The organism is Mesorhizobium sp. B2-4-17, assembly GCF_006441275.1.
GTDB lineage: Bacteria > Pseudomonadota > Alphaproteobacteria > Rhizobiales > Rhizobiaceae > Mesorhizobium.
This window is the reverse complement of sequence record NZ_VFUX01000013.1, coordinates 56,409-111,792: the sequence shown is the minus strand read 5'-3', so window position 1 is coordinate 111,792 and position 55,384 is coordinate 56,409. Positions and strand designations below refer to the sequence as shown.

General features: G+C 61.9%; 63 protein-coding genes and 3 pseudogenes (2 of these 66 only partly in view). 56 read left to right on the top strand and 10 right to left on the bottom strand.

Annotation, left to right across the window (positions count from 1 at the left end; translation table 11 throughout):
* The 3 genes from rpoB to FJ548_RS12645 form a co-directional block, all read left to right on the top strand.
* A protein-coding gene (gene rpoB, locus FJ548_RS12655; RefSeq protein ID WP_140698630.1) for a DNA-directed RNA polymerase subunit beta crosses the window boundary here: on the top strand, positions 1–131 show its 3' portion. The gene continues 4,006 nt to the left of window position 1, outside the view; 131 of the gene's 4,137 nt are visible here — the last part of the coding sequence; its start codon lies beyond the left edge, outside the window; the stop codon is at positions 129–131.
* A 144-nt stretch (positions 132–275) separates the two neighbouring features.
* Complete coding sequence (gene rpoC / locus FJ548_RS12650; protein ID WP_140698632.1) at positions 276–4,472, top strand: DNA-directed RNA polymerase subunit beta'; 4,197 nt, start codon at positions 276–278, stop codon at positions 4,470–4,472.
* Positions 4,473–4,557: 85 nt separating this feature from the next.
* On the top strand, positions 4,558–5,223 hold the full coding sequence (locus tag FJ548_RS12645; protein WP_140777996.1) for an O-methyltransferase: 666 nt from the start codon (positions 4,558–4,560) through the stop codon (positions 5,221–5,223).
* A gap of 95 nt (positions 5,224–5,318) precedes the next feature.
* Here the strand turns inward: FJ548_RS12645 and FJ548_RS12640 are convergent, their stop codons facing one another.
* Together FJ548_RS12640 and FJ548_RS12635 are read right to left on the bottom strand one after the other, a co-directional pair.
* Positions 5,319–6,254 carry a Gfo/Idh/MocA family oxidoreductase gene (locus FJ548_RS12640; protein WP_140698638.1) on the bottom strand — a complete coding sequence of 312 codons (936 nt, stop codon included), beginning with the start codon at positions 6,252–6,254 and terminating at the stop codon, positions 5,319–5,321.
* Positions 6,255–6,363: 109 nt separating this feature from the next.
* A complete protein-coding gene (locus FJ548_RS12635; protein WP_140609814.1) occupies positions 6,364–6,645 on the bottom strand; it encodes a transcriptional regulator in 282 nt (93 codons plus the stop codon).
* A 472-nt stretch (positions 6,646–7,117) separates the two neighbouring features.
* Here FJ548_RS12635 and rpsL point away from each other — a divergent pair, with 472 nt between their 5' ends.
* The 31 genes from rpsL (at position 7,118) to rplQ (ending at position 26,121) form a co-directional block, all read left to right on the top strand.
* A complete protein-coding gene (gene rpsL, locus FJ548_RS12630) occupies positions 7,118–7,489 on the top strand; it encodes a 30S ribosomal protein S12 (protein WP_006333356.1) in 372 nt (123 codons plus the stop codon).
* A 63-nt stretch (positions 7,490–7,552) separates the two neighbouring features.
* A complete protein-coding gene (rpsG, locus tag FJ548_RS12625) occupies positions 7,553–8,023 on the top strand; it encodes a 30S ribosomal protein S7 (protein ID WP_008875664.1) in 471 nt (156 codons plus the stop codon).
* 29 nt (positions 8,024–8,052) lie between these two features.
* Positions 8,053–10,143 carry an elongation factor G gene (gene fusA, locus FJ548_RS12620; protein WP_140609815.1) on the top strand — a complete coding sequence of 697 codons (2,091 nt, stop codon included), beginning with the start codon at positions 8,053–8,055 and terminating at the stop codon, positions 10,141–10,143.
* Between the two features lie 67 nt (positions 10,144–10,210).
* Positions 10,211–11,386, top strand: a complete 1,176-nt coding sequence (tuf, locus tag FJ548_RS12615) for an elongation factor Tu (protein ID WP_010909256.1) — start codon at positions 10,211–10,213, stop codon at positions 11,384–11,386.
* Positions 11,387–11,455: 69 nt separating this feature from the next.
* Positions 11,456–11,764, top strand: a complete 309-nt coding sequence (gene rpsJ, locus FJ548_RS12610) for a 30S ribosomal protein S10 (RefSeq protein WP_006205468.1) — start codon at positions 11,456–11,458, stop codon at positions 11,762–11,764.
* A 61-nt stretch (positions 11,765–11,825) separates the two neighbouring features.
* Positions 11,826–12,539, top strand: a complete 714-nt coding sequence (gene rplC / locus FJ548_RS12605; RefSeq protein ID WP_140697832.1) for a 50S ribosomal protein L3 — start codon at positions 11,826–11,828, stop codon at positions 12,537–12,539.
* Positions 12,539–13,159, top strand: a complete 621-nt coding sequence (gene rplD / locus FJ548_RS12600; RefSeq protein WP_140697830.1) for a 50S ribosomal protein L4 — start codon at positions 12,539–12,541, stop codon at positions 13,157–13,159. Before rplC ends, rplD begins: the two co-directional genes overlap by 1 nt.
* Entirely contained in the window at positions 13,156–13,449 is a 294-nt protein-coding gene (locus tag FJ548_RS12595; protein WP_006205465.1) for a 50S ribosomal protein L23, read from the top strand. The genes rplD and FJ548_RS12595 overlap by 4 nt, the downstream gene beginning before the upstream one ends.
* Positions 13,450–13,471: 22 nt before the next feature.
* On the top strand, positions 13,472–14,305 hold the full coding sequence (gene rplB, locus FJ548_RS12590; protein WP_140697827.1) for a 50S ribosomal protein L2: 834 nt from the start codon (positions 13,472–13,474) through the stop codon (positions 14,303–14,305).
* 16 nt (positions 14,306–14,321) lie between these two features.
* On the top strand, positions 14,322–14,600 hold the full coding sequence (rpsS, locus tag FJ548_RS12585; protein ID WP_006205463.1) for a 30S ribosomal protein S19: 279 nt from the start codon (positions 14,322–14,324) through the stop codon (positions 14,598–14,600).
* Positions 14,601–14,602: 2 nt separating this feature from the next.
* Entirely contained in the window at positions 14,603–14,992 is a 390-nt protein-coding gene (gene rplV / locus FJ548_RS12580) for a 50S ribosomal protein L22 (protein ID WP_140611526.1), read from the top strand.
* Positions 14,992–15,720 carry a 30S ribosomal protein S3 gene (rpsC, locus tag FJ548_RS12575; RefSeq protein ID WP_140611528.1) on the top strand — a complete coding sequence of 243 codons (729 nt, stop codon included), beginning with the start codon at positions 14,992–14,994 and terminating at the stop codon, positions 15,718–15,720. Before rplV ends, rpsC begins: the two co-directional genes overlap by 1 nt.
* A 27-nt stretch (positions 15,721–15,747) precedes the next feature.
* A complete protein-coding gene (rplP, locus tag FJ548_RS12570) occupies positions 15,748–16,161 on the top strand; it encodes a 50S ribosomal protein L16 (RefSeq protein WP_010909279.1) in 414 nt (137 codons plus the stop codon).
* A 13-nt stretch (positions 16,162–16,174) separates the two neighbouring features.
* Positions 16,175–16,375, top strand: a complete 201-nt coding sequence (gene rpmC, locus FJ548_RS12565) for a 50S ribosomal protein L29 (protein ID WP_006205459.1) — start codon at positions 16,175–16,177, stop codon at positions 16,373–16,375.
* 11 nt (positions 16,376–16,386) lie between these two features.
* Positions 16,387–16,626, top strand: coding sequence for a 30S ribosomal protein S17 (gene rpsQ, locus FJ548_RS12560; RefSeq protein ID WP_010909280.1), 240 nt, complete (start codon positions 16,387–16,389; stop codon positions 16,624–16,626).
* A gap of 84 nt (positions 16,627–16,710) precedes the next feature.
* Positions 16,711–17,079, top strand: a complete 369-nt coding sequence (gene rplN / locus FJ548_RS12555) for a 50S ribosomal protein L14 (protein ID WP_006205457.1) — start codon at positions 16,711–16,713, stop codon at positions 17,077–17,079.
* A 12-nt stretch (positions 17,080–17,091) separates the two neighbouring features.
* Positions 17,092–17,406, top strand: a complete 315-nt coding sequence (gene rplX / locus FJ548_RS12550) for a 50S ribosomal protein L24 (protein WP_140611529.1) — start codon at positions 17,092–17,094, stop codon at positions 17,404–17,406.
* Entirely contained in the window at positions 17,399–17,977 is a 579-nt protein-coding gene (gene rplE, locus FJ548_RS12545) for a 50S ribosomal protein L5 (RefSeq protein WP_140611531.1), read from the top strand. Before rplX ends, rplE begins: the two co-directional genes overlap by 8 nt.
* 27 nt (positions 17,978–18,004) lie before the next feature.
* Positions 18,005–18,310: a 30S ribosomal protein S14 gene (rpsN, locus tag FJ548_RS12540; RefSeq protein ID WP_010909282.1), complete on the top strand. Its 306-nt coding sequence runs from the start codon at positions 18,005–18,007 to the stop codon at positions 18,308–18,310.
* 12 nt (positions 18,311–18,322) lie between these two features.
* Positions 18,323–18,721, top strand: coding sequence for a 30S ribosomal protein S8 (gene rpsH, locus FJ548_RS12535; protein WP_006205453.1), 399 nt, complete (start codon positions 18,323–18,325; stop codon positions 18,719–18,721).
* 88 nt (positions 18,722–18,809) lie between these two features.
* Entirely contained in the window at positions 18,810–19,343 is a 534-nt protein-coding gene (rplF, locus tag FJ548_RS12530; RefSeq protein ID WP_010909283.1) for a 50S ribosomal protein L6, read from the top strand.
* 141 nt (positions 19,344–19,484) lie between these two features.
* Positions 19,485–19,844, top strand: coding sequence for a 50S ribosomal protein L18 (rplR, locus tag FJ548_RS12525; protein WP_140611533.1), 360 nt, complete (start codon positions 19,485–19,487; stop codon positions 19,842–19,844).
* An 81-nt stretch (positions 19,845–19,925) separates the two neighbouring features.
* Positions 19,926–20,495 carry a 30S ribosomal protein S5 gene (gene rpsE, locus FJ548_RS12520; protein WP_027046810.1) on the top strand — a complete coding sequence of 190 codons (570 nt, stop codon included), beginning with the start codon at positions 19,926–19,928 and terminating at the stop codon, positions 20,493–20,495.
* A gap of 24 nt (positions 20,496–20,519) precedes the next feature.
* Positions 20,520–20,717: a 50S ribosomal protein L30 gene (rpmD, locus tag FJ548_RS12515; protein WP_140697822.1), complete on the top strand. Its 198-nt coding sequence runs from the start codon at positions 20,520–20,522 to the stop codon at positions 20,715–20,717.
* A gap of 22 nt (positions 20,718–20,739) precedes the next feature.
* Positions 20,740–21,213 carry a 50S ribosomal protein L15 gene (rplO, locus tag FJ548_RS12510; protein WP_140697819.1) on the top strand — a complete coding sequence of 158 codons (474 nt, stop codon included), beginning with the start codon at positions 20,740–20,742 and terminating at the stop codon, positions 21,211–21,213.
* A gap of 193 nt (positions 21,214–21,406) precedes the next feature.
* Entirely contained in the window at positions 21,407–22,747 is a 1,341-nt protein-coding gene (gene secY / locus FJ548_RS12505) for a preprotein translocase subunit SecY (protein WP_140611537.1), read from the top strand.
* Positions 22,744–23,340 (top strand): adenylate kinase, encoded by a 597-nt coding sequence (locus FJ548_RS12500; RefSeq protein WP_140611539.1) that lies wholly within the window; start codon positions 22,744–22,746, stop codon positions 23,338–23,340. The genes secY and FJ548_RS12500 overlap by 4 nt, the downstream gene beginning before the upstream one ends.
* A 219-nt stretch (positions 23,341–23,559) precedes the next feature.
* Positions 23,560–23,928, top strand: coding sequence for a 30S ribosomal protein S13 (gene rpsM / locus FJ548_RS12495; RefSeq protein ID WP_006205445.1), 369 nt, complete (start codon positions 23,560–23,562; stop codon positions 23,926–23,928).
* A gap of 155 nt (positions 23,929–24,083) precedes the next feature.
* Positions 24,084–24,473 (top strand): 30S ribosomal protein S11, encoded by a 390-nt coding sequence (gene rpsK, locus FJ548_RS12490; protein WP_006205444.1) that lies wholly within the window; start codon positions 24,084–24,086, stop codon positions 24,471–24,473.
* A gap of 101 nt (positions 24,474–24,574) precedes the next feature.
* On the top strand, positions 24,575–25,585 hold the full coding sequence (locus tag FJ548_RS12485) for a DNA-directed RNA polymerase subunit alpha (protein WP_006205443.1): 1,011 nt from the start codon (positions 24,575–24,577) through the stop codon (positions 25,583–25,585).
* 104 nt (positions 25,586–25,689) lie between these two features.
* Positions 25,690–26,121, top strand: a complete 432-nt coding sequence (gene rplQ / locus FJ548_RS12480) for a 50S ribosomal protein L17 (protein ID WP_140611541.1) — start codon at positions 25,690–25,692, stop codon at positions 26,119–26,121.
* Between the two features lie 61 nt (positions 26,122–26,182).
* Here rplQ and FJ548_RS12475 read toward each other — a convergent pair whose 3' ends face one another.
* Positions 26,183–26,794, bottom strand: coding sequence for a hypothetical protein (locus FJ548_RS12475; protein ID WP_140697816.1), 612 nt, complete (start codon positions 26,792–26,794; stop codon positions 26,183–26,185).
* Positions 26,795–26,925: 131 nt separating this feature from the next.
* On the opposite strand from FJ548_RS12475, the gene FJ548_RS12470 reads away from it, so the two are divergent.
* The 10 genes and pseudogenes from FJ548_RS12470 to FJ548_RS12425 all read left to right on the top strand — a co-directional run bounded on the left by FJ548_RS12470 (position 26,926) and on the right by FJ548_RS12425 (position 37,010).
* Positions 26,926–28,419, top strand: a complete 1,494-nt coding sequence (locus FJ548_RS12470) for a DegQ family serine endoprotease (RefSeq protein WP_140777995.1) — start codon at positions 26,926–26,928, stop codon at positions 28,417–28,419.
* A gap of 58 nt (positions 28,420–28,477) precedes the next feature.
* On the top strand, positions 28,478–29,785 hold the full coding sequence (locus FJ548_RS12465) for a replication-associated recombination protein A (protein WP_140611547.1): 1,308 nt from the start codon (positions 28,478–28,480) through the stop codon (positions 29,783–29,785).
* Positions 29,703–30,467 (top strand): annotated as a pseudogene (locus FJ548_RS30825) (DUF930 domain-containing protein). The gene FJ548_RS12465 and the pseudogene FJ548_RS30825 overlap by 83 nt, the downstream one beginning before the upstream one ends.
* A gap of 156 nt (positions 30,468–30,623) precedes the next feature.
* Entirely contained in the window at positions 30,624–31,454 is an 831-nt protein-coding gene (locus FJ548_RS12455; protein WP_140611549.1) for an aspartyl/asparaginyl beta-hydroxylase domain-containing protein, read from the top strand.
* A 24-nt stretch (positions 31,455–31,478) separates the two neighbouring features.
* Positions 31,479–31,766 (top strand): annotated as a pseudogene (locus tag FJ548_RS12450) (DUF779 domain-containing protein); the annotation flags it as partial.
* A 41-nt stretch (positions 31,767–31,807) separates the two neighbouring features.
* Complete coding sequence (crcB, locus tag FJ548_RS12445; protein ID WP_140611553.1) at positions 31,808–32,182, top strand: fluoride efflux transporter CrcB; 375 nt, start codon at positions 31,808–31,810, stop codon at positions 32,180–32,182.
* A gap of 56 nt (positions 32,183–32,238) precedes the next feature.
* Positions 32,239–33,219: an RluA family pseudouridine synthase gene (locus FJ548_RS12440; RefSeq protein ID WP_140611555.1), complete on the top strand. Its 981-nt coding sequence runs from the start codon at positions 32,239–32,241 to the stop codon at positions 33,217–33,219.
* A 2-nt stretch (positions 33,220–33,221) separates the two neighbouring features.
* Positions 33,222–34,136 carry a DMT family transporter gene (locus tag FJ548_RS12435; RefSeq protein WP_140697805.1) on the top strand — a complete coding sequence of 305 codons (915 nt, stop codon included), beginning with the start codon at positions 33,222–33,224 and terminating at the stop codon, positions 34,134–34,136.
* A 12-nt stretch (positions 34,137–34,148) separates the two neighbouring features.
* Complete coding sequence (locus tag FJ548_RS12430) at positions 34,149–34,940, top strand: ATP12 family chaperone protein (RefSeq protein ID WP_140611559.1); 792 nt, start codon at positions 34,149–34,151, stop codon at positions 34,938–34,940.
* 180 nt (positions 34,941–35,120) lie between these two features.
* Entirely contained in the window at positions 35,121–37,010 is a 1,890-nt protein-coding gene (locus FJ548_RS12425) for an MFS transporter (RefSeq protein ID WP_140777994.1), read from the top strand.
* 82 nt (positions 37,011–37,092) lie between these two features.
* On the opposite strand, the gene FJ548_RS12420 is transcribed toward FJ548_RS12425, so the two are convergent.
* Positions 37,093–37,284, bottom strand: coding sequence for a DUF2735 domain-containing protein (locus tag FJ548_RS12420; RefSeq protein ID WP_140777993.1), 192 nt, complete (start codon positions 37,282–37,284; stop codon positions 37,093–37,095).
* Positions 37,285–37,602: 318 nt separating this feature from the next.
* Here FJ548_RS12420 and FJ548_RS12415 point away from each other — a divergent pair, with 318 nt between their 5' ends.
* From FJ548_RS12415 to FJ548_RS12400, 4 genes are all read left to right on the top strand, one after another.
* Positions 37,603–38,643, top strand: coding sequence for a glutamine synthetase beta-grasp domain-containing protein (locus FJ548_RS12415; RefSeq protein WP_140611565.1), 1,041 nt, complete (start codon positions 37,603–37,605; stop codon positions 38,641–38,643).
* Between the two features lie 548 nt (positions 38,644–39,191).
* Positions 39,192–39,545, top strand: a complete 354-nt coding sequence (locus tag FJ548_RS12410) for a hypothetical protein (RefSeq protein ID WP_140611567.1) — start codon at positions 39,192–39,194, stop codon at positions 39,543–39,545.
* Between the two features lie 56 nt (positions 39,546–39,601).
* A complete protein-coding gene (locus FJ548_RS12405) occupies positions 39,602–39,922 on the top strand; it encodes a hypothetical protein (RefSeq protein ID WP_140777992.1) in 321 nt (106 codons plus the stop codon).
* A gap of 494 nt (positions 39,923–40,416) precedes the next feature.
* A complete protein-coding gene (locus FJ548_RS12400) occupies positions 40,417–40,626 on the top strand; it encodes a hypothetical protein (RefSeq protein ID WP_140611571.1) in 210 nt (69 codons plus the stop codon).
* Between the two features lie 17 nt (positions 40,627–40,643).
* Here FJ548_RS12400 and glnA read toward each other — a convergent pair whose 3' ends face one another.
* A complete protein-coding gene (gene glnA / locus FJ548_RS12395) occupies positions 40,644–42,053 on the bottom strand; it encodes a type I glutamate--ammonia ligase (protein WP_140777991.1) in 1,410 nt (469 codons plus the stop codon).
* Between the two features lie 60 nt (positions 42,054–42,113).
* The gene (locus tag FJ548_RS12390; protein WP_140611573.1) at positions 42,114–42,452 is read right to left on the bottom strand and encodes a P-II family nitrogen regulator; all 339 of its coding nucleotides are present in this window, start codon (positions 42,450–42,452) and stop codon (positions 42,114–42,116) included.
* A gap of 356 nt (positions 42,453–42,808) precedes the next feature.
* Here FJ548_RS12390 and FJ548_RS12385 point away from each other — a divergent pair, with 356 nt between their 5' ends.
* The gene (locus FJ548_RS12385; protein ID WP_140777990.1) at positions 42,809–44,338 is read left to right on the top strand and encodes an NAD(P)H-hydrate dehydratase; all 1,530 of its coding nucleotides are present in this window, start codon (positions 42,809–42,811) and stop codon (positions 44,336–44,338) included.
* A gap of 35 nt (positions 44,339–44,373) precedes the next feature.
* Here FJ548_RS12385 and FJ548_RS12380 read toward each other — a convergent pair whose 3' ends face one another.
* Positions 44,374–45,906 (bottom strand): acyl-CoA carboxylase subunit beta, encoded by a 1,533-nt coding sequence (locus tag FJ548_RS12380; protein ID WP_140611577.1) that lies wholly within the window; start codon positions 45,904–45,906, stop codon positions 44,374–44,376.
* 405 nt (positions 45,907–46,311) lie between these two features.
* Between FJ548_RS12380 and FJ548_RS12375 the strand changes: the two genes are divergently transcribed.
* Complete coding sequence (locus tag FJ548_RS12375; protein WP_140777989.1) at positions 46,312–47,736, top strand: DEAD/DEAH box helicase; 1,425 nt, start codon at positions 46,312–46,314, stop codon at positions 47,734–47,736.
* Between the two features lie 116 nt (positions 47,737–47,852).
* On the opposite strand, the gene FJ548_RS12370 is transcribed toward FJ548_RS12375, so the two are convergent.
* On the bottom strand, positions 47,853–48,827 hold the full coding sequence (locus FJ548_RS12370; protein ID WP_140777988.1) for an alpha/beta fold hydrolase: 975 nt from the start codon (positions 48,825–48,827) through the stop codon (positions 47,853–47,855).
* Positions 48,828–48,920: 93 nt separating this feature from the next.
* The gene (locus FJ548_RS12365; protein WP_140611585.1) at positions 48,921–49,742 is read right to left on the bottom strand and encodes an SDR family oxidoreductase; all 822 of its coding nucleotides are present in this window, start codon (positions 49,740–49,742) and stop codon (positions 48,921–48,923) included.
* A gap of 224 nt (positions 49,743–49,966) precedes the next feature.
* Between FJ548_RS12365 and FJ548_RS12360 the strand changes: the two genes are divergently transcribed.
* From FJ548_RS12360 to FJ548_RS12335, 6 genes and pseudogenes are all read left to right on the top strand, one after another.
* Entirely contained in the window at positions 49,967–51,001 is a 1,035-nt protein-coding gene (locus FJ548_RS12360; protein ID WP_140611587.1) for a cysteine synthase A, read from the top strand.
* Positions 51,001–51,744: an alanyl-tRNA editing protein gene (locus tag FJ548_RS12355; RefSeq protein WP_140777987.1), complete on the top strand. Its 744-nt coding sequence runs from the start codon at positions 51,001–51,003 to the stop codon at positions 51,742–51,744. Before FJ548_RS12360 ends, FJ548_RS12355 begins: the two co-directional genes overlap by 1 nt.
* A gap of 40 nt (positions 51,745–51,784) precedes the next feature.
* Positions 51,785–52,651 carry a 3-mercaptopyruvate sulfurtransferase gene (gene sseA / locus FJ548_RS12350; RefSeq protein WP_140777986.1) on the top strand — a complete coding sequence of 289 codons (867 nt, stop codon included), beginning with the start codon at positions 51,785–51,787 and terminating at the stop codon, positions 52,649–52,651.
* A gap of 5 nt (positions 52,652–52,656) precedes the next feature.
* Positions 52,657–53,220, top strand: a complete 564-nt coding sequence (locus tag FJ548_RS12345) for a GNAT family N-acetyltransferase (RefSeq protein ID WP_140778012.1) — start codon at positions 52,657–52,659, stop codon at positions 53,218–53,220.
* Between the two features lie 61 nt (positions 53,221–53,281).
* A pseudogene (locus FJ548_RS30405) lies at positions 53,282–53,585 on the top strand (OmpA family protein); the annotation flags it as partial.
* Between the two features lie 152 nt (positions 53,586–53,737).
* Positions 53,738–54,205, top strand: coding sequence for a DUF1203 domain-containing protein (locus FJ548_RS12335; RefSeq protein ID WP_140777985.1), 468 nt, complete (start codon positions 53,738–53,740; stop codon positions 54,203–54,205).
* A gap of 228 nt (positions 54,206–54,433) precedes the next feature.
* Here the strand turns inward: FJ548_RS12335 and FJ548_RS12330 are convergent, their stop codons facing one another.
* On the bottom strand, positions 54,434–55,384 hold the 3' portion of the coding sequence (locus FJ548_RS12330; protein WP_181168785.1) for an outer membrane beta-barrel protein. It continues 336 nt past the right edge of the window; the window shows 951 of its 1,287 coding nt (coding positions 337–1,287); the start codon falls outside the window, past its right edge; the stop codon is at positions 54,434–54,436.

Below are 55,384 nucleotides of genomic sequence, written 5' to 3'. Positions count from 1 at the left end.
CCTTCGAGGCGGGCATCCCGGAGAGCTTCAACGTGCTCGTCAAGGAAATGCGGTCTCTCGGCCTCAATGTCGAGCTGGAGAACACCAAGCTCGACGAAGCACCGGTTCGGCTGCCAGACGCTGCCGAATAGGGAGTAAACAAGACATCCGGTCGCGGGAGAGGGCTCCCGCGACCGGATGCATCAATTTCTTCGGCCGGTGGGCCGACCACTCAGCGGGCATTCGGCCCGCGTTAGATGCAAGGGGTTTTCGAGGACCCCGAAAAGGAGAACGGCATGAACCAAGAGGTCATGAATCTCTTCAATCCCCAGGCGCCCGCGCAGGTGTTCGATTCCATCCGGATCTCGCTTGCCAGCCCTGAGAAGATTCTGTCCTGGTCGTTCGGCGAGATCAAGAAGCCGGAGACCATCAACTACCGCACCTTCAAGCCGGAGCGTGACGGTCTTTTCTGCGCACGCATTTTTGGTCCGATCAAGGACTATGAGTGCCTGTGCGGCAAGTACAAGCGCATGAAGTACAAGGGCGTCATCTGCGAAAAGTGCGGCGTCGAAGTCACGCTGTCGCGCGTGCGTCGCGAGCGCATGGGCCATATCGAGCTCGCCGCCCCCGTCGCCCACATCTGGTTCCTGAAGTCGCTGCCCTCGCGCATCGGCACGCTGCTCGACATGACGCTGAAGGATATCGAGCGCGTCCTCTACTTCGAGAACTATATCGTCACCGAGCCTGGCCTCACCGCGCTGAAGGAGCACCAGCTGCTCAGCGAGGAAGAGTATATGATCGCCGTCGACGAATATGGCGAGGATTCCTTCACCGCCATGATCGGCGCCGAGGCCATTCATGACCTTCTGGCCGGCATGGACCTGGAGAAGATCGCCGGCGACCTGCGTTCGGAGCTGGCTTCGACCACGTCCGAGCTGAAGCAGAAGAAGTATCTGAAGCGGCTCAAGGTCGTCGAGAACTTCATGGAATCCGGCAACCGTCCGGAATGGATGATCATGAAGGTGGTTCCGGTGATCCCGCCGGACCTGCGCCCGCTGGTTCCTCTGGACGGCGGCCGTTTCGCGACGTCCGACCTGAACGACCTCTATCGCCGCGTTATCAACCGCAACAACCGTCTGAAGCGGCTGATCGAACTGCGTGCCCCCGGCATCATCGTGCGCAATGAAAAGCGCATGCTGCAGGAAGCCGTCGATGCGCTGTTCGACAACGGCCGCCGCGGCCGCGTCATCACAGGCGCCAACAAGCGCCCGCTGAAGTCGCTTTCCGACATGCTGAAGGGCAAGCAGGGCCGGTTCCGCCAGAACCTGCTCGGCAAGCGCGTCGACTATTCCGGCCGTTCGGTCATCGTCACCGGTCCCGAGCTCAAGCTGCACCAATGCGGCCTGCCGAAGAAGATGGCGCTCGAACTGTTCAAGCCCTTCATCTACGCCCGTCTCGACGCCAAGGGTTACTCCTCGACCGTCAAGCAGGCGAAAAAGCTGGTCGAGAAGGAGCGTCCGGAGGTCTGGGATATCCTCGACGAAGTCATCCGCGAACATCCGGTGCTGCTGAACCGCGCGCCGACGCTGCACCGCCTCGGCATCCAGGCGTTCGAGCCGATCCTGATCGAAGGCAAGGCAATCCAGCTGCATCCGCTGGTCTGCACGGCCTTCAACGCCGACTTCGACGGCGACCAAATGGCCGTTCACGTGCCGCTGTCCTTGGAAGCGCAGCTTGAAGCCCGCGTGCTGATGATGTCGACCAACAACATCCTGCATCCGGCTTCCGGCGCGCCGATCATCGTGCCGTCGCAGGACATGGTTCTGGGTCTCTATTATCTCTCGATCGTCAACCAGAACGAGCCGGGCGAGGGCATGGTGTTTGCCGACATGGGCGAACTCCAGCATGCGCTCGAGACCAAGGCGGTGACGCTGCACGCCAAGATCAAGGGTCGCTTCCGCTCGGTCGACGCCGAAGGCAAGGTCGTGTCGAAGATCTACGACACCACGCCTGGCCGCATGATCATCGGCGAGCTTCTGCCGAAGAACGTCAACGTGCCTTACGAGACCGCCAACCAGGAGATGACCAAGAAGAACATCTCCAAGATGATCGACACCGTCTACCGCCACTGCGGTCAGAAGGAGACGGTCATTTTCTGCGACCGCATCATGGCGCTCGGTTTCGCCCATGCCTGCCGTGCCGGCATTTCGTTCGGCAAGGACGACATGCTGATCCCGGACACCAAGACCAAGCTTGTGTCGGACACCGAGGCTTTGGCCAAGGAATACGAGCAGCAGTACAATGACGGTCTGATCACGCAGGGCGAGAAGTACAACAAGGTCGTCGACGCCTGGGCCAAGTGCTCGGAAAAGGTCGCCGACGAGATGATGGCCCGCATCAAGGCGGTCGAGTTCGAGGACAATGGCCGTCAGAAGCCGATGAACTCGATCTACATGATGTCGCACTCCGGTGCGCGTGGCTCGCCCACCCAGATGCGTCAGCTCGCCGGCATGCGCGGCCTGATGGCCAAGCCGTCGGGCGAAATCATCGAGACGCCGATCATCTCGAACTTCAAGGAAGGCCTGACCGTGCTCGAGTACTTCAACTCGACCCACGGCGCCCGTAAGGGTCTGGCCGACACCGCCTTGAAGACGGCGAACTCGGGCTACCTCACCCGCCGTCTGGTCGACGTGGCGCAGGACTGCATCGTCAACTCCGTGGATTGCGGCACCGACAAGGGCCTCACCATGCAGCCGATCGTCGATGCCGGTCAGGTTGTTGCTTCGGTTGGCCAGCGCGTGCTGGGCCGCACCGCGCTCGACGACATCAACCATCCGGTGACCGGCGATCTGCTGGTCAAGGCCGGCAAGCTGATGGACGAGCGCGATGTGGAGCAGATCGAAAAGGCCGGCGTTCAGTCGGTCCGCATCCGTTCGGCGCTGACCTGCGAGGTCAGGGTCGGCGTCTGCGCGGTGTGCTACGGACGCGATCTGGCCCGCGGCACCCCGGTCAACCAGGGTGAAGCCGTCGGCGTCATCGCGGCGCAGTCGATCGGTGAGCCGGGCACCCAGCTCACCATGCGTACCTTCCACATGGGCGGTACCGCGCAGGTGGTGGACTCTTCGTTCCTTGAAGCCTCCTATGAGGGCAAGGTCGAGATCCGCAACCGCAACGTGGTGCGCAACTCTGACGGCCAGCAGATGGTCATGGGCCGCAACATGGCGGTGCTGATCCTCGACGAAGCCGGCAAGGAGCGCGCCACGCACCGCGTCACCTATGGTTCGCGCATCTTCGTGGACGATGGCGACAAGGTGAAGCGCGGCCAGCGTATCGCCGAGTGGGATCCCTATACCCGCCCGATCCTCACCGAAATCGAGGGCAAGGTGGCGTTCGAGGATCTGGTCGACGGCATTTCCGTGCAGGAAACGGCCGACGAGTCGACCGGCATCACCAAGCGTGAGGTCATCGACTGGCGTTCGACGCCGCGCGGCAACGACCTGAAGCCGGCGATCGTCGTCCAGGACACCAAGGGCAAGGTCGGCAAGCTGTCGAAGGGTGGCGATGCCCGCTTCCTGCTCTCGGTCGAGGCCATTCTCTCGGTCGAGCCGGGTGCGCAGGTTCGTCCCGGCGACGTGCTGGCGCGTATCCCGATGGAAAGCGCCAAGACCAAGGACATCACCGGTGGTCTGCCGCGTGTTGCCGAACTGTTCGAGGCACGTCGTCCCAAGGATCACGCCATCATCGCCGAGATCGACGGCACGATCCGCTTCGGCCGCGACTACAAGAACAAGCGTCGCATCATCATCGAGCCGCATGACTCGACGCTTGAGCCGGTCGAATACCTGATCCCGAAGGGCAAGCCGTTCCATCTCCAGGACGGCGACGTCATCGAGAAGGGCGACTACATCCTCGACGGCAATCCCGCGCCGCACGACATCCTGGCGATCAAGGGCGTGGAAGCGCTTGCTTCCTACCTCGTCAACGAGATCCAGGAAGTCTACCGTCTGCAGGGCGTGTCGATCAACGACAAGCACATCGAGGTGATCGTTCGCCAGATGCTGCAGAAGGTCGAGATCACCACGCAGGGCGACTCGACCTATATCCCGGGCGACCATGTCGACGTGATCGAACTGGAAGAGGTCAACGAGCGGCTGATCGAGGACGGCAAGAAGCCGGCCGAAGGCCAGCCGGTGCTGCTCGGCATCACCAAGGCGTCGCTGCAGACGCCGTCCTTCATCTCGGCCGCCTCCTTCCAGGAGACGACCAGGGTGCTGACGGAAGCAGCCGTCGCCGGCAAGACCGACATGCTGCAGGGCTTGAAGGAAAACGTCATCGTCGGCCGGCTGATCCCGGCCGGTACTGGCGGCACGATGAGCCAGATCCGGCGCATCGCCACCTCGCGCGACGAACTCATCATCGACGAGCGCCGCAAGGCCTCCGGTGTGGAAGTGGCCGAGCCGATGCTCGCCGACATGACAACCGCCGCGCAGTAAGCGCGGCGGCAAGGATCTCAGGCAACAGAAGCCGTCGGGGCAACCCGGCGGCTTTTTCGTTTCACATCAACCCGAGGAGGGAAACATGAGCAGAAAGACATGGACGGCTGTCGACGACTACATCGTCGCCTCTCTCTTCGAGCCGGATCCCGTGCTCGACGCGGTTCTTGCCGCCAACCGCGATCACAGCCTGCCGGCGATCGATGTCTCGGCGGCGCAGGGAAAGCTACTCTCGCTGCTGGTGCGCATCGGCGGCGCCAGGAAGGTACTCGAGATCGGCACGCTTGGCGGCTATTCGACCATCTGGATGGCGCGGGGATTGCCGGCCGACGGCAAGATCGTGACGCTCGAACTTGATCCGCACCATGCCAAGGTCGCGCGTTCGAATTTTGAGCGGACTGATGTCTCGGGCAAGGTGGACTTGCGCGTCGGCCCCGCATTGCAATCGCTCGCCGCGCTGAGTGACGAGAATGCCGGCCCGTTCGACCTCATCTTCATCGACGCCGATAAGCCGAACAGTCCGAACTATCTCGACTGGGCCATGCGGCTGTCGCGCTCCGGAACGGTCATCGTCTGCGACAACGTCATCCGCGACGGCGATGTGGTGAACGAAGACGGACGCGACGCCAATGTCGAAGGCGCCCGCGCCGCGTTTTCATTCATCGGTGGCGACAGACGGCTGGACGGCACAGCCATCCAGACCGTCGGCGCCAAGGGCTATGACGGCTTTGCCATCGCGATTGTCGATTGAAGGCAACTACCGGAGTTGGATATACCAGCGCCTTCAGTCCTGTTCTCAGTCATCTGAGATTGTCAGACGTCGACAAGGCAGCGGTCGAGAAGCAATCAGTCGAAAAACGCTTCCACCACGTTGCGCTTGCCGAGCATGAAGGCGTCGGCGACATGCTGCAGCGGCGCCAGATCCACATCCGACGTGCCGGCGCGAACGAGTTCGGCGAACCGCCTGTAGAGCATCGGGTATTCCGCTTCCGGCTCCTCATGGACGACACGTCCGTCGATTGCGAGTTTCGAGCCGCCACCGGAAAGCAACATCTTGCCGGCATCGGTGTCGGCAAGGATGTCCCAGCTTTGAGGGCCAGTCTGCAGCCAATCGAGGTCCATGGTCACCGGCAAACCGTTCGAGGTGCGAAATGTGACTTGCGCCGCGACCGGGGCAGCGCGGTTCTCTGGAAAGTCGAGTGCCGCCGAGGTGACGTGCATCGCCGGCAGGATATAGGTCGCGATCGACAGCGCGTTGATGCCGGGATCGAAGACACCGAAACCGCCGGGTTGCCAGATCCAGTCCTGGTTCGGATGCCAGCGACGGACATCTTCCTTCCAGACGATCGCCGCGGAGCGGATTCGGGTCGATGCGAGAAAGCCGCGTGCCGCTTCAACCGCCGGTGCATAGCGCGAATGCCAGCTGGCAAAGAGGGAAACACCCTGCTTTGCAGCCAGCACCTTCAGGTCCTCGACCTCGCTGACCGTGGCGCCCGGCGGCTTTTCGAGGAAGACATGTTTCTTGGCCTCGAGTGCGGTGCGGGCGGCATCGTAGCGGAATTGCGGCGGCATGCAGAGCGATACGGCGTCGAGCTCCGGCACCGCGTCGAGCATCGCCTCGATGGTGGGAAAATTCGGGATGCCGTCGACCCTGCCATGCCGGCTTGCTGCGGCGGCGAGGCGGTAGGCCTGGTCCTTCGCCAGGGCCGGCAGGTGCTGGTCGCGCACGATCTTGCCGACGCCGATGATGCCGAGCTTGATGGGATTATTGGTCGAGGACATGTGTGCTCCGGAATGGGAATGGCAGATTTTTCTATGCGCGAGAAGACGGCCGGGTAACTTGCGGTAGAGCGTCTGTCCAGCCGACATCAGCCGCGTCCGGACTTGATTCTCATATCGGCTCGTCGAAAGTAACGATCGACACTTCGCCTTCGAGCGCGCCCTGGTAGGCTGAAAGGTGCGGCTCCTCGTCAGGCACGCCGTCCATGTCGCCGATCTGGTCGAGCTCGGCCTCGGCATAACCTTCCGCGGCGAGCGATTCGAGGGCGCGGCGCACCGCCGAATCGTCGTCGGGCGCGACAAGCATGACATGCACGCCTTCCGCCTTGCCGCCTTTGCGCTTCCACACCCGGCCGGTGATGATGGTGACCGGGCGTTCTTCATTGTCGTTCACGGGCTGATTCCTCCTGGCAAGGGCCGTATGAGGGACTTTGAGTGCTCAGGCGGCCTTTTCGCATGAAGCAGGGCCGCGCGACAGCCGGAAGCCGGTCACTTTCTTCCTCGCCCTTGCAAATTGGCGAAAGAAAATTACATGCGGTTTTCGCATGGCTGCCAAGCCCCGGCTTCAATGCAATATTTGCCGTTGCGGGGTTGACGCTTCGCGGGCTTGCGAGTAGAAGCCGGCCAGTCAGAACCGATGTGAGGCTCTCCTTTCCGAAGCGACACGCTTTGGAGTTTGCTTCAAACAGGGTTCATCTTACGAGCGAAAAGACATTTCCGGCGTGCATGAAGCGGCTTCCGCTTCCTCTGCGATTTGTTCGGGCAGGACCGCGAGGCGCGGTTTGTGGCCCGAATTTGCGTATGGAAATGACGCTTTGAGCGGCCCTGACCGGGCGAGACACGGAATTGAGAGACAAGAGGGTTTAATGCCTACCGTCAACCAGCTGATCCGCAAGCCGCGCATTGCGCCGGTGAAGCGCAACAAGGTCCCGGCCATGCAGCAGAACCCGCAGAAGCGGGGCGTCTGCACGCGCGTCTACACGACGACGCCGAAGAAGCCGAACTCGGCGCTGCGCAAGGTGGCCAAGATCCGCCTGACCAATGGTTTCGAGGTGATCGGTTACATCCCCGGCGAAGGTCACAACCTTCAGGAGCACTCCGTGGTCATGATCCGCGGCGGCCGCGTCAAGGACCTTCCGGGCGTCCGTTACCACATCATCCGCGGCGTGCTCGACACGCAGGGTGTGAAGAACCGCAAGCAGCGCCGTTCGAAGTACGGTGCGAAGCGTCCGAAGTAAGGTTTTCCGGCTTCGGCGCTGTTTTGAGCGCGCCAGGCTATGAGAGATTGAGAGACAAAAGCCATGTCCCGTCGTCACAGTGCAGAAAAGCGTGAGATCAATCCGGACCCGAAGTTCGGCGATCTGATCGTTACCAAGTTCATGAACGCCGTCATGTATGACGGCAAGAAGTCGGTCGCCGAGACCATCGTCTACGGCGCGCTCGACCAGGTTCAGTCGAAGACCAAGCAGGAGCCGGTCACCGTCTTCCATCAGGCGCTCGACAATGTCGCGCCGCATGTGGAGGTGCGTTCGCGTCGCGTCGGCGGCGCCACCTACCAGGTTCCGGTCGACGTGCGTCCCGAGCGTCGCCAGGCGCTGGCCATCCGTTGGCTGATCGCGGCTGCTCGCAACCGCAACGAGACCACCATGGTCGACCGCCTCTCCGGCGAGCTGATGGATGCGGCCAACAACCGCGGCACGGCCGTCAAGAAGCGTGAAGACACCCACAAGATGGCTGAAGCCAACCGCGCTTTCGCACACTACCGCTGGTAAAGCGCGAACAGGACTGAGAGGCAGCTACGATGGCCCGCGAATACAAAATCGAAGACTACCGCAATTTCGGTATCATGGCGCATATTGACGCCGGCAAGACGACGACCACCGAGCGCGTCCTCTATTACACGGGCAAGTCGCACAAGATCGGCGAAGTGCACGACGGCGCTGCGACCATGGACTGGATGGAGCAGGAGCAGGAACGCGGCATCACCATCACGTCCGCCGCGACCACGACCTTCTGGAAGGGCCGTGACGGCAAGATGCGCCGCTTCAACATCATCGACACCCCCGGACACGTCGACTTCACCATCGAGGTCGAGCGTTCGCTGCGCGTGCTCGACGGCGCCATCGCGCTGCTCGACGCCAACGCCGGTGTCGAGCCGCAGACGGAAACCGTCTGGCGTCAGGCCGACAAGTACCGCGTGCCGCGCATGATCTTCTGCAACAAGATGGACAAGATCGGCGCTGACTTCTACCGCTCAGTCGAGATGATCGGCTCGCGCCTCGGTGCGCAGGCTGTCGTCATGCAGCTGCCGATCGGCGCCGAGACCGAGTTCAAGGGCGTTGTCGACCTCGTCGAGATGAACGCGCTGGTCTGGCGCGATGAGACCCTGGGCGCTGCCTGGGACGTCGTCGAGATCCCAGCCGACCTCAAGGATCGTGCCGAGGAATATCGCGAGAAGATGATCGAAGCCGCCGTCGAAATGGACGAGACGGCACTCGAGAACTACCTCGAGGGCAAGATGCCGTCGAATGACGAGATCCGTTCGCTGATCCGCAAGGGCACGATCGCGGTCAAGTTCTTCCCGATGTTCTGCGGCTCGGCTTTCAAGAACAAGGGCGTGCAGCCGCTGCTCGACGCCGTCGTCGAGTACCTGCCGTCGCCGGCGGACGTACCCGCCATCAAGGGCGTCGATGCCAAGACCGATGCCGAGATCGAGCGTCATGCCGTTGACGACGAGCCGCTGTCGATGCTCGCCTTCAAGATCATGAACGACCCGTTCGTCGGTTCGCTGACCTTCGCCCGCATCTATTCGGGCAAGCTCTCGAAGGGCATCTCTGTCGACAACACCGTCAAGGGCAAGAAGGAGCGCATCGGCCGCATGCTGCAGATGCATGCGAATTCGCGCGCCGACGTCGAAGAAGCTTTCGCCGGCGACATCGTCGCCCTGGCGGGCCTCAAGGACACGACCACCGGCGACACGCTTTGCGATCCGCTGCATCCGGTCATCCTCGAGCGCATGGAATTCCCGGATCCGGTCATCCAGATCGCGATCGAGCCGAAGACCAAGAACGACCAGGAAAAGATGGGCCTCGCGCTCCATCGCCTGGCTGCCGAGGATCCGTCCTTCCGCGTCAAGACCGATGAGGAAAGCGGCCAGACCATCATCTCCGGCATGGGCGAACTGCACCTCGACATCATCGTCGACCGCATGCGCCGTGAGTTCAAGGTCGAGGCCAATGTCGGCGCGCCGCAGGTGGCCTATCGCGAGACGATCACCCGCAAGCACGAGCAGGACTACACCCACAAGAAGCAGACCGGCGGTACCGGTCAGTTCGCCCGCGTCAAGGTTCTGTTCGAGCCGAATTCGGAGAGCGAAGACTTCGTGTTCGAGTCCAAGATCGTCGGCGGCGCGGTTCCGAAGGAATACATTCCGGGCGTCGAAAAGGGCATTCAGAGCGTCATGGGCGCGGGTCCGTTCGCGGGCTTCCCGATGATCGGCGTCAGGGCGACGCTGATCGACGGCGCCTACCACGACGTCGACTCCTCGGTCCTGGCCTTCGAAATCGCTTCCCGCGCCTGCTTCCGCGAAGCCGCACCCAAGCTTGGCGTGCAGTTGCTCGAGCCGATCATGAAGGTCGAGGTCGTGACGCCGGAAGATTACGTCGGCAGCGTCATTGGTGACCTGAACGGCCGCCGTGGCCAGATCCAGGGCCAGGAAGCACGTGGCGTGGCCGTGGTCATCAATGCGATGGTGCCGCTCGCCAATATGTTCAAGTACGTCGACAACCTGCGCTCGATGAGCCAGGGCCGCGCGGCCTACACGATGCAGTTCGACCACTACGAGCCGGTCCCGACCGCAGTCGCCCAGGAAGTCCAGAAGAAATACGCGTAACTCGAAAGAGCTGCCGCGATAACGCAATTCAAAGCCCGCATGGGCGAGCAGGAAATGGAGACATCACATGGCAAAAGGTAAATTCGAGCGCACTAAGCCTCATGTGAACATCGGCACGATTGGTCACGTTGACCATGGCAAGACGTCGCTGACGGCGGCGATCACGAAGTATTTTGGCGAATACAAGCGCTACGACCAGATCGATGCGGCGCCCGAAGAGAAGGCGCGCGGCATCACGATCTCGACGGCTCACGTCGAATACGAGACGGCCAACCGCCACTATGCCCACGTCGACTGCCCCGGCCACGCCGACTATGTGAAGAACATGATCACCGGTGCGGCGCAGATGGACGGTGCGATCCTGGTGGTGTCGGCCGCCGACGGCCCGATGCCGCAGACCCGCGAGCACATTCTGCTGGCCCGTCAGGTCGGCGTGCCGTCGATCGTGGTGTTTTTGAACAAGGTCGACCAGGTCGATGACGCCGAGCTGCTGGAACTGGTCGAGCTCGAGGTGCGCGAGCTGCTGTCGAAGAACGAATTCCCCGGCGACGACATTCCGATCGTCAAGGGTTCGGCCTTGGCCGCGCTCGAGGATTCGAACAAGACGATCGGCGAGGATGCGATCCGCGAGCTGATGGCTCAGGTCGACGCCTACATCCCGACGCCGGTTCGTCCGCTCGACAAGCCGTTCCTGATGCCGATCGAGGACGTGTTCTCGATCTCGGGCCGCGGCACGGTGGTGACCGGCCGCGTCGAGCGCGGCGTGGTCAAGGTCGGCGAGGAATTGGAAATCATCGGCATCCGTCCGACGACCAAGACGACCTGCACGGGCGTCGAGATGTTCCGCAAGCTGCTCGACCAGGGCCAGGCCGGCGACAACATCGGCGCGCTGCTGCGCGGCGTTGATCGTGAAGGCGTCGAGCGCGGCCAGGTTCTGGCCAAGCCCGGCACGGTGAAGCCGCACAAGAAGTTCGTGGCCGAAGCCTACATCCTGACCAAGGACGAGGGTGGCCGTCACACGCCGTTCTTCACCAACTACCGTCCGCAGTTCTACTTCCGCACGACCGACGTGACCGGCATCGTGTCGCTACCGGCCGGCACCGAGATGGTGATGCCCGGCGACAACATCACGGTCGATGTCGAGCTGATCGTGCCGATCGCCATGGAAGAGAAGCTGCGCTTCGCCATCCGTGAAGGCGGCCGCACCGTCGGTGCCGGCATCGTCGTCACCATCAAAGAGTAATTTGGACTTAAACCGATCTGTCGCGGGCGCGGTAGTTGCCCGCGCCGCGCCAGAACAAGGAAGTGACGCATGAACGGACAGAATATCCGCATCCGCCTGAAGGCGTTTGACCACCGGGTGCTCGACGCCTCGACGCGCGAAATCGTGTCGACGGCCAAGCGCACCGGCGCCAACGTACGCGGCCCCATTCCGCTGCCGACGCGGATCGAAAAATTCACGGTTAACCGGTCGCCCCACGTCGACAAGAAGAGCCGCGAGCAGTTCGAGATGCGCACGCACAAGCGTCTGCTCGACATCGTCGATCCGACCCCGCAGACCGTCGATGCTTTGATGAAGCTCGATCTGGCCGCCGGCGTCGACGTCGAGATCAAGCTCTAAGGGAATGAGAGCGCGGTAAGGGGCGGTGCCCCTGGCCCGGAACTCTAAAGGAATTGAACCGATGCGTTCAGGTGTGATTGCAAAGAAGGTGGGAATGACCCGCATCTATAACGATGCCGGGGAACATGTTCCCGTCACCGTTCTCCAGATGGAGAACTGCCAGGTCGTGGCACAGCGCACGCAGGAGAAGAATGGCTACACCGCCGTTCAGCTCGGCGTTGGCTTTGCCAAGGTGAAGAACACGTCGAAGGCGATGCGCGGCCATTTCGCGACCGCTTCCGTCGAGCCGAAGGCGAAGCTCGCCGAGTTCCGCGTCTCCGCCGACAACATGATCGATGTCGGCGCCGAGATCACGGTCGAGCACTTTGTCGCCGGCCAGAAGGTCGACGTCACCGGCACGACGATCGGCAAGGGTTTTCAGGGCGTCATCAAGCGTCACCACATGGGTGGTGGCCGCGCGACCCACGGTAACTCGGTCTCGCACCGTACGCACGGCTCGACCGGCCAGCGCCAGGACCCCGGCAAGGTGTTCAAGGGCAAGAAGATGGCCGGCCACATGGGCGACACCCGCGTCACCACGCAGAACGTCGAGATCGTTTCGACCGATGCTGATCGCGGCCTGATCCTGATCCGCGGCGCGGTTCCCGGCACCAAGGGTGCCTGGATCCTGGTTCGCGACGCTGCCAAGGTTGCGCTTCCGGCCAATGCGCCGAAGCCTGCCGCGATCCGCGTCGCCACGAAGAATGAGGCTCCGGCCACAGAGGGAGCGGAATAATGGATCTCAAGATCACAACGCTTGGCGGCAAGGACGCCGGCAAGGTGGAACTCTCCGAGGAGATTTTCGGCCTTGATCCGCGCGAGGACATCCTGCAGCGCGTCGTGCGCTGGCAGCTTGCCAAGAAGCAGCAGGGCACGCACAAGGCCAAGGGTCGCGCCGAAATCGCGCGCACCGGCGCCAAGATGTACAAGCAGAAGGGTACGGGCCGCGCCCGTCACCACTCCGCACGCGCTCCGCAGTTCCGCGGCGGCGGCAAGGCCCACGGCCCGGTCGTTCGCAGCCACGAGCACGATTTGCCGAAGAAGGTTCGCGCGCTTGGCCTCAAGCACGCCCTCTCGGCCAAGGCCAAGAGCGCTTCGATCATCGTCATCGACGAGCTGAAGCTGACCGAGGCCAAGACCAAGGCACTGGTCGCGAATTTCGCGACGCTGGGCCTGACCAACGCCCTGGTGATTGGTGGCGCCGAGCTTGACCAGAACTTCAAGCTGGCCGCGACCAACATCCCCAACATCGACGTGCTGCCCATCCAGGGCATCAACGTCTACGACATTCTGCGCCGCGGCACGCTGGTCCTTTCGAAGGCCGCCGTCGAGGCTCTCGAGGAGCGCTTTAAATGACCGACCTTCGTCACTACGACGTGATCGTCAGCCCGGCGATCACCGAAAAGTCGACCATGGCTTCCGAGCAGAACCAGGTCGTCTTCAACGTCGCCAAGAAGGCGTCGAAGCCGGAAATCAAGGCCGCCGTCGAAGCGCTGTTCGGCGTCAAGGTGATGGCCGTGAACACGCTTGTCCGCAAGGGCAAGATCAAGCGCTTCCGCGGCACGATCGGCCGCCAGAGCGACGTCAAGAAGGCGGTTGTGACGCTGGCCGACGGCCAGTCGATCGACGTCGCGACGGGTCTCTGAGCAAGGCCGCGAGGACAAGAACATGGCACTGAAAAAATTCAACCCGGTAACGCCGAGCACCCGCCAGCTGGTCATCGTCGACCGCTCGGGCCTCTACAAGGGCAAACCCGTCAAGGGTCTGACCGAAGGCCTGACCAAGTCGGGCGGCCGCAACAACTACGGCCGCATCACCGCCCGTTTCATCGGTGGTGGTCACAAGCGTTCGTACCGCATCATCGACTTCAAGCGCCGCAAGTTCGACGTCGTCGGCACGGTCGAGCGCATTGAATACGATCCGAACCGCACCGCCTTCATCGCACTGATCAAGTATGACGATGGCGAGCTGTCCTACATCATCGCCCCGCAGCGCCTTGCCGCCGGCGACAAGATCGTGGCTGGCGAAGCGGTCGACGTGAAGCCGGGCAATGCGATGCCGTTAGCCGCGATGCCGGTCGGCACGATCGTCCACAACATCGAGCTGAAGCCGGGCAAGGGTGGCCAGGTTGCCCGTTCGGCTGGCGGTTACGCCCAGCTCGTCGGCCGCGACCAGGGCATGGCGATCCTGCGCCTCAACTCGGGCGAGCAGCGTGTCGTTCACGGCTCCTGCATGGCCACCGTCGGTGCCGTGTCGAACCCCGACCACGGCAACATCAACGACGGCAAGGCCGGTCGCACGGTTTGGCGCGGCAAGCGTCCGCACAATCGCGGCGTGACCATGAACCCGGTTGACCACCCGCACGGCGGCGGCGAAGGCCGCACCTCCGGTGGTCGCCATCCGGTTTCCCCGTGGGGCAAGCCGACCAAGGGCAAGAAGACGCGGTCCAACAAGGCGACCGACAAGTTCATCCTGCGCTCGCGCCATCAGCGCAAGAGCTAAGAAGAGGTAACGCCAAGTGACTCGTTCTATTTGGAAAGGCCCCTTCATCGACGGCTACCTTCTCAAGAAGGTGGACAAGGTTCGTGAAGGTGGTCGCAATGAGGTGATCAAGATGTGGAGCCGTCGCTCCACCATCCTGCCGCAGTTCGTCGGCTTCACCTTCGGTGTCTACAACGGCCAGAAGCATGTTCCCGTCTCCGTGAACGAGGACATGGTCGGTCACAAGTTCGGTGAATTCGCTCCGACGCGGACCTACTACGGTCACGGCGCGGATAAGAAGGCGAAGAGGAAATAATCATGGGCAAGGCCAAAGCTCCGCGCAGTCTTGCTGACAACGAAGCGCGCGCCGTTCTGCGCACGATCCGTATCAGCCCGCAGAAGCTGAACCTGGTTGCCGCGCTGATCCGCGGCAAGAAGGTCGCGACAGCGCTTTCCGACCTGGAATTCTCGGCCAAGCGGATTTCCGGCACGGTCAAGAAGACCTTGGAGTCGGCGATCGCCAACGCGGAAAACAACCACGACCTCGACGTCGATGCGCTGATCGTGGCGGAAGCCTATGTCGGCAAGTCGATCGTCATGAAGCGGTTCCACGCTCGTGGCCGCGGTCGCGCCAGCCGTATCGAGAAGCCGTTCTCGCACCTCACGATCGTCGTTCGTGAAGTCGAAGAAAAAGGGGAGGCCGCATAATGGGCCAGAAAGTCAATCCGATCGGTCTTCGCCTCGGCATCAACCGCACCTGGGATTCGCGCTGGTTCGCGAACACCGGCGAGTACGGCAAGCTGCTGCATGAGGACATCAAGATCCGCAAGTATCTTGAGAAGGAACTCAAGCAGGCCGCGATCTCGAAGGTCGTGATCGAGCGCCCGCACAAGAAGTGCCGCGTCACCATCCATGCCGCGCGCCCGGGCCTGATCATCGGCAAGAAGGGCGCCGACATCGAAAAGCTTCGCAAGAAGCTGATGGAGATGACGAAGTCCGAGACGCACCTCAACATCGTCGAGGTGCGCAAGCCGGAAATCGATGCGACCCTGGTCGCCCAGTCGATCGCCCAGCAGCTCGAGCGCCGCATCGCGTTCCGCCGCGCCATGAAGCGCGCCGTGCAGTCGGCGATGCGTCTCGGTGCCGAAGGCATCCGCATCAACTGCTCGGGCCGTCTCGGCGGCGCCGAAATCGCGCGCATGGAATGGTACCGCGAAGGCCGCGTGCCGCTGCACACGCTGCGCGCCGATGTCGACTACGGCACGGCCGAGGCGAATACGGCTTACGGCATCTGCGGCGTCAAGGTCTGGGTGTTCAAGGGCGAGATCCTCGAGCACGACCCGATGGCTTCGGAGCGTCGCGCCACCGAGGGTGATCATTCGCATGGCGGCGGTGGTGGCGAGCGCGAACGCGGTCGTCGTCGCGAGAACGCCTGAGACATTTAGGAATTTGGAGTTAGAACGATGCTGCAGCCAAAGCGCACAAAGTTCCGCAAGCAGTTCAAGGGCCGCATCCATGGTACCGCAAAGGGCGGCACCAATCTGGATTTCGGTGGTTTCGGGCTGAAGGCGCTTGAGCCGAACCGCGTCACCGCGCGTGAGATCGAGGCGGCCCGCCGCGCGATCACTCGCGAAATGAAGCGTGCTGGCCGCGTCTGGATCCGTATTTTCCCGGATCTGCCGGTCACGTCGAAGCCGACCGAAGTCCGCATGGGCAAGGGCAAGGGCGCGGTCGACTATTGGGCGGCGCGCGTCAAGCCGGGCCGCATCATGTTCGAGATCGACGGCGTCAGTGAAGAAACCGCCCGTGAGGCGCTGCGTCTCGGCGCGGCCAAGCTCTCGGTCAGGACGCGCTTCGTACAGCGCATCGCAGAATAAGGACGGGCTGATCATGAAAGCCGAAGACATCCGGACCAAGACCCAGGACCAGCTGACCGACGACCTGGCCAGCCTGAAGAAGGAGCAGTTCAACCTGCGCTTCCAGAAGGCCACCGGCCAGCTCGAGAAGACCGCGCGCGTGAGGCAGGTCCGCAAGGACATTGCGCGTATCAAGACCATCGCTGCGGAAAAGTCCGCGGCCAAGAAGGCTTAAGGACGAAAACCATGCCAAAGCGCATTCTGCAGGGCACCGTCGTCAGCGACAAGAACGAGAAGACGGTTGTCGTCAAGGTCGAACGGCGCTTCACGCATCCCGTGATGAAGAAGACCGTGCGCATGACCAAGAAGTACAAGGCGCACGACGAGAACAACGCCCATAAGGTTGGTGATCAGGTGTTCATCCAGGAATCGAAGCCGATTTCCAAGGACAAGCGCTGGATCGTCGTGTCTTCGGACCAAGCCTGACCTCTGGGCGTAAACAACGAATTTTGGACAGACCGGGGAGGGGCTTCGAGCCCGTCCCGTTAGAAAAGAAGAAGGCGGCCAGTCATGATTCAGATGCAAACAAACCTCGACGTCGCGGATAATTCCGGCGCGCGTCGTGTCATGTGCATCAAGGTGCTGGGCGGCTCGAAGCGGAAATACGCTTCTGTGGGCGACATCATCGTGGTGTCGATCAAGGAAGCCATTCCGCGCGGCCGCGTTAAGAAGGGCGATGTGATGAAGGCGGTCGTGGTTCGCACGGCCAAGGACATCCGCCGCCCGGACGGCAGCGTGATCCGTTTCGACAAGAACGCGGCCGTTCTCGTCGACAACAAGAAAGAGCCGATCGGCACGCGTATCTTCGGACCGGTTCCGCGCGAACTCCGCGCCAAGAACCACATGAAGATCATCTCGCTCGCGCCTGAAGTGCTGTAAGGAGCCGGACCAATGCAAAAGATCAGAAAAGGCGACAAGGTCGTCGTGCTTGCCGGTAAGGACAAGGGCCGTTCGGGCGAAGTCCTCTCGGTTCAGCCGAAGGATGACACCGCGCTGGTGCGCGGCGTCAACATGATCCGTCGTCACCAGAAGCAGACCCAGTCCCAAGAGGGCGGGATCATCACCAAGGAAGCGCCGATCAATCTGTCGAACATCGCGCTGGCCGACCCCAAGGATGGCAAGCCGACCCGCGTTGGTTTCACCTTCCAGAAGGACGGCAAGAAAGTGCGCGTCGCCAAGCGCTCGGGAGAAGTCATCAATGGCTAAGTCTCAAACCAAGCAGGCGACTGCCGCCAACACGCCGCGCCTGAAGCAGGTCTACAACGAGACCATCCGCAAGGCGCTGCAGGAGCAGTTCGGCTACGACAACGACATGCAGGTTCCGCGCCTCGACAAGATCGTGCTGAACATGGGCGTCGGCGAAGCGACCGCCGATTCCAAGAAGCCTTCGGTCGCGGCCGAAGACCTGGCAATGATCGCCGGCCAGAAGGCCGTCGTCACCCGCGCCCGCAATTCCATCGCTGGCTTCAAGGTCCGCGAGAACATGCCGATCGGCGCCAAGGTCACGCTGCGCAAGGAACGTATGTACGAGTTCCTCGACCGCCTCGTGAACATCGCGCTGCCGCGCGTCCGCGACTTCCGCGGACTGAACCCCAAGAGCTTCGATGGCCGTGGCAACTACGCCATGGGCATCAAGGAGCACATCGTGTTCCCGGAGATCAACTACGACAAGGTCGATCAGATCTGGGGCATGGACGTCATCGTTTGTACGACTGCGAAGACGGACGACGAAGCCAGGGCATTGCTCAAGGCCTTCAACTTCCCCTTCCGCCAGTAACGGCAGCGAGAAAAGGAAAAATCTGAAATGGCAAAGACCAGCTCAGTCGAGAAGAACAACAGGCGCCGCAAGCTTGCCGACCAGTACGGTCCCAAGCGCGCTGCGCTGAAGGCGATCATCATGGATCAGTCCAAGCCGATGGAGGAGCGCTTCCGCGCTCAGCTCAAGCTTGCTGCCCTGCCGCGCAACTCGGCCAAGATCCGCATCCGCAACCGCTGCGAAGTCACCGGCCGTCCGCGTGCCTACTATCGCAAGCTCAAAGTATCGCGCATCGCGCTTCGTGATCTCGGCAATAACGGCCAGATCCCGGGCCTGGTCAAGTCGAGCTGGTAAGGAGGACATAACATGTCATTGAGCGATCCTCTCGGCGATATGCTGACCCGCATCCGCAACGCCTACGGCCGCAAGAAGTCGAGTGTCTCGACCCCGGCCTCGCGTCTGCGCACCCGCGTCCTCGACGTGCTGAAGGCTGAAGGCTATATCCGCGACTACAGCCAGACCGACTTCGACAACGGCAAGTCCGAAATCGAAATCGAGCTGAAGTATTTCGACGGTGCGCCGGTCGTGCGCGAAATCGCCCGCGTCTCGAAGCCGGGCCGCCGCGTTTACGTCTCGGCCAAGTCGATCCCGCACGTCGCCAACGGCCTCGGCATCGCCATCCTTTCGACACCGAAGGGCGTGATGGCCGACCACGAAGCACGCGAACAGAACGTCGGTGGCGAGATCCTCTGCCAGATCTTCTGATCTGGCAGCTGACCGCAAAGTGGAATCCGGTCTTCGGATCGTTCCGAAGACAGAGACCTGAAACAAGAGAAGTGACGAGGACAACAAAATGTCTCGTATTGGAAAGAAACCCGTTTCGCTGCCGCAGGGCGTGACCGCGACCGTCAACGGCCAGACCGTGACGGCGAAGGGCCCCAAGGGCGAGCTGAAGTTCGTGGTGAACGACGAAGTCCTGGTCAAGATGGAAGGCAGCGAGATCGCTGTCCAGCCGCGCGACCAGACCAAGACGGCCCGCTCCAAGTGGGGCATGTCGCGCACGCAGATCGTCAACATCCTGCATGGCGTCAAGGACGGCTTCGAAAAGAAGCTCGAGATCACCGGCGTCGGCTATCGCGCCGCCATGCAGGGCAAGAACCTGCAACTCGCCCTTGGCTTCAGCCACGACGTCGTCTATGAGACGCCGGCTGGTGTCACGATCGCCGTGCCGAAGCCGACGGAAATCACCGTGACCGGCATCGACAAGCAGCAGGTCGGCCAGGTCGCCGCGGAGATCCGCGAGTACCGTGGTCCCGAGCCTTACAAGGGCAAGGGTGTCCGCTACGCTGGCGAGAAGATCGTCCGCAAGGAAGGCAAGAAGAAGTAGTGGGCTTGGCCCCCGAAAAGTTGCAGACTTTTCGGAAAAGACCAAGCCAAAGAAGTGTAACGCCGCGGGGAGCGGTCGCGGGAGGCGGTTTCGCCTACCGCATATGGCGGCCCCCGATTTTTGAAGGCAAGGAAGACCATTATGGGTAGCAAGGAAGCCACACAGCGCCGCGCACAGCGCGTGCGCCGTCAGATCAGGAAAGTCGCCGGCGAGCGTCCGCGTCTGTCGGTTCACCGCACCTCGAAGAATATCTACGTGCAGGTCATCGACGACGCCAAGGGCCACACCATCGCCGCTGCCTCGACGCTGGAGAAGGATCTCAAGGGTTCGCTCAAGACCGGGGCCGATACCGCTGCCGCCGCCGCGATCGGCAAGCTGATCGCCGAGCGCGCCACCAAGGCCGGCGTCAAGGAAGTCGTCTTCGACCGTGGCCCGTATATCTATCACGGTCGCGTCAAGGCGCTGGCCGAAGCTGCTCGCGAAGGGGGCCTGAGCTTCTGAGAATGACTTTCACCGTCGGCGACCCAAAGCGGCACCGGCAATCAGCAACCCGTGCTTCCGGAAAAGAACAAGGAACAGGATATGGCACAGGAACGTAGGGAAGGCGGCCGCGGCCGCGAGCGTGAGCGCGAAGAGCGTGACGACGGCATGGTGGACAAGCTGGTCCACATCAACCGCGTCGCCAAGGTCGTCAAGGGTGGCCGCCGCTTCGGCTTCGCCGCACTCGTCGTCGTCGGCGACCAGAAGGGCCGCGTCGGCTTCGGTCATGGCAAGGCGCGCGAAGTGCCGGAAGCGATCCGCAAGGCAACCGAGTCGGCAAAGCGCGACATGATCTTCGTGCCGCTGCGCTCGGGCCGCACGCTGCACCACGACGTCGAGGGACGTTGGGGCGCCGGACGCGTGCTGTTGCGCGCCGCCAAGCAGGGTACCGGCATCATCGCCGGCGGCCCGATGCGCGCCGTCTTTGAGACGCTCGGCATGCATGACGTGGTCGCCAAGTCGATGGGTTCGTCGAACCCGTACAACATGGTTCGCGCCACCTTCGACGCGCTGAAGAGCCAGATGCATCCCAAGGATGTGGCTGCCGCGCGCGGCATCAAGTATTCGACCCTTCAGGCCCGCCGCGGCACCGCCGTCGCGGCTGAAGAATAGTCGATCTGACCAGGGATTTTGACCATGGCCAAGAAAGCAACCAAGACCATCACCGTTGAGCAGATCGGTTCGCCGATCCGCCGTCCGAAGGAACAGCGCGCGACGCTGGTCGGCCTCGGCCTCAACAAGATGCACAAGCAGCGCACGCTGGAAGATACGCCTTCCGTGCGCGGCATGATCGCTGCCGTTCATCATCTCGTCCGCGTTGTGGACGAGGGCTGACCCAAAGCGCAGGAGAAGTAAGATGAAACTCAACGATCTGCGTGACAAGGACGGCGCGACGCATTCCAAGAAGCGTCTCGGCCGGGGCATCGGTTCCGGCTCGGGTAAGACCGCCGGTCGCGGCGTCAAGGGCCAGAAGGCGCGCTCCGGCGTCGCCGTCAACGGCTTCGAGGGTGGCCAGATGCCGCTCTATCGGCGCCTGCCGAAGCGTGGCTTCAACAACATCTTCGCCAAGAGCTTCGTTGTCGTTTCGCTGGCCCGCATCCAGGAAGCCGTCGATGCCAAGAAGCTTGATGCCAAGGCAACCGTGACGGCCGAGGCGCTTGTCGCCGCCGGTGTCATCCGCCGCGTCAAGGACGGCGTGCGCGTGCTGTCGGATGGCGAACTCAAAGCCAAGCTGACCTTCGACGTCGCCGGTGCCTCCAAGGCCGCGATCGAGAAGATCGAGAGGGCCGGCGGTTCGGTCAAGTTGCCCGAAAAGGCAGCTGCCGAGTAACGGCAATTTGAAGCGCGATCGGCAAGAGTGGGATTTGTTTTTACTCACGATTGCGCTTTGATCTGCTCAATTAGGCGGCCGCGTCAACGCGGCCGCTTGCATGTTTACAGCCCGGAGCTTATCTCGTGAGCTTCGGTGAAACGCGCCGCCTGACCTCACGGGCCATCAAGCGTTACCAAGCGGAGAATCAGGTATGGCTTCGGCTGCTGAACAACTAGCCTCGAATCTGAATTTCTCGGCCTTCGCCAAGGCGGAGGACCTGAAGAAACGCATCTGGTTCACCATCGGCGCGTTGCTCGTCTATCGCCTCGGCACCTACATTCCGCTTCCCGGTATCAATCCAGACGCTTTCGCCCATGCCTTCTCCTCGCAGAGCAAGGGCGTGCTTGGCATGTTCAACATGTTCGCCGGCGGTGCCGTGCAGCGCATGGCGATCTTTGCGCTCGGCATCATGCCCTACATCTCCGCCTCCATCATCATGCAGCTGATGACGTCGGTCATCCCGTCGCTGGAAGCGCTGAAAAAAGAAGGCGAACAGGGCCGCAAGGTCATCAACCAGTACACGCGCTACGGCACCGTGCTGCTCGCGCTGGTGCAGGCCTACGGCATTTCGGTGGGGCTTGAGAACGGCAACGGCATCGTCAGCGATCCCGGCATGTTCTTCCGCATCTCGACCGTCGTCACGCTGGTCGGCGGCACCATGTTCCTGATGTGGCTTGGTGAGCAGATCACCGCGCGCGGCATCGGCAACGGCATTTCGCTGATCATCTTCTCAGGCATCGTCGCCGGCCTGCCACATGCCATTTCCGGCACGCTGGAACTCGGCCGCACCGGCGCCCTGTCAACCGGCCTGATCCTGGCGATCATCGTTCTGGCCATCGTCGTCATCGCGCTCATCGTGTTCTTCGAGCGCGCCCAGCGCCGCCTGCTGATCCAATACCCGAAGCGTCAGGTCGGCAATCGCATGTTCCAGGGCGACACCTCGCATTTGCCGCTCAAGCTCAATACGTCGGGCGTCATTCCGCCAATCTTCGCTTCGTCGCTGCTCTTGCTGCCGGCCACCATCGCCGGCTTCTCGCAGACGACCAATATGCCGGCCTGGGCGAGCACCATCCTGGCCTCGCTTGGCCACGGCCAGCCGCTCTACATGGCATTCTATGCGGCGATGATCGTGTTCTTCGCCTTCTTCTACACTGCGATTGTCTTCAACCCGAAGGACACCGCCGACCAGCTCAAGAAGCATTCGGGCTTCATCCCGGGCTATCGTCCGGGCGAGCGCACCGCCGATTATATCGATTACGTTCTCACCCGCATCACCGTCGTCGGCGCCATCTATCTGGTGCTGGTGTGTCTGCTGCCGGAGTTCCTGATCTCGGCGACTGGCGTACCATTCTACCTTGGTGGCACATCGCTTCTGATCGTGGTCAGTGTCACGCTCGATACGGTTGCGCAGATTCAGGGTCACCTGATCGCGCACCAGTATGAAGGCCTGATCAAGAAGTCGAAGCTGCGCGGGGGGAAGAAAGCCAGATGAGGTTGATTTTGCTTGGGCCGCCGGGGGCGGGCAAGGGGACACAAGCACAAAGACTGGTAGAGAAACACGGCATACCCCAGCTTTCGACGGGAGACATGCTGCGTGCCGCCGTGCAGGCCGGTACCGAAGTCGGTAAGCGTGCCAAGGCGGTGATGGATGCCGGTGAACTGGTGTCCGACGCCATCGTCAACGCCATCGTTGCCGAGCGAATCGACCAGGCAGACTGCGCCAAGGGATTCATCCTCGACGGCTACCCGCGCACGCTGGTGCAAGCCGATGCGGTTGAATCGATGCTTTCGGAGCGTGGTATCGGCCTGGATACGGTCATCGAGCTGGTTGTCGACGACAGGGCCCTGGTCGGCCGCATCGTCAAGCGCGCCGAAGATGCAAAGGCCGCCGGCCAGCCGGTGCGCAAGGATGACAACCCCGCGGTGTTCGAAGAGCGTCTGCGGGAGTACTACAAGAAGACCGCCCCGCTGACGGGCTACTACTACGCCAAGGGCAAGCTCAAGACTGTCGATGGCATGGCCAGCATGGACGCGGTAACCGCCGAGATAGAAACCGTGCTCGCGGCCGCCGCGAAGGCGCGGTAAGGGAATTCAAAGATTAAGCTTGACGGGAGCGGCCCGCTGCGGTATGGCGGCCCGTCTTCCTATCAGGCGTGAACTTTGCTTGTCCGCAAGGGCAAGGCGGTTGCTTTGAACTGGAAACACCCGCAAGGGCCGGCCTCCACCGGACGCGGGGCAATTTGGACAGCGTCGGGCCTGCCTTGTTTTTGAAGGTTGGCCGGCCCATATGGAGAAGAGAAGAATATGGCTCGTATAGCCGGCGTCAACATTCCGACCAACAAGCGCGTCGTCATCGCGCTTCAGTACATTCATGGCATTGGCAAGAAGTTCGCCCAGGAGATCGTCGACAAGGTCGGCATCCCGGCCGAGCGCCGCGTCAATCAGCTGACCGACGCGGAAGTGCTGCAGATCCGCGAAACCATCGACCGCGACTATCAGGTCGAAGGCGACCTGCGCCGCGAAGTGTCGATGAACATCAAGCGGCTGATGGACCTCGGCTGCTACCGCGGCCTGCGTCACCGCCGCTCGCTGCCGGTTCGCGGCCAGCGCACGCACACCAATGCGCGTACCCGCAAGGGCCCGGCCAAGTCGATCGCCGGCAAGAAGAAGTAATCAGGGGAAGGGAATAGGGCAGTAAGGCAGTAGGGAATGGTCCGCGGATCGGGCAATCAATTTCCCTACTGCCTTACTGCCCTATTCCCCTACTCCCTTACGAAGGTGGAGCCGCTGGCATTACGGCGGTGTAGAGATCAACTGAAAGGACTATCATGGCCAAGGAAGCCGCTCGTGTTCGCCGTCGCGAACGAAAGAATATCTCGTCGGGCGTTGCCCACGTCAATTCGACCTTCAACAACACGATGATCACCATCACCGACGCGCAGGGCAATTCGATTGCCTGGTCGTCGGCCGGTGCCCAGGGCTTCAAGGGTTCGCGCAAGTCGACCCCGTTCGCGGCCCAGATGGCCGCCGAGGACGTCGCCAAGAAGGCCCAGGAGCACGGCATGCGCATGCTCGAAGTCGAGGTCTGCGGACCTGGCTCCGGTCGTGAATCGGCGCTGCGCGCCCTGCAGGCGGCCGGCTTCACCATCACGTCGATCCGTGATGTGACGCCGATCCCGCACAATGGCTGCCGCCCGCGCAAGAAGCGCCGCGTCTAACAGTATCGAACGCCGCGCGAACGCCCACAAAGCGTTCCTCCGCGGCATTCCAGGTCGCCCGCCACGATTGGATGGTGGCGGGTCAACGGAAGGAAAGCATCATGATCCAGAAAAATTGGCAGGAACTGATCAAGCCGAACAAGATCGAGTTCTCGTCGAAGAAGAAGACGCTGACCACGCTGGTCGCCGAGCCGCTCGAGCGGGGCTTCGGCCTCACCCTCGGCAACGCGCTGCGCCGCGTGCTCCTGTCTTCGCTGCGCGGTGCGGCTGTCACCGCCGTGCAGATCGACGGCGTTCTGCATGAATTCTCGTCCATCGCCGGCGTGCGCGAGGACGTGACCGACATCGTTCTCAACATCAAGGAAATCGCCATCCGCATGGAAGGCGATGGCCCCAAGCGCATGGTCGTGCGCAAGCAGGGACCGGGTGCGGTTCTCGCCGGCGACATCCAGACGGTTGGCGATGTCGAGATCCTCAACCCCGATCACGTCATCTGCACGCTGGACGAAGGCGCTGAGATCCGCATGGAGTTCACCGTCGACACCGGCAAGGGCTACGTGCCGGCCGAGCGCAACCGCGCCGAGGACGCGCCGATCGGCCTGATCCCGGTCGACAGCCTCTATTCGCCGGTCAAGAAGGTCTCCTACAAGGTCGAGAACACCCGCGAGGGCCAGGTTCTCGATTATGACAAGCTGACCATGACCATCGAGACCGACGGTTCGATCTCGGGCGAGGATGCGGTGGCCTTCGCCGCCCGCATCCTGCAGGACCAGTTGGGCCTGTTCGTCAACTTCGACGAGCCGCAGAAGGAAGTCGCGGCGGAAGCCGTCACCGAACTCGCTTTCAACCCGGCGCTGCTCAAGAAGGTCGACGAACTCGAGCTTTCGGTGCGTTCGGCCAACTGCCTGAAGAACGACAACATCGTCTACATCGGCGATCTGATCCAGAAGACCGAAGCCGAGATGCTGCGCACCCCGAACTTCGGCCGCAAGTCGCTGAACGAGATCAAGGAAGTCTTGGCGGCGATGGGCCTGCACCTCGGCATGGAAGTGCCGGACTGGCCGCCGGAAAACATAGAAGACCTCGCCAAGCGTTACGAAGATCAATATTGAGCATGAATTCCAAGGATCGGCGGCGTAAGCCGCTCGATCCGACGGTCATGCGGAAAACCATCAGAGGCCGTGGCCTCTTGAACAACTGAAGAAGGAAAAGAGCTATGCGCCACGGTTTCAAAGGCCGCCGCTTCGCCCGCAGCATCAGCCACCGCAAGTCGATGTTTGCCAATCTCGCCGTGTCGCTGCTCGAACACGAGCAGATCGTCACCACCCTGCCGAAGGCGAAGGACCTGCGTCCGATCGTCGAGAAGCTGGTGACGCTCGGCAAGCGCGGCGACTTGCACGCCCGCCGCCAGGTGATCGCCCAGATCGGTAATGAAGGCGTCGTCAAGCGCCTGTTCGACATCATCGCCCCGCGCTACGCCACCCGCAACGGCGGCTACCTGCGCATCATGAAGGCGGGCTTCCGTCACGGCGACAATGCCGCGATGGCCGTCATCGAATTCGTCGATCGCGACACCTCGGCCAAGGGCGCCGGCGACCGCGCCCGCATCGAGGCCGAAGGCACCAATGAGGAAGCCGCGGCCGCATAAGGCTTCGGATTTTCTGAAAACAGCTTAGGGGCCTGCGGGCCCCTTTTTGTTGTCGACGTGGTTATCTGTTGCCAACCAGATCGAGGTAGTTGCGGTCGTCTATCGGTCTCCAATCGATCGCGCCCGATATCTGCTCAAGTGCAGGATGCGGGTAGGAGTAGATGCTGTCGATCTTTGTTCGATGATCGATATCGCCTACCAATTTGGACATTGTTACGCTGTCCAGATATTTTTCGGCGTCCCGGTCTTCGATGAAATCCGCATCAACGCGGAAGTGGATTTGGATGGCACCGGCGCAGATGTTCAGTTCGATATCGCGCAGCGACGCCGTGTAGAAGAGCGTAGCGTTTTCAGGCGCCCACAGGCCCGCCCGCAGGAAGTCCGATGGCTTCGTGTATCCATTGAAATTATCAAGTAAAAGCACAAGCCGATCGGTGAAGACCTCGAAATCACCTGCGAGGTAACCAGCTTCTTCGATCTGAAGCCACTTCATCTTATGGGGCGCCTCTTCGTCGAACGAGATTTCGAGCTTTCCGAAAGTCCAATAGTCCGAATCGGCATGTGCCGGAATACCCAGCAATTCGGCAACCTCGTTCATTTTCAGGCTTGGCGAGATCGGACCCAACCTGCCGGTTCTCAAAAAGTCACGGAATGAAGCAAGCTCTTTTTTCATGAAGTAGAGACCGTATCCGATTGCAGGCGGAGCTGTAGCCAGTTATTGCCGAAAATAATTCGATTTCATCGCCTTAGCCTTTCATTCTGCACAATCGTCGAGACAATGGCAGGCGACCTGGAGGATTCTGAATGCACCTCAAACGATTGTTCCTTGTGATGCTCTGCGCCTTCATGGTGTTCGCAGCCGCACCGGCAGTCCGGCAGGCTCTCGCTGAAGACGCCGCGAAGCCCGCCGATCCGGGCCTGTCGGACGTGCTGACCGATCTGCTGCACGGCGTTGAAGGTGAGAATGCCACCTCAGGACCGGACAAGCGCGTGCCTTTCGGCCGCGACGAGGTGCAACTTTCGTTCGCGCCGCTGGTCAAGCAGACGGCGCCGGCCGTAGTCAATGTCTATGCCTCGCAGACGGCCAAGGTGACATCGCCCTTCGAAGGCGATCCGTTCTTCGAGGAGTTTTTCGGCCGCGCGCAGCCGCGTGCGCAGTCCTCGCTGGGTTCGGGCGTACTGGTCGATCCGAGCGGTGTCATCGTCACCAATTTTCATGTCATCAAGGATGCCGACGAGGTCAAGGTGGCGACCGCCGACGGGCGCGAATTCACCAGCAAGGTGATGCTAAAGGACGAGACGCTCGATCTCGCCGTGCTCAAGATCGAAGCTGACAAGCCGTTCCCGGTCATCGCCATCGGCGATTCCGACGCGCTCGAAGTCGGCGATCTGGTGCTGGCCATCGGCAATCCCTTCGGTGTCGGCCAGACGACCACCAGCGGCATCGTTTCCGCGCTTGCCCGCAGCCATATCGGCGTCTCGGATTCGGGCTATTTCATTCAGACCGACGCCGCCATCAATCCCGGCAATTCCGGTGGCGCGCTGATCAACATGGGCGGCCAGTTGGTCGGCATCAACACCGCCATTTACAGCCGCAGCGGCGGCTCGATCGGCATCGGCTTTGCCATCCCCGCCAATATGGTGCGGGCTTTCGCCGACGCCGCGAAGGCAGGGCTCGACTTCTTCGAACGTCCTTATATCGGCGCCGAGTTCGAAGCGGTGACGCCGCAGATCGCCGAATCGCTCGGTATGGAGAAGCCGACCGGGGCGTTGGTGTCTTCGGTCGACGCTACGGGCCCGGCGGGCAAGGCGGGGTTGAAGCCGGGCGATGTCGTGCTGCAGGTCAATGGCAAGCCGGTCGAGAGCATCGAAGCCCTCGACTACCGCATGGCGACGCTGTCGATCGGCACCAAGGCGAATTTCGCGATCCTGACCAAGGGCAAGCAGGCGGCAATGGACATCGCCTTGGAGCGCGCACCGGAAGGGGCGAAAGCATCCGAAGTGACGCTGCACGGCCGCAGCCCGTTCTCGGGCGCCAAGGTCGCGGAACTGTCGCCGCGGCTGGCCCAGAAGCTTGGCCTGCGCACGGATCTCAAGGGCGTGACGGTGATCGACATCAACCGCGATTCGCCGGCCGCGGATTTCGGCTTCCAGCCGGGCGATATCGTGCGCGAGGTCAATGGCACCACAATCGACACCGCCGCGACGCTGGCGCAGGCTGCCCAGCAGGATACGCGCTGGTGGCGCTTTACCGTCGAGCGCGGCGGGCAGATACTGCGCCAGGTGTTACGCTACTGAGTTCGGCCCGCGAGGGTCATGCTGCAACTTGAAGACATGCCCCAACCTGAAGATATAGATGGCCGATCTGTTCAGCGTTGACGAACCGGAAAAGGCGCCGCCCGGTCGGCCGCTGGCCGACAGGCTGCGGCCGAGAAACCTTGGCGAGGTCGTCGGCCAGGAGCATCTGACCGGCCCCGATGGCGCACTGACCCGGCTGATCGGCTCCGGTTCGCTCGGCTCGATGATCTTCTGGGGGCCGCCTGGCACCGGCAAGACCACGGTGGCAAGGTTGCTCGCCGGTGAGACCAGCCTTGCCTTCGAGCAGATATCGGCGGTCTTCTCAGGCGTCGCCGACCTCAAGAAAGTGTTCGAGGCGGCCAAGCTGCGGCGCGCCAACGGCCGCCAGACCCTGCTTTTCGTCGATGAGATCCATCGTTTCAACCGCGCCCAGCAGGATTCCTTTCTCCCCGTCATGGAGGATGGGACGGTCGTCCTGGTGGGCGCCACGACCGAAAACCCCTCTTTTGAACTCAACGCGGCCCTCTTATCCCGCGCGCGGGTCATGGTCTTCCATTCGCTCGGCGAGGAGAGCATCGCCAAGCTGATGACGCGGGCGGAAGAGACGGAGGGCAGGGCGCTTCCGCTCGATGACGAGGCGCGGGCGATGCTGATCCGGATGAGCGATGGCGACGGACGCGCATCGCTGACCCTCGCCGAGGAAGTCTGGCGTGCCGCCAAGCCTGGCGAGGTGTTCGATCCCGAAGGGTTGCAGCGCATCGTCCAGCGCCGCGCGCCGATCTACGACAAGGGCCAGGACGGCCACTACAATCTGATCTCGGCGCTGCACAAGTCGGTGCGCGGTTCGGATCCGGATGCCGCGCTCTACTATCTCGCCCGCATGTTCGATGCCGGCGAGGATCCGCTCTATCTCGGCCGCCGTCTGGTCCGCATGGCGATGGAGGACATTGGCCTTGCCGATCCGCAGGCGCTGGTCGTCGCCAACGCTGCCAAGGACGCGTATGATTATCTTGGCTCCCCGGAGGGCGAACTCGCCTTTGCCGAGGCCACCGTCTATCTCGCCACCGCACCGAAATCCAACGCCGTCTACACCGCCTTCAAGGCGGCCACGCAGGCAGCCAAGCAGCATGGCTCGCTGCTGCCGCCGAAGCACATCCTCAACGCGCCGACCAAGCTGATGAAAGAGGAAGATTACGGCGCGGGCTATCGCTACGACCATGACGAGCCGGACGCCTTTTCGGGGCAGGACTATTTTCCGGAGAAGATGGGCCGCCAGACCTTCTATGATCCGCCGGAGCGTGGTTTCGAGCGCGATATCCGGAAGCGGCTCGACTACTGGGCGAAGCTGCGCAAGGAACGGGAATAGCCGTCTTGCGTGGCCCGGTGGTCGTCACGCTTGGGACGAAGCTTCGCCCTGGGGCGTTTCAACTTCGGTCGTTCTTCATGCTCTCTTTGCCGCGACAGTGGCATTGATGCCGCTGCCGAAGCGGCCGAACCGGCTGGAGGAAGAGCGGGTGTCGGTCGACATCCTGACGCCTGAACAATTCGAGACATCGACCAGACCGCCGCCCGTACCAGCTGTTCCGGCGACGCCGAAGCCGCGGACAGCAGCGCCACCGCCTGCTTCGAACCCGTCCAAACCTCAACCGCCCAGCGCGCCGGCCATGATCCGGCCAACAGAAATGCTGTCGGGCAAGACGCTCGCCGATCCGCGCAGCCGGCAGGCGCGCGCCGATCTTGCGACCTTCGCTTCCGACGAGCGCATGGTGCAATTGTGCGATATCGAGGCCATGGACCAGATTCGCCGATGGCGAGCGGACTTTCAGCCAGACCGTGTGGTGCCCTATGCGACGGCGGAGGAAAAGATCACAGACACCACGATCGCCGCGAATGGCGCGGCTTTCCGCAGCCGCAAAAACTGATACAACCTGAAATTCAAATGCCAGCTCGCACAAGACGGTGAAAGCGTCATTGACTTTGAGTTTCTGGTCGGCGATCCCGTGGCCAGGGACAAATGGGACGAGCTCGGTTTGCCGGCGGTGCATTGACCTGATTCCAGCAAGCTCCACAAGGCAGCCACCAGGCCACGATGCCGTGACCGTTGTGTGGTCACCCAAAAAACCTTATCAAGGCGCACGACCGGGCGGTGGTCGTTGCCAAGATTTTGGCATCTCGCAACAGGATCGCGCTTCGCGCGTGGAAAAATGACAAAAACCCTTCGCAAGTCCCTTCGCAAATTCGCCATCGCCATTCCGCTTCTCGCCCTTGGCTTCTATTTCATTCCCATCCTCACGACGATCTTCATCGTTTGTGGCCTGATCGACGTGCTGCGCAACGACAGGAAGGATCTTTCGCTGTTCAGCGGTTACTTCCTTGGCAACGGCCTGTTCACCTGGCTGCTCTCGCCATTCAACCTGCTGGTGGACCTGCTCTGCTACAAAAATCCGGGCGTGTGGAAGCTGGAGCAGTTTCCGGAAGACTATCAGCGCGAGGTCAATGAGGTTCTTGATATTTTCAAGGCGCGCAAGGGCGAGATCATCGCCGACATCGACGCCAATTTCGGCGCCGGCCGGCGCGGCATGTACGTCTATCAGTGGTACGGCAAGCACAGGATAGACAACGTCGCCGAGTTCAACAGGGATTTCAAATACATCAAGACCATCGCCGTTTCCGTTTTCAGCAAGCGCGAATCGACTTCCTGGCATTTCGGCCCGCTGCGGCTCAGCCTGCGCATCCTCTATAATTTGATCCCGGTGAAGTCGGAGATCTTCGTCGAATGCGGCAACGTCAAGAATTACTGGTACGACAATCCGCTGTTCATTTTCGACGACACGCTGCTGCATCGATCGGTCAATGAATATGACGGCCGCCGCTACTGTGTGTTCATGGACATCATCAGGCCGTCCCCGGTTCCCCGACTGATAGCCGGCATGCTCGCCGTCGTCTCGGTCAGCGTCGAACGCATCAATTCGATGTTCTACAAGAACTGGAAGATGATTGGCTCGACCAAGCCGAAGAAGGTCGAAACAACCTGAACTGAAAAATCCACTAGCGCAGCCGGACCGGTGCTGTTTCACCAGTCCGGTGGCTGCTGCGACGGCTCATCGCCGATGTGCTATCCCCGCGGTGAGTTCATTGTCGGCGACAACGACGTCATGCTGGGCGAGATCGGCGGAACGCCGGTCCATATCAGCGCCTCGCAATATGAGGTGTGGAAACACACCGACCTCATCATCGACGTGGTAGCGGGCAGGGGTGGCATGTTCTCCCTCGACAACGGGCGCGAAAAGCGGTTTCTGACGCGCTCAACCGTCTGTGCCATTCCCGGAACGCCCTCGCGGGCCTGAAGGGATTGACGCCGCCGCCCTCGCAGGGGCAGTAGACGGCCATGTTCAATCTGCTTCTCGTTGTCATCGGCGGCGGCATCGGCGCCGGCATCCGCCATCTGACCAGTATGGGCGCGCTGCGCCTTGTGGGCCCCAACTATCCCTGGGGCACGATGGCCATCAACATCGTCGGCTCCTTCGCCATGGGCCTGTTCATCGCTATCCTGGCGCGCCGCGGCGGATCGAACGAAGTCAGGCTCTTTGTCGCCACCGGCGTCTTCGGCGGCTTCACCACCTTTTCGGCTTTCTCGCTCGATTTCGCGACGCTTTGGGAGCGGGGCGCCACGCTGCCCGCGTTTGGATATGCGCTGGCCAGCGTCATTGGCGCCATCATCGCCTTGTTTTTGGGTCTTTGGCTCGCAAGAAGCCTGCCTTAATGCTATTGGCGCGCCGAGAGCAGGCCAGGCCCCGCTCGGAAAACAGGTAAGAAAATATGGCAGGCGTTGAACAGATCACGGTGGAAGCCGGCGAGGCGGGCATGCGGCTCGATCGCTGGTTCAAGACCCATTTCCCGGGCCTTGGCTTTGGCCATCTGCAGAAACTGCTGCGCTCCGGCCAGATCCGCGTCGATGGCGGCCGCGTCAAGGCGGACACCCGCGTCGAGCCTGGTCAGTTGGTGCGCGTTCCGCCGCTCGAGGTGGATAAGAAAGGCGACAGCCCGCTCACCGGCCACTCGATCCGCAACCAGGGCGATGCCGACGTGCTCGCCAAGATGCTGCTGCATGAGGACCCGAAGGTCTTTGTCTTCAACAAGCCGGCGGGTCTGGCGGTGCAGGGCGGTTCGGGCGTCACCCGCAATGTCGACGACATGCTGGAAGCCTGGCGCAACCAGAAGGGCGAGAAGCCACGGCTGGTGCACCGGCTCGACCGCGACACGTCGGGTGTGCTGGTCGTTGCTCGCACGAGACTGGCCGCGATGAAGCTCTCCGAGGCATTCCGCGCCCGTGAGACCAAGAAAACCTATTGGGCGCTGGTCAAGGGCGTGCCGCCCAAGCGCGAGGACAAGATCTCGACCTGGCTGATCAAGGAGGCGACGCCAGACGGCGACCGCGTGCGCATCGCAGCACACGGCGAAAAGGGCGCCGACCACGCCGTCTCCTACTACCGCATCATCGAGCAGGCGGCACAGACGATGACCTGGCTGGAGATGGAGCCCTATACTGGGCGCACGCATCAGTTGCGCGTCCATGCGGCCTATATCGGTTGTCCGATCATCGGTGATCCCAAATATTTCGAGGCCGACACCAATTGGGATTTTCCCGGTGGCATTCAGAACCGCCTGCACCTGCATGCACGCCGGATTATCATTCCTCATCCGGACAAGGGTGTCATCGACGTCAGCGCCCCGATGCCACCACACATGCGCCAGAGCTGGAACCTGATCGGTTTCGACGAGCAGAGCGCGGAGGACTGATTGTGAGTGGCGCTACCGACGTGCTGGACCGCCGCGACACGGTCGATCTAGCAGCCGCTGCCATTATGGTCGGCCTGACCTTTTCCTGGGGCCTGAACTACGTCGCCGCCAAGATCTCCTACGCCGGCTACGATCCTGTCTTCCTGGCGATCGCGCGCTCGGTCATTGGCGGCTTCTTCGTCTTTCTCTGGTGCCGCTGGCGCGGCATCGCGCTTTTCACCCGGGATGGCACGTTGCTCGCCGGTATCGCTGTCGGCGTGCTTTTCGGCATCGAATTCCTCTGCCTCTACGTGGGGCTGGAGCACACGACCGTTGCCCGCAACACGCTGTTGGTCAACTCAATGCCGTTCTGGATGCTGGTGGGCGGGCATTTCCTGCTTGGCGAGCAGATCACCTGGCGCAAATTCCTCGGCCTGCTATTGGCCTTCGCCGGCCTTGCCACGGTCTTTTCCGATAAGCTCGGCGGCGGCGACATGCTGTTCGGTGATCTCCTGAGCCTCGGCTCCGGGTTCTTCTGGGCCTTGACCAATATCCTCATCAAACGGTCGAAACTGGTTGAAGCGAGCGCCGAGAAGCTGTTGCTCTATCAGCTCGCCGGCGCGGCGATAGTCGGCATTTTGGTATTGCCTCTCGCCGGTCCGCCGGTGCGCGATCCCTCATTGCTGCCGACATTGGCGCTGCTTTTCCAGGCGATCTACATCGTCGCTTTCACCTATGTCCTATGGTTCTGGCTGCTGCGCCGCTATCCGGCCTCCGGCCTGTCCAGCTTCACTTTCCTGTCGCCGGTTTTTGGTGTCTTGTGCGGTGCCTTGATCTTGAACGAGCCGCTGACCATTCGCATTTTTCTGGCACTTGGCTTGATTGTAGCGGGCCTGATCATCGTCAACCGGCCGGCACGCAAGCTGACACCGGTGTAAGAGAGAGATTTCATGCGTGATATCCTCAACGACCTCGAAGCGGGCAAATATCTTTCCGATCCGGATCCGGTGCGTCGCGCCCAGATTCAAATGAAGACACCGCTGCCCAAGCGCTTCTACAAGACCGTTTCGGTTGCGCCGATGGAGGGAGGGTTTGCCGTCCATCTCGACGGCAAGCCGGTGCGTACGCCCGGCAAGGCGCTGTTGGCGCTGCCGACGCAGGCGGCGGCAGCGCTTGTGGCCGACGAGTTCGCCGCGCAGGACGAGACCATCAATCCGGTGACGATGCCGGTGATGCGCCTCGTCAACACCGCTTTGGACGGGGTCGCCAGCGATCCGCAGGCAGTGCTGGAAGACATACTTCGCTTTGCCTCGTCGGATCTGCTCTGCTACCGCGCCGACGCGCCGCAAGGGCTGGTCGAGCGGCAGAACGAGCAGTGGGATCCGGTCATTGACTGGGCCCGTGCGGCGCTCGGCGCCCGCTTCAACCTTGCCGAAGGAATCATCCATGTCGAGCAGCCGCGCGAGACGATCGCCGTTCTGGGCAGTCATCTTGCCCAGCGCGCGCAGCCGCTGCGGCTGGCCGCCATCCACGTCATGACCTCCCTGACCGGTTCGGCGCTGCTGGCGCTCGCCGTCGATTTCGGCGAGCTCGACGGTGAGGCGGCCTGGGCCGCCGGCCATGTCGATGAGGACTGGCAGATCGAGCATTGGGGGCAGGACGCCGAAGCGGTCGCGCGTCGCACGGCCCGCAAACGGGACATGATGGCTGCCGTCAATCTTCTCGAAGCGCTCAAGGTCTGACCGGCCGGTTTATTGCCGCAGCGCACCTAATACCAAAGTCATAATCCCAAAGGCGCTCTGCCTTAGACCCCGGCTTTCTGTCATTTTTTCCGTGATGGCTGTCGTGAGTCCGCGTTCGCAGGAGAACCCGGACGCTGCCACGCGGCATCGAGGACAAGGGTCTCACGGGAGGATAACTCAATGGCAATGGCATCAACCGCCGGCGGAACGAGCCGCGGCATGACGCGGGAGGAGAAGAAAGTCATCTTCGCCTCTTCGCTCGGTACCGTTTTCGAATGGTATGATTTCTACCTCTATGGCTCGTTGGCGGCCTTCATCGGCTCAACCTTTTTCAGCCCGACCATTCCCGAGGCGACCCGCAACATCTTCGCGCTGCTGGCCTTTGCCGCCGGCTTCCTCGTGCGCCCGTTCGGCGCGCTCGTGTTCGGCCGCATCGGCGACCTTGTCGGCCGCAAATACACCTTCCTCGTCACCATGACGATCATGGGTCTGTCGACCTTCCTGGTTGGCCTGCTACCCGGTTATGCGACTTTGGGCATCGCGGCTCCGGTGATCCTGATCGTCCTGCGCATGCTGCAGGGCCTGGCGCTGGGCGGCGAATATGGCGGTGCGGCGACCTATGTCGCCGAGCATGCGCCCGATGATCGCCGTGGCTTCTATACGTCCTGGATCCAGACGACGGCGACGCTCGGCCTGTTCCTGTCGCTGATCGTCATCCTGATCGTGCAGGGATCACTGAGCAAGGAAAGCTATGCCGCCTGGGGCTGGCGCGTTCCCTTCATCGTCTCCTTCGTTCTGCTTGCCGTTTCGATCTGGATTCGGCTGTCTCTCTCCGAATCTCCAACCTTCCAGAAGATGAAGGACGAAGGGAAGGGCTCCAAGGCGCCGCTGTCGGAAGCCTTCGGCCAGTGGAAGAACGCCAAAATCGCCCTGCTGGCGCTGCTCGGCCTTACCGCAGGCCAGGCCGTGGTCTGGTATAACGGGCAGTTCTACGCACTGTTCTTCCTGCAGAACGTGCTGAAGGTCGACGCGCAGTCGGTCAACATCATGATCGCCATTGCACTGGCGCTCGGCTCGATCTTCTTCGTCGTCTTCGGGTGGCTGTCCGACAAGATCGGCCGCAAGCCGATCATCATGGCCGGCCTCGCGCTTGCCATCGTCTGCACCTTCCCCCTGTTCAAGGCGCTGACCTGGGCCGCCAATCCGGCGCTCGCCAAGGCGCAGCAAAATACGCGGGCGACGGTGACGGCAGCACCCGGCGACTGCAAGTTCCAGTTCAATCCGGTCGGTACCGCGAAGTTCACGACGTCCTGCGACATCGCGACTTCGTTCCTGACCAAGAACTCGGTTCCCTACGACGTGGTGCCGACGGCCGCGGCCGGAACGGCTGCGTCGGTCAAGATCGGCAACGAGACGGTGACGTCCTACGATGCGGTCGCCGCCGGCGATCAGGGCAAGGCCAAGGACACTGCCTTCGTCAAGGCCGTCAACATGTCGTTGCAGGATGGCGGCTATCCGCTGAAGCGCGCGGCAATCAAGGTTGTGGATCAGAAACTCGACGCCTTCATCGCGGCCAATCCCGAGTTGAAGCTCGATGCCGCGACCATCCGAGGCGGTGAGAAGGCGACTGTTCCGACTGACAAGGCAGTCACCGACAAGCTGTTGACCAAGGACGAGGCGGCCGGCGCGCCAGAAGTCACCGTCTACAACATTCCGGGCGGCGGTGCCTTCGCCATGGTCGCTGATCCGGCGGCCGTGAACTGGCCAATGACGATCGGCATCCTGTTCATCCTGGTGGTATTCGTGACCATGGTGTACGGACCGATCGCCGCGATCCTGGTCGAGATGTTCCCGACCCGTATCCGCTACACCGGTATGTCGCTGCCCTATCACATCGGCAATGGCTGGTTCGGCGGCCTGCTGCCGGCGACCGTGTTCGCGCTCAGCGCCTACAAGGGCGACATCTACTATGGCCTCTGGTACCCCGTGGTGATCGCGGCGATGTCGCTGGTCATCGGCATGATCTTCGTCAGGGATACGCTCGGCACCGATTTGGACGCCAAGCAATAGCCGACTGGTTGAGCTTAAAAAACAAAGCCCGGCGCGAGCAATCGCGCCGGGCTTTTCATGTCCGAGGCCTGAAGAAAGCGGATCAGCTCTTGGGCTGATTCTCGTCTTCAATCGCCGCTTCGTGGTACCAGCCGTCAAAATCGACGTGCGTGCCGCGCAGGGATGCGAGCTCTGCCGCGAATTTGGCCTTCGCGCCTAAATTTGAAGCAGATTTACGTGCTGCCAGAGGGAACATCAGAATTTGTGCCGACGGACGGGAGGTAGCAACTTCCACGGGCATTCTCCTTTCTTCCGCAGGAGCTTGTCGATTCAGCTTTGCTGCAAGATAGGTTCTGCGAGTCCTTTAGGCAATATGCCTATGAAGAGATCAGTATTTGCCTGCTATTTGTGCATTTCAGGCCTTTGATCGATCTCGGTCCATTTGCTGAGGCGGCTCGGCAAATTCAATGAGATATCGCAGCCATTTTGCCGCACTCGCCGACGCCCGAGTGGCACACGAATTGCTTTTTTGTGATCCGGCAGGGCCGGCTGCTGAGGGCAGGCGCAAGTCGACGCCGTTCAGTGTTCGGTGATCAAGCAACGAGAGGCTAGAATGACGAAATACAAGCTCGAGTACATTTGGCTCGATGGTTACACCCCGGTCCCCAACCTTCGCGGCAAGACGCAGGTCAAGGAATTCGCCGAATTCCCGACGCTCGAACAGCTGCCGCTGTGGGGCTTCGATGGATCCTCGACGATGCAGGCCGAGGGCCGCAGTTCCGACTGCGTGCTGAAGCCAGTGGCACTCTATCCGGATCCGGCCCGCACCAATGGCATTTTGGTCATGTGCGAAGTCATGATGCCCGATGGCGTGACGCCACACGAGTCCAACAGCCGTGCGACCATTCTCGACGACGATGGTGCCTGGTTCGGTTTCGAGCAGGAATATTTCTTCTACAAGGACGGCCGTCCGCTCGGCTTCCCGGACAGCGGCTATCCCGCGCCGCAGGGCCCGTACTACACCGGCGTCGGCTACAAGAACGTTGGCGACGTCGCGCGCCAGATCGTCGAGGAGCATCTCGACCTTTGCCTCGCCGCCGGCATCAACCATGAAGGCATCAACGCCGAGGTGGCCAAGGGCCAGTGGGAATTCCAGATTTTCGGCAAGGGTTCCAAGAAGGCCGCCGACCAGATCTGGATGGCTCGCTACCTGCTGCTGCGGCTGACCGAAAAGTACGGCATCGACATCGAGTTCCATTGCAAGCCGCTCGGCGACACCGACTGGAACGGCTCGGGCATGCACTGCAACTTCTCGACCCAGTACATGCGCGAAGTCGGCGGCAAGGCCTATTTCGAGGCGCTGATGGCGCAGTTCGACAAGAACCTGATGGACCATATCGCCGTCTACGGCCCGGACAACGACAAGCGCCTGACCGGCAAGCACGAGACCGCGCCGTGGAACAAGTTCAGCTATGGCGTCGCCGACCGTGGCGCCTCGATCCGCGTGCCGCATTCTTTCATCAAGAACGACTACAAGGGCTATCTGGAAGACCGCCGTCCGAACTCCCAAGGCGACCCCTACCAGATCGCCTCCCAGGTCCTGAAGACGATTTCGCAGGTTTCGACCGGCGCGTCGATTTCGGCTGCCGCCTGATCGTTTTCGCGGCACGGGTCAGGAACATGGCCTGTGGCCGGAGACCCCGATAAAGCCACGGTGGAAACGCCGTGGCTTTATCGTGCTGCTTGGGCGGCGTGAGTGGGCAAGCCAGTCCAACCGGCGACAGCTCCGCGCGCCTTGGGCGTTGCCAACACCTTGGCATGCGGCAGGGCAGGGCCGCGGTTGCCGTCGCGTGGGATCATCTCGCCAATGGCGACCAGTGCGTTCAGCACGCCTTCCTCGTCGCTTGCACTACGGCCATATAAAAATCGTCCATCCCTGCCCAAGGGATGAAATCCATATGCCCATGGCTCCGCTCGGCGGCGGGCCTTGCGGAAAGCGGCGTTAGGCGCGGCGTCGACAAGGCGAGAAAGATGTCGCCGGAAATGTGAGCCGGTGGTGGGGGCCCACGCCAGGCCGAGCGACTGCTTGACGAGAGCCGGTTTGCTCTCCCAAAACCCTCGTGACAGCAAGCCCCGCACTTTCTCGGCGCTGGCGGAACCCTCCCGCTTTTGCGACGTTCCCGACGCGAAAGGAGACTTGAGATGGCTAAGAAGAATAAGATTCCCAAGAAGGTCGCGGGCTTCAGGGTGCCGAAGGCGATGCGCAAGTCGAGAATGCTGCGGTCGCTGCTCTCGAGTCCGCTTGGCCGAGACCTCCTTGCAAACGCTATCACCGCCGGCGCGGGCGCCGCGGCGGCCGTTCTGGTGCAGGAACGGGGAGAGGTAGCATCCGCCGGCAAGCAACTGGTGAGAAAGACCGCCGGCGCCGCCGGCATCGCCACCGAGATGGTGCAGAGCGCGGGCTCGGCGGTCATGGGGGTGCTGTCCGACGCGGCTGACGCCGTGCTGCCGAAGAACCAGCAGAGGGGCGGCCAGAAGAAGGCTGCCGGACATTAGTGCAACATGAACTCCCAGATGCCCGTTCCGGCCTGCCGAAGCCGCTGGAACGGCGGTTGCTGAGGGCCTATGCGGATACGGCCCTTCATCGTATGGGTGCCGCGGCGGTACTGCGCGCGCTCGGCGTCCTGGTGCGCAAACATCCAGGTGCGGCCTTCGATGCCGCGCGCGCGGCAATCGCCCAGGCCGGGCGCGTCGGCTACGGCGAGTTGAAGCACGCATTGTTGGGCAGGCGCGAGCAACCGTCTCCCGAGTCTCCTCGGCTGGGCAAACGCAAACTGCGCCGCTTGCGCAAGATGCTCGATGGAGAAGCTACGGCACCGCCGCAGCGGTCGGCAGACGGGAGCGAAAAGCCGGCCGTGAACCACGATCGCTGAATCTGCACGGCCCCGACGAACTTGCCGGATAGGCGCCACCCTCCGACGTTCTGTCCGTGCGAGAACCCCGGCCTTTACCGGGGTTCTTTTTTCTGCGCCGGCCTGGCGGAGCGAATACACCCAAAAAAAGTCAGGTTGAAAAGGGCGGCTCAAAACCGTCGTGCCGGCCCACCCTGGCTGACATGCGGTTACCGTGGCTCAGATCGGCAAGCTTGTAAATCGCTCAAAAAGCCCGGAAAACCGCGGTTATGCGGCGCCTGCCCACTGAAAGGCTCTTATATAAGCTATTGTTCATACACCGAAATCGGCGGTTATGCCTCCGGTTGGCGGCGTTGACAGATTGCGCTGCGGCATGCGTATTCGTGGCCTTGGGGTTGCGCCAAAGTGATGCTGTTCGAACGGGGCGGGGTTTCTTGAACGACGGCATTGGCGGGGGCGCCGGACGAGCGGGCATTGCAGCCTGAGGCAGTGCGCCGCTCGCTCCTGGCGTTTTCATGACGTTCAAAGCCGTTTGCGAACGCAGCTGCATCAGCCTCGTCCCGATCCTGATTTTCATCCTCCGCCGCCAGCTATTGCCTGGGCAAGGGCAATCCATCCCTGAACCAAAAGCAGTCGAGCGCTGGCGCATGGCTGGCCCTTCGCATTGGCGAAACCAGGGCAGCAAAAAGCCCTTGAAGGAGGACGTCCTTCAAGGGCTTTTTTAACGCTATCCCAGGGGATCTTAGACCGAGTAGTACATATCGTACTCGACCGGATGCGGGGTCATTTCGAAGCGCATCACTTCGGCCATCTTCAGCTCGATGTAGCTGTCGATCTGGTCGTCGTCGAAGACGCCGCCGGCCTTCAGGAAGCCGCGGTCCTTGTCGAGGCTCTGCAGGGCTTCACGCAGCGAACCGCAGACGGTCGGGATCTTCTTCAATTCTTTCGGCGGCAGGTCGTAGAGATCCTTGTCCATCGGCTGGCCGGGATGGATCTTGTTCTTGATGCCGTCGAGGCCGGCCATCAGCATGGCGGCGAAAGCGAGGTAGGGGTTCGCGCCCGGATCGGGGAAGCGGACCTCGACGCGCTTCGACTTCGGCGACGAGCCGAACGGGATGCGGCAGGAGGCCGAGCGGTTGCGCGCGGAATAAGCGAGCAGGACGGGCGCTTCATAGCCCGGCACCAGGCGCTTGTAGGAGTTGGTCAGCGGGTTGGTGAATGCGTTGATCGCCTTGGCGTGCTTGATGATGCCGCCGATGTAGAACAGGCAACTTTCCGACAGGCCGGCATACTCATTGCCGGCGAAGGTCGGCTTGCCGCCCTTCCAGATCGACTGGTGCACGTGCATGCCCGAGCCGTTGTCGCCGAAAATCGGCTTCGGCATGAAGGTGGCCGTCTTGCCGTAGGCATTGGCGACCTGGTGCACGACGTACTTGTAGATCAACATCTTGTCGGCGTTGCGGACAAGCGTGTCGAACTTGATGCCGAGTTCGTGCTGGGCAGCGGCGACCTCATGATGATGCTTTTCGACACGCACGCCCATCTCGGCGAGAACGGTCAGCATCTCGGAGCGCATGTCCTGAGCCGAATCGATCGGCGGCACCGGGAAATAGCCGCCCTTGATGCGCGGGCGGTGGCCGAGGTTTCCGGTTTCGTAGTCGGTGTCGTCGTTCGACGGCAGTTCGGTGGAGTCGAGCCTGAAGCCGGTGTTATAGGGATCGGCCTTGTACTTGACGTCATCGAACACGAAGAATTCTGCTTCCGGCCCGACATAGATGGTGTCGCCGATGCCTTCCGACTTCATGTAGGCTTCGGCCTTCTTGGCCGTGCCGCGCGGATCGCGGTTGTAGGATTCGCCCGAAACCGGATCGAGGATGTCGCACAGGATGACCATGGTGGACTGCGCGAAGAACGGATCCATGTGGACCGTCTCCGGATCGGGCATCAGCACCATGTCGGACTCGTTGATGGCCTTCCAGCCGGCAATCGAGGAGCCGTCGAACATGACGCCGTCAGCGAACATGTCTTCCTCGACCTCGATGACATCCATCGTCACGTGTTGCAGCTTGCCCTTCGGGTCTGTGAAGCGCAGGTCGACGAATTTCACGTCGTTATCCTTGATCTGCTTCATGATGTCGTTGGCTGTCGTCATGTCATGTATCCCTGTGTGATGACGTTTTTTGATGATGACGTTTTGGGGAGAATGGCCGCCTCAGACGGCGTCCATGCCGGTTTCGCCGGTGCGGATGCGCACGACTTCCTCGATGTTGGAGACGAAGATCTTGCCGTCGCCGATGCGGCCGGTCTGGGCCGCCCTGCGGATGGCCTCGATGGCGCCTTCGACGGCATCGTCGCCGAGGACGACCTCGATCTTCACCTTGGGCAGGAAGTCGACGACATATTCGGCGCCGCGATAGAGTTCGGTGTGACCTTTCTGGCGGCCGAAACCCTTGGCCTCGGTCACGGTGATGCCTTGCAGTCCGGCCTCCTGAAGCGCTTCCTTCACTTCGTCCAGCTTGAATGGCTTGATGATCGCTTCGATCTTTTTCATGTAGAAAGTGGCCTCCACTGCCAAAAAACGGGTTGTGAGCCCCCGCTTGCGCTCCCATCAAGCATGAACTGTGCCAGATAGCTGGATTCGCAGCGGTCTCATACGATTTCGAAGCCATGCCGCGCCGGGATGCAATTTCGCGTCATACGATGCACGGAATACGGCATGGGCTGCCGAAGCCTACACAGTGCCAGCGCCCGCGTCCGCACAAAAATTAGGCAAATCGCCCATCCCGCGTGCAGTTTTGCGCCTTGATGCTCGTCCAGCGACTTAGCCGCAGCTGATAAAAACTCCCCTCTTCGTTTGCTTCGGCTCGAAAACTGGACAATGCTTGATCGAATGCGGATCGGCAATCCATGAGCGATGAACTTCTTACTTCCGCCGAGATGGGCGAGGCGGACCGGCTGACGATTGCCGCAGGTCCAGTCGACGACATCGGCCTGATGCGCCGTTCCGGCGAAGCCGTCGCGGCCGAGGTCTTCAGCCGCTATCCCCAGGCGGCGCACATCCATGTGCTTTGCGGGCCCGGCAACAATGGCGGCGACGGCTACGTCGTCGCCGGTATCCTGGCTGGCAGCGGCCTCGCCACGACAGTCTGGGCATCCGGTGCGCCGAGGCCGCGAAGCGACGCGGCGCTGGCCGCGGCCGAGTGCCCGGTCGCGCGCCGGCCGCTGTCCGGCTTTGAAGCCCAGCCCGGCTCGATCGTGGTCGACGCGCTTTACGGGGCAGGGCTGTCCAAGCCGCTGTCCGGTGATGCCGCCAGGGCGGTCGATATCGCTACTAACAGGCATTTGCCGGTTGTCGCGGTCGATCTGCCTTCGGGCGTTTCGGGCGACAGCGGCAAAGTGTTGGGCGTGGCATTTACCGCCGCCGTGACCGTGACGTTCGCGCGCAAGAAGCCCGGCCATTTGTTGCTGCCGGGACGCGGACGTTGCGGCGAGATCGTGCTCGCCGATATCGGCATCGGCGACGATATCATTTCACGCCTACAACCCCGGACGTTCGAGAACACGCCAGCACATTGGTTGGACGATTTCCCGGTGCCGGCTGTCGACGCCCACAAATACAAGCGCGGCCATGCCGGTGTCTTTTCCGGCGGCCCGAACGCCACCGGCGCGGCGCGGCTGTCGGCGCTTGCCGCGGCCCGAAGCGGAGCAGGGGCGGTGACCGTGCTGTCGCCTGGCAATGCCATGCAGGTCAATGCCGCCCATCTGACTTCAATCATGCTGCGCAAGGCCGATGAGGTCGCCGACATCAAGGCGTTTGTCGCGGAGCGCCGGCCGTCGGCCTTCGTCCTCGGGCCCGGCTTTGGCGTCGGAGAAAAGACACGGACCTTCGGGCTCGCGCTCCTCGCCCCCGGCCAGGCAAAGGATGCTTCCGCACAGATCAATGGTCTCGTGTTCGATGCCGACGCGATCACCTCGTTTCGCGAGGCGCCCGACGTCCTGTTCGAAGCCGCTCGCCGACATAACCCGCCGGCCCTGGTGATGACGCCGCACGAAGGGGAGTTCGCCCGGCTGTTTCCAGGCATCGCCGGTGACAATGGCTCGTCCAAGCTGAACAAGGCGCGCGCATCTGCGAAACTTGCCAATGCCGTCATCGTGTATAAGGGCGCCGACACAGTGATCGCCGCGCCCGATGGCAGGGCGGCGATCAATGCCAACGGCGCGGCCTGGCTTGCCACCGCCGGATCAGGCGACGTGCTGTCGGGCATCATCGCCGGGCTGCTGGCGCAAGGCATGCCGGCGTTCGAAGCGGCCTGCGCGGCGGTCTGGATCCATGCCGAGGCCGGCAGCCGGTTCGGGCCGGGCCTGATCGCCGAGGATTTGCCACAGGCAATGGTACCGGTATTGCACGAACTGGTCGCCGCCCGAGGCGTGCTCTGATCAATGGCGCTTATGGCGCCCCGGCGACAATCCGCTCACAACGGAATGTTGTCGTGCTTCTTCCAGGGGTTCTGCATGTCCTTGTTGCGCAGCATGCGAAGCGCGCGCGCCACGCGGCGGCGGGTCGAATGCGGCATGATCACCTCGTCGACATAGCCGCGTTCGGCGGCGACGAAGGGCGACAGGAAACGATCCTCGTAAGTCTTGGTATGGGCCGCGATCTTTTCGGCGTCGCCAATGTCCTTGCGGTAGATGATCTCGACTGCGCCCCTGGCGCCCATGACAGCGATCTGCGCCGTCGGCCAGGCATAGTTCATGTCGCCGCGCAGGTGTTTTGACGCCATCACGTCATACGCGCCGCCATAGGCTTTTCTGGTGATGACGGTGATCTTCGGCACGGTCGCCTCCGCATAGGCGAACAGCAGTTTGGCGCCATGCTTGATCAGCCCGCCATATTCCTGCGCGGTGCCCGGCAGGAAACCCGGAACATCGACGAAGGTGACGATCGGAATGGAAAAACAATCGCAAAAACGCACGAAGCGCGCCGCCTTGCGGCTGGCATCGGAATCGAGCACGCCGGCCAGCACCATCGGCTGGTTGGCGACGAAGCCCACGGTGCGGCCCTCGACCCGTCCGAATCCGGTGACGATGTTCTTCGCGAAACTCTGCTGGATCTCGAAGAAATCGCCCTCGTCGGCCACCTTCAAGATCAACTCCTTGATGTCGTATGGCTTATTGGCGTTGTCGGGGATCAGCCGGTCGAGCGACAGATCATGGTCGGTAACCGACTGGTAGCATTCGATCTCGGGGAGTTCCGATGTGTTGGACGCAGGCAACAGGTCGACCAGCCGGCGCATTTGCAGCAGCGCCTCGACATCATTGTCATAGGCGCCGTCGGCGATCGAGGATTTCGTCGTGTGCACCGAGGCACCGCCGAGGCTCTCGGCCGTCACCGTCTCGTTGGTGACAGTCTTGACCACATCCGGACCGGTGACGAACATGTAGGAGGTATCACGCACCATGAAGATGAAGTCGGTCATGGCGGGCGAATAGACGTCACCGCCGGCGCACGGACCCATGATCACCGAAATCTGGGGGATGACGCCCGACGCGAGCACATTGCGCTGGAAGATCTCTGCATAACCGCCAAGGGCCGCGACGCCTTCCTGGATGCGGGCGCCGCCGGCATCATAGAGGCCGATGATCGGCGCCCGGTTGCGCAACGCCATCTCCTGCACCTTGATGACCTTCTCGGCATGCGCTTCCGAAAGCGAGCCGCCGAACACGGTGAAATCCTTGGCGAAGAGGTAGATCGGGCGGCCGTTGACCGTGCCCCAGCCGGTGACGACGCCATCGCCGGCGATCTTGGTCTTTTCCATGCCGAAATCGGTCGAGCGATGCTCGACATACATATCGAACTCCTCGAACGAGCCCTCGTCGAGAAACACCTCGATGCGTTCGCGCGCGGTGAGCTTGCCCTTCTTGTGCTGGGCATCGATGCGCGCTTGGCCGCCGCCCATGCGGGCAATGTCGCGGCGCCGCTCGAGTTCCTTCAGCACGTCCTTCATTGCGTAGTCCCCAAAATCGGAAGCTGCGTTTGTGGTAATGATGCCCGTGGGACAGCGCAAGCGCCGCTTTTCGATCGTTTTTGCTGCGCTGCAACATGCTGCCCTTGCATTTCGAGGCGAACTCAGCCATATGCACGCCATAGGCGCTTGGGCCGGGAACGAATCCGGCCTTCTCGATGAATGAGACTGGTTGCGTCTGTTTTCCCTCTTTTTCGGCTAATCGACCTGATTGGTTGGCAAGGTGGTGAAAAAGCCCCGTGGCATGATGCATGCGGGCACGACAGCGCAGCCGCGCGGACGGTTACGTCCGCCGCCTTGTCGTTCCATGACAATGTTATCCGACGGCAGGTTGCGCCCTGCCGCCATTGATGTTTGCGGCCAGAGGCCGCGTGAAAGAAGATTATTTTGACCAACGAAAACACTTTGCCCGGCAATGACACCGCGGAACTCTCCGGTTTTGCGGCGCTGGGAATCACGGGTGCGCTGCTCAAGGCCACCCATGCCGCCGGCTTCGCCGATCCGAAGCCGATCCAGGTGCAGGCCATCCCGCCGCAGCTGGAAGGCCGCGACATTTTCGGCATCGCCCAGACCGGCTCCGGCAAGACCGCGGCCTTCGCGCTGCCGATCCTGTCGAAGATCATAGGGCTCGGCACCAAGCGCCGCGCCAAGACGACGCGTGCGCTCATCCTGGCGCCGACCCGCGAACTCGCCGTGCAGATCGAGGAGACCATCAAGATCCTCGCCAAGGGCGCGCATGTCTCGACAGCGCTCGTGCTGGGCGGCGTCTCGCGCTTCAGCCAGGTGAAGAAGGTCGCTCCCGGCGTCGACATCCTGATTGCCACGCCCGGCCGGCTGACCGATCTGGTGCGCGAAGGCGACCTTATCCTTTCCGACACCAAATGGCTGGTGCTGGACGAGGGCGACCGCATGCTCGACATGGGCTTCATCAACGACGTCAAGCGCATCGCCAAGGCGACCGCGCCTGATCGCCAGACGGCGCTGTTTTCGGCCACCATGCCGGACGAAATCGCGGAACTCGCCAAGGGCCTTTTGAAGCACCCGGTCCGTATCGAGGTCTCGCCGCAAAGCACTGCAGCCACCGAGATCGTGCAGGGCGTCGTTTTTGCCCGCACCAAGCAGAAGCGTCAGGTTCTGTCGACGATGCTCGCCGACGAAGCGATGAAGTCCGTCATCATCTTTTCGCGCACCAAGCATGGTGCCGACCGGGTGACCAAGGATCTCGAGCGCGATGGCTTCAAGGCCGCCGTCATTCACGGCAACAAATCGCAGAATGCCCGTCAGAAGGCGCTCAACGATTTTCGTGATGGATCGGTGCGCATTCTGGTCGCGACCGATATCGCCGCGCGCGGCATCGACGTGCCCGGCATCAGTCATGTCGTGAATTTCGACCTGCCGGACGAGGCTGAAAGCTATGTCCACCGCATCGGCCGCACCGGCCGCAACGGCAAGGACGGCATCGCGATCACGCTTTGCGATCCTTCGGAAAACAGTAAGCTGCGTCAGGTCGAGCGCATCATCCGCACCAAGCTGCCTGTTGTTGGCGACCATCTGGGCAGCCCCGATCCGGTTCGCAATCCGGCGGAAAAGAACGAGCGCCGCGAGCCGGCCAATGACCGTGCCGATCACAATGGCCGTCGCGACGGCAGACGGCCCGGCGGCGAGAAGAAGCAGAACAATGGCTTCGGCAAGAAGCGTTTCGGCGACAAGCCGGCCTTTGCCGGCGAACGCAAGCCGGAAGGCGCCAAGCCGTTCAAAGGCAACAACAAGCGCCGCTTCGGTGGCAAGCGGCCTGCGGCGCGGGCTGCTTGATCATTATTCGCGTCGAGCCTGGCCAATTGGCTTGGCTCGACTGCGGTGATCAAAGGCCGGCCGAGGCATTGCCTCGGCCGGCCTTTTCATATCCAGGAGGTCTCCCGTTGGCGCCGCTATTTGGCGACAGCTTCGATCCAGACAGCGATCCGTTGCACGAGGAAAGCCGTGGTCGATGGCGATAGCGCGTCGCCGGCAAGGACATGGTTGTCGGGGTCGCCCATACCTTCCATGGGGACCAGTTCGTGTGCGCCGCCCCAGCGCGCCGCAATCTCCCGTGTGCGATCGGGCCGCACCACCTTGTCCATATCCGAGAAGATGAACAGGGCAGGGATGGTCGCCTTTTCCACCGGTGCGCCATAGGCAAGTTCCGTCAGCGCTTGCATCGGCATCGTTGCGGCGATCGGATAGCTGGTGGTCCAGAATTTTTCGTGGAGCGCGTTGTGCGGCACGAAGCTGCGCTCCTTGCCGGCAACGAGTTCGGCGATCTGTTTGCCCCATGGCATGGTCAGTATCTCGGCGCCGGATGCCTTCACGCCGAAATTGGGCGAGATGAACGCTATGGCCGCCACCCCCTCCGATGCGCCGGGTTGCGTTGCCGCCCATGCCGCCAGCGAGCCGCCGGTCGAGGTTGAGATGACGATCACCTTGTCGCCGATCGCCCGGCCGATGGCGAGCGCCTCCTCATAATCGTTGATCCAGGCATTGACGCTTCCCTGCGTCATGGCCGCGCCGTCCTCGCCGTGCCCGGTAAGACGGGTATAGAAGAGGTTGGCGTCGAGTTGCTCGGCGACCTCGTCGGGCAGGGGGCGGACCTCGCCCTTTGAAGCCGAGAAGCCGTGGATATAGACGATCGACAGCGGCGTCTTGGCATGCACCATCGGGTTGGCCCAGATGATCTCCTTCTCCAGCCCCTCGCGGATGCCGGGCACGCCGGCTTCCACCTTGGCCACATAGGCCTGCGGATCGTCACCGATCACGGAAGGATTGAAGTGGACCGTGGTATCGACGGGAACGCGAGGACCAAATACCAAGATCAGTGCAAGGACGGCGATCAGGCCCAGCACAGCAAGCACGATCCGTCGCCCCATCCCAGACTCCACGCAACAACAACAAACCTATGGTGGTGGCCGTGAACAGGCAACGGTCGTTCAGACCGCCAAACCACCAATCCTGTGGGCATTCTATTCGGCGGGCCGCTTGCGCTCGTAATGCAGCGGCCGGGCCTTCCAGCTGGTCGTGAGGCTGATCACCCATCGGGACCATGGCCTCGGCAGCAGGGCAAGAAATTTCAGGGGCCAGCTCGTGCGATACGGAAAGGTGACTTCAAAGCCGCCGGATTTGATGCCCCGCACCATGCGGCGCGTCGCACGGCTGACCGGCATCAGGCCCGGCATCGGCAGCATGTTCTTTTCGGTCAGCGGTGTGTCGACGAAACCGGGGTTTATTACCTGGACGCGGATGTTCATCTTGTCGAAATCGTACTTCAGGGACTCGGCCAGGATGTTGATCGCCGCCTTGGTGCCGCCATAGGCGGCCGTGGTCGGCCAGCCGAAATAGGCGGTGACCGAGCCGACCAGAACGACATGGCCGCGCGCCCGCACGCGCATATGTTCCACGACCGGCACCAACCCGTTGATGATGCCGAAATAGTTGACCTCGAAAGAACGACGAAAATCGCTGACGACGAGAGCCTCTCCAGGCGTGGAGATGTAGTTTCCCGCATTGAAGACGGCGAGCACGATCGGGCCGAGTTCTTTCTCGATCGCGGCGACCGTTCTTGCCATGCGCGGTTCGTCTGTGACATCGCAGGGAAAGGCCGTGACGCTTCCCGGCATCTGCGCCGTCTCGACGATGAGCGTGTCGATCGGATCGTCGTCCAGCGCCGTTACCGCGACCGCATAGCCCTGTGAGGCCAGGTCCCTGGCCAGCGAGCGCCCAATGCCGCTGCTGCCGCCGGTGACCCAGGCGACGCCGTGTTTCGGATCGGCCCGATAGAGTGTCATGCTGCGCCCCGCCGAGTTGTTGGTGCTTTGCTCTAGCGGCGAAGAAATCGAATGAAAAGAGTGCTTTTCGGCCGTGAGCGCAAATGAACTGTGCGACATCAGCCCAGTCTCGAGAATGCCGATGCGTCGCAGCGCCGGAAATGCGACTGGACCAGACAATTCTTGCCTTGAAACCGAAGCGCCGGGTTTCTAGGGTTTCGGCGCACGCACACAAGGAATCCTGAATGCCCCGTTCTGTGATCGACGCGATCGGCAACACGCCTCTGATCCGCCTCAACAAAGCTTCCGAAGAAACCGGCTGCGAGATCCTGGGCAAGGCCGAGTTCATGAATCCTGGACAGTCGGTCAAGGATCGGGCCGGCCTGTTCATCATCCGCGACGCTGAGCAGCGCGGCCTGCTGCAGCCGGGTGGCGTCATCGTCGAGGGGACGGCCGGCAACACGGGCATCGGCTTGACGCTGGTCGCCAAGGCGCTTGGTTACCGCACCGTCATCGTCATTCCGGACACGCAGAGCCAGGAAAAGAAGGACACGATCAGGGTGCTCGGCGCCGAGCTGATCGAAGTGCCGGCCGTGCCTTACAAGAACCCCAACAATTACGTGAAACTGTCGGGACGGCTGGCCGAGCAGATGGCGAGAACCGAGCCGAATGGCGCTATCTGGGCCAACCAGTTCGACAATGTCGCCAACCGCGATGGCCACATCCGTACCACTGCGGAAGAAATCTGGGCCCAGACCGGCGGGAAGGTCGATGGTTTCGTCTCCGCGGTGGGTTCCGGCGGAACGCTGGCCGGCGTCGCCATGGGGCTGAAGGCCAAGAGCAAGGACGTGAAGATCGCGCTCGCCGACCCATTGGGGGCCGCGCTCTACAGTTTCTACACCAGCGGCGAGTTGAAGTCCGAGGGCAGTTCGATCACCGAAGGCATCGGGCAGGGACGCATCACCGCCAATCTCGAAGGGTTCACGCCGGACTTTTCCTTCCAAATCAGGGACGAGGATGCACTGCCGGTCGTCTTCGACCTGATCCAGGAAGAAGGTTTGTGCGTCGGCGGCTCGACCGGCATCAATATCGCCGGCGCGATCCGGCTGGCCAGGGAATTAGGCCCCGGCCACACCATCGTGACCATTCTTTGCGACTACGGCACGCGCTACCAGTCGAAATTGTTCAACCCGCAGTTCCTGCGCGAGAAGAACCTTCCGGTGCCGGGCTGGATGGAGTTGCAGAGCAAGATTTCGGTGCCTTTCGAGAAGGTCGCTTGATGGCGCACAAGACACAAGCGCTGTTTCGTGACGATGCCTATCTCAGCACGGCGGACGCGACGGTCGTTGATGTCAACGACCGTGGCGGCATCATTCTCGACCGGACGATCTTCTACGCCACGTCGGGCGGCCAGCCGGGAGACACCGGCTATCTCGAACGCACCGATGGCAGCCGCATCGCCGTCGCGGCCACCATCACAGGTGAGACCAAGGATGAGATCAATCATGTGCCGTCGCCGGAGCAGGCGGCCTTGGCGGTCGGCGAGAAGGTGAAACTCGCCATCGACTGGGAACGTCGGCACCTGTTGATGCGCATGCACGCCGCTTGCCACCTTCTCACCGTTGTCTGTCCGTTCCCGATCACGGGTGCGGCGGTTTCCGAGGACGACAGCCGTGTCGATTTCGACATTCCGGACGCCAGCTTCACCAGGGAAGAGGTGACGGCGGGCCTGATGGATCTGGTGCGGGCTGATCATCCGATTTTCACCCGGCTGATCAGCGACGAGGAACTTGCCGCGAACCCAGGCCTGGTGAAATCCAAGAACGTCCGACCGCCGGTCGGTACAGGCAAGATCCGCCTGGTCTGCATCGGTGAGAACGCCTCGGTGGACAGCCAGCCCTGCGGTGGCACGCATGTGAAAAGCACTGGGGAAATAGGCGAAATCCATATCGGCAAGATCGAAAAGAAGGGCCGCGAGAACAGGCGCTTCCGCATCCGCTTCGGCCCGATGCCGGCGGCTTGACACACAACGCTTTGTTTTACCCGGGATAGAGAGAACGAGAATGGCCGAAGACAGTCCTTTCACCGTCGATGCGGACTGGTTGCAGGGGCGCCTGGGCGAACCTGGTGTGACCATTGTAGACGCGTCCTGGTACCTGCCGGCCCAAAAGCGCGACGCGCGCGCCGAATATGATGCAGCCCACATTCCCGGTGCCCGATTCCTGGATCAGGATGCGGTTTCGGATCCCGACGCCGCTTTACCGCATACGCTGCCGTCGCCTCAGCATTTTGCGCAATATGTCGGTGCGATGGGCGTCTCGGCCGACGACACGATTGTCGTCTATGACGGTCCGGGATTCTTCTCGGCACCGCGGGCATGGTGGATGTTTCGCATTATGGGCGTTTTCCAGACCTACATTCTGGACGGCGGCTTCGACGGCTGGAAGGCAACTGGCCGGCCAATAACGGCTGAACCGACGAAGATCGCGCCAAGCATCTTCCATGCCGATTTCGACGCCGGTCGCGTCGCCGGTCTGACCGACATGCGCCGATTTGTCGAGACCGGGACAAGCCAGATCGCCGATGCCCGGGGACCGGGCCGCTTCACCGGTGCCGAGCCCGAGCCCCGCGCCGGTATCCGCTCCGGCCATATGCCGGGCGCGCGCAATGTGCCGTATTCCGTGCTGTCGGAGAACGGCTTGCTGCTTTCGAAGGATCGTTTGCGCAAGGTGATCGAGGACGCCGGTATTGACCTGTCGAAGCCTGTGGTCACATCTTGTGGCTCCGGGGTCACCGCGGCCGTGGTCACTCTGGCACTGGAGACGCTTGGCCACACCGACAACAGGCTTTATGACGGCTCGTGGACCGAGTGGGGCGGGCTTTCGGACACGCCTGTCGTGACCGGCCCCGCGACGACCGGCAAGGAATGAGCACGATGGAAAACGGCGCGCTGCAAGACATTGAAGTCACGGTGACTTTTCTCGAAATGCATGCGCCTCCTGCCGTCTCGCCACCGGTGCCCTACAACCGCCAGGTTGCGTTGCTGAAGACGAGAGACATTCCCTTGCATTTTTACCGCTACCTGATGGACCGGGTGGGGCGCAAATGGCACTGGGTGAATGTTCTGCGGCTGGATGACGACGAGCTTTCGGCCGGCATCCACCGCGAGGACCGCGACATCAGGGTGCTCTACCTCGACGGTTCGCCGGCAGGCTTCTTCGATCTCAAGCCGCATTTGCCGGAGGAAGTGGAACTCGCCTATTTCGGCATGATGGAACATGCGACCGGGCAGGGTATCGGCCGCTGGTTCCTGGGCTCGGCGATCGCCGCGGCATGGTCGTATGGGCCGAAACGGGTGACGGTGCAGACCTGCACGCTTGACCATCCGGCGGCTCTGCCGCTCTACCAGAAGCTCGGCTTCACGCCCGTCGCGCAGAAGAAAGAGGTGGTGCATCCGCTGCCTTTCACCGAGCGTTCGGCCAGCGTCATGCGGCCGTAACACCAGCCGGAATCTGAACCACCCGTTCATCGGCGCTTCAGGCAGCCTTTTCGGCCGCATCAAGCGCCGGCCGGATCTGCGCCTGATAGCGCGCTCAATCGATATCCCATTGGTCAAATTTCGCCTTCGGCTCGGCGGCCATTTCCATTTCGCAATACGACAAGATCGAGAACATCGCCGATGCGCTTCAGCGCATCCTGCGTCGCAATCCAGGTGAGCACGTGCTGATCGAAGGCCACACCGATGCGTATCCGGTATGTCTTTGAAACGGTTGGCTACGGAGAAGAGTTCCTGCTCGTCGCAGGGTAACGTTGCGGCGCTTTGACGATTTCATCCGCCGATTTCCGAGTGAATCAACGCGGTAATTAGCCGGCTTATTCGGCTCCGCGCCCCCAACCTATTCCAAGAGTGGCTGATCGCCGAAATGAGATCAGCCCCTCAATCCTTGGCATGAAACGGGTGGGAACCATCAGTCCAAGCCCATAATTTCCGGGTAACAGCACCGGAGATTTTCATCATGACCATCCAGTTCAAAGCTCTGCCGACAGAGGATGTCAGGCTCCTCCAACGCGGCGGACCCGATGCCTATGGCCGCACGCCCGAGCGGAAGACCTCCGACGGCGATGGCATGCCTTGCCGGCACTGTCTCAAGAACATCGCGGCCGGCGACGCCTACCTTATCCTTGCCTATCGGCCATTCCCGGAGCTGCAGCCCTACGCCGAAACCGGGCCGATCTTCTTGCATGCGCAAGAGTGCGAGCGGGCCGCCGAAACGGAGGCGCTCCCCGCGATTCTCGAAAGCCCGGACTACATCGTGCGCGGCTATGGCAGGGATGATCGTATCGTGTACGGCAGCGGCGGTGTCATCCCGACCGGGGTTATCGCTGCTCGAGCCGAGACGCTTTTCGAGCGTGACGACATTGCCTATGTGCATGTCCGCTCGGCGCGCAACAATTGCTACCAGTGCCGGATTGAGCGGGCCTGAAGCAAAAAACGCGAGCAGGAAACACTGTCTTACTCCCGTCGCATAGATGCGATAGAAAGCGATTGTCGATCGATTGGCCGACCGCGGATGAACCGGCGGTGATCTCGACATCGAGGAAGCGGGGCTTTGGCTCCGCTTTTTTGTTGTCCGCGCTTCGCGCAAATCCTCTCGCGCAACAAAAAAGCCCGCCGGCAAGGCCGACGGGCTTAGACTATTTGCCTGGAGGGCTTAGTTGAACTTGTACTTGGCGCCGATGCGCACGGTCTGGAACGAAGCCTTGTCGGTCAGCGTACCATCCGGTGCCCCAAATTCAGATGAGAGATCCTTCTTGGCGAATTGCGAATAGCGATATTCCAGACCGACAGTCATGTTGCTGGAGACTGCCGTTTCGAGGCCGCCACCCACCGTGAAACCACTCTTGTTCCAATCGATATCGCCGATCGGATCCGGAACGTTCAGATCAAAATGTTGATAGCTGTAGCCGCCGATCACATAGGCCAGGGTCGATTCGTTGACCTTGGCGCCGACACGGCCCAATGCGTCGAAGCCATAATCGGAATCGAGTTTGACGGAAGCGCCCAGAAAGTCGAGTTTCGATCGAATTCCGGAATAGCGGCCATCGATCTGCACGCCGGCAACCCAGGTGCCGAAATCGTAGTCGTAGCCGGCGTTCAACTCGCCAAACACGCCTTCGCTGCCAATGCCATTGGCATCGAGAGCGCCGCCACCAAAGTCGATGCCCAGCTTGTGAACCGCCGTTCCGGCGCCAAGCGCGCCGCCAACGTAGAAGCCGGTCCAGTTGTAGACCGGAGCAGCGATTGAAGCCCCGCCGCCGTTCTGCGCGCCGAAGCGATAGTCGGCGGCGATATGGAAGGTGTGGGTGGACGGTTCCCCGTTCAACGAAGCACCACCAAAATCGATCAGCGACTTGTCGCCAAAGTTCGCGTACCGATATTCGGTCTTCAGCGTCCAGTTGCCGCGCAGCACGGTTTCCATGCCGACACCCAGCACATAGCCGCTGCGGTTTTCAGTGAAGTTCAACCCTTCAGCACCGCCCGATCCATCAAGCTTGAAATGCTGCCAGCTGTAACCGCCGAGCACGTAACCGAGCGTGTTGGGGTTGAGAACATAACCGGCTCGCAGACCGACATCGAAACCATAGGAATCGGTCAGGTCGAT

Coding starts and splice junctions, on each gene's coding strand:
- rpoC (WP_140698632.1), top strand. CDS start 276: ATGAACCAAGAGGTCATGAATCTCTTCAATCCCCAGGCGCCCGCGCAG.
- FJ548_RS12645 (WP_140777996.1), top strand. CDS start 4,558: ATGAGCAGAAAGACATGGACGGCTGTCGACGACTACATCGTCGCCTCT.
- FJ548_RS12640 (WP_140698638.1), bottom strand. CDS start 6,254: ATGTCCTCGACCAATAATCCCATCAAGCTCGGCATCATCGGCGTCGGC.
- rpsL (WP_006333356.1), top strand. CDS start 7,118: ATGCCTACCGTCAACCAGCTGATCCGCAAGCCGCGCATTGCGCCGGTG.
- rpsG (WP_008875664.1), top strand. CDS start 7,553: ATGTCCCGTCGTCACAGTGCAGAAAAGCGTGAGATCAATCCGGACCCG.
- fusA (WP_140609815.1), top strand. CDS start 8,053: ATGGCCCGCGAATACAAAATCGAAGACTACCGCAATTTCGGTATCATG.
- tuf (WP_010909256.1), top strand. CDS start 10,211: ATGGCAAAAGGTAAATTCGAGCGCACTAAGCCTCATGTGAACATCGGC.
- rpsJ (WP_006205468.1), top strand. CDS start 11,456: ATGAACGGACAGAATATCCGCATCCGCCTGAAGGCGTTTGACCACCGG.
- rplC (WP_140697832.1), top strand. CDS start 11,826: ATGCGTTCAGGTGTGATTGCAAAGAAGGTGGGAATGACCCGCATCTAT.
- rplD (WP_140697830.1), top strand. CDS start 12,539: ATGGATCTCAAGATCACAACGCTTGGCGGCAAGGACGCCGGCAAGGTG.
- FJ548_RS12595 (WP_006205465.1), top strand. CDS start 13,156: ATGACCGACCTTCGTCACTACGACGTGATCGTCAGCCCGGCGATCACC.
- rplB (WP_140697827.1), top strand. CDS start 13,472: ATGGCACTGAAAAAATTCAACCCGGTAACGCCGAGCACCCGCCAGCTG.
- rplV (WP_140611526.1), top strand. CDS start 14,603: ATGGGCAAGGCCAAAGCTCCGCGCAGTCTTGCTGACAACGAAGCGCGC.
- rpsC (WP_140611528.1), top strand. CDS start 14,992: ATGGGCCAGAAAGTCAATCCGATCGGTCTTCGCCTCGGCATCAACCGC.
- rplP (WP_010909279.1), top strand. CDS start 15,748: ATGCTGCAGCCAAAGCGCACAAAGTTCCGCAAGCAGTTCAAGGGCCGC.
- rpmC (WP_006205459.1), top strand. CDS start 16,175: ATGAAAGCCGAAGACATCCGGACCAAGACCCAGGACCAGCTGACCGAC.
- rpsQ (WP_010909280.1), top strand. CDS start 16,387: ATGCCAAAGCGCATTCTGCAGGGCACCGTCGTCAGCGACAAGAACGAG.
- rplN (WP_006205457.1), top strand. CDS start 16,711: ATGATTCAGATGCAAACAAACCTCGACGTCGCGGATAATTCCGGCGCG.
- rplX (WP_140611529.1), top strand. CDS start 17,092: ATGCAAAAGATCAGAAAAGGCGACAAGGTCGTCGTGCTTGCCGGTAAG.
- rplE (WP_140611531.1), top strand. CDS start 17,399: ATGGCTAAGTCTCAAACCAAGCAGGCGACTGCCGCCAACACGCCGCGC.
- rpsN (WP_010909282.1), top strand. CDS start 18,005: ATGGCAAAGACCAGCTCAGTCGAGAAGAACAACAGGCGCCGCAAGCTT.
- rpsH (WP_006205453.1), top strand. CDS start 18,323: ATGTCATTGAGCGATCCTCTCGGCGATATGCTGACCCGCATCCGCAAC.
- rplF (WP_010909283.1), top strand. CDS start 18,810: ATGTCTCGTATTGGAAAGAAACCCGTTTCGCTGCCGCAGGGCGTGACC.
- rplR (WP_140611533.1), top strand. CDS start 19,485: ATGGGTAGCAAGGAAGCCACACAGCGCCGCGCACAGCGCGTGCGCCGT.
- rpsE (WP_027046810.1), top strand. CDS start 19,926: ATGGCACAGGAACGTAGGGAAGGCGGCCGCGGCCGCGAGCGTGAGCGC.
- rpmD (WP_140697822.1), top strand. CDS start 20,520: ATGGCCAAGAAAGCAACCAAGACCATCACCGTTGAGCAGATCGGTTCG.
- rplO (WP_140697819.1), top strand. CDS start 20,740: ATGAAACTCAACGATCTGCGTGACAAGGACGGCGCGACGCATTCCAAG.
- secY (WP_140611537.1), top strand. CDS start 21,407: ATGGCTTCGGCTGCTGAACAACTAGCCTCGAATCTGAATTTCTCGGCC.
- FJ548_RS12500 (WP_140611539.1), top strand. CDS start 22,744: ATGAGGTTGATTTTGCTTGGGCCGCCGGGGGCGGGCAAGGGGACACAA.
- rpsM (WP_006205445.1), top strand. CDS start 23,560: ATGGCTCGTATAGCCGGCGTCAACATTCCGACCAACAAGCGCGTCGTC.
- rpsK (WP_006205444.1), top strand. CDS start 24,084: ATGGCCAAGGAAGCCGCTCGTGTTCGCCGTCGCGAACGAAAGAATATC.
- FJ548_RS12485 (WP_006205443.1), top strand. CDS start 24,575: ATGATCCAGAAAAATTGGCAGGAACTGATCAAGCCGAACAAGATCGAG.
- rplQ (WP_140611541.1), top strand. CDS start 25,690: ATGCGCCACGGTTTCAAAGGCCGCCGCTTCGCCCGCAGCATCAGCCAC.
- FJ548_RS12475 (WP_140697816.1), bottom strand. CDS start 26,794: ATGAAAAAAGAGCTTGCTTCATTCCGTGACTTTTTGAGAACCGGCAGG.
- FJ548_RS12470 (WP_140777995.1), top strand. CDS start 26,926: ATGCACCTCAAACGATTGTTCCTTGTGATGCTCTGCGCCTTCATGGTG.
- FJ548_RS12465 (WP_140611547.1), top strand. CDS start 28,478: ATGGCCGATCTGTTCAGCGTTGACGAACCGGAAAAGGCGCCGCCCGGT.
- FJ548_RS12455 (WP_140611549.1), top strand. CDS start 30,624: ATGACAAAAACCCTTCGCAAGTCCCTTCGCAAATTCGCCATCGCCATT.
- crcB (WP_140611553.1), top strand. CDS start 31,808: ATGTTCAATCTGCTTCTCGTTGTCATCGGCGGCGGCATCGGCGCCGGC.
- FJ548_RS12440 (WP_140611555.1), top strand. CDS start 32,239: ATGGCAGGCGTTGAACAGATCACGGTGGAAGCCGGCGAGGCGGGCATG.
- FJ548_RS12430 (WP_140611559.1), top strand. CDS start 34,149: ATGCGTGATATCCTCAACGACCTCGAAGCGGGCAAATATCTTTCCGAT.
- FJ548_RS12425 (WP_140777994.1), top strand. CDS start 35,121: ATGGCAATGGCATCAACCGCCGGCGGAACGAGCCGCGGCATGACGCGG.
- FJ548_RS12415 (WP_140611565.1), top strand. CDS start 37,603: ATGACGAAATACAAGCTCGAGTACATTTGGCTCGATGGTTACACCCCG.
- FJ548_RS12410 (WP_140611567.1), top strand. CDS start 39,192: ATGGCTAAGAAGAATAAGATTCCCAAGAAGGTCGCGGGCTTCAGGGTG.
- FJ548_RS12400 (WP_140611571.1), top strand. CDS start 40,417: ATGACGTTCAAAGCCGTTTGCGAACGCAGCTGCATCAGCCTCGTCCCG.
- glnA (WP_140777991.1), bottom strand. CDS start 42,053: ATGACGACAGCCAACGACATCATGAAGCAGATCAAGGATAACGACGTG.
- FJ548_RS12390 (WP_140611573.1), bottom strand. CDS start 42,452: ATGAAAAAGATCGAAGCGATCATCAAGCCATTCAAGCTGGACGAAGTG.
- FJ548_RS12385 (WP_140777990.1), top strand. CDS start 42,809: ATGAGCGATGAACTTCTTACTTCCGCCGAGATGGGCGAGGCGGACCGG.
- FJ548_RS12380 (WP_140611577.1), bottom strand. CDS start 45,906: ATGAAGGACGTGCTGAAGGAACTCGAGCGGCGCCGCGACATTGCCCGC.
- FJ548_RS12370 (WP_140777988.1), bottom strand. CDS start 48,827: ATGGGGCGACGGATCGTGCTTGCTGTGCTGGGCCTGATCGCCGTCCTT.
- FJ548_RS12365 (WP_140611585.1), bottom strand. CDS start 49,742: ATGACACTCTATCGGGCCGATCCGAAACACGGCGTCGCCTGGGTCACC.
- FJ548_RS12360 (WP_140611587.1), top strand. CDS start 49,967: ATGCCCCGTTCTGTGATCGACGCGATCGGCAACACGCCTCTGATCCGC.
- FJ548_RS12355 (WP_140777987.1), top strand. CDS start 51,001: ATGGCGCACAAGACACAAGCGCTGTTTCGTGACGATGCCTATCTCAGC.
- sseA (WP_140777986.1), top strand. CDS start 51,785: ATGGCCGAAGACAGTCCTTTCACCGTCGATGCGGACTGGTTGCAGGGG.
- FJ548_RS12345 (WP_140778012.1), top strand. CDS start 52,657: ATGGAAAACGGCGCGCTGCAAGACATTGAAGTCACGGTGACTTTTCTC.
- FJ548_RS12335 (WP_140777985.1), top strand. CDS start 53,738: ATGACCATCCAGTTCAAAGCTCTGCCGACAGAGGATGTCAGGCTCCTC.